Annotated in this window: 43 protein-coding genes and 1 pseudogene (1 of these 44 running past the window's edge); 33 read left to right on the top strand and 11 right to left on the bottom strand. The window is 50.8% G+C overall.

Annotated features, from left to right (window positions below; all coding sequences use genetic code 11):
• Nucleotides 1-329, top strand: partial view of a helix-turn-helix domain-containing protein gene (locus AC58QD_RS30460; RefSeq protein ID WP_497338810.1) — the final stretch only. Its footprint begins 1,900 nt before the window's first position; only the last 329 of its 2,229 coding nucleotides appear in the window; its start codon lies beyond the left edge, outside the window; its stop codon occupies nt 327-329.
• Nucleotides 330-1,351: 1,022 nt separating this feature from the next.
• On the opposite strand, the pseudogene AC58QD_RS30455 reads toward AC58QD_RS30460, so the two are convergent.
• Nucleotides 1,352-1,537: pseudogene (locus AC58QD_RS30455) on the bottom strand (IS110 family transposase); the annotation flags it as partial.
• A gap of 285 nt (nt 1,538-1,822) precedes the next feature.
• Between AC58QD_RS30455 and AC58QD_RS30450 the strand changes: the two are divergent.
• From AC58QD_RS30450 to AC58QD_RS30440, 3 genes are all read left to right on the top strand, one after another.
• Nucleotides 1,823-2,320, top strand: coding sequence for a hypothetical protein (locus tag AC58QD_RS30450; protein WP_497338809.1), 498 nt, complete (start codon nt 1,823-1,825; stop codon nt 2,318-2,320).
• 156 nt (nt 2,321-2,476) lie between these two features.
• Entirely contained in the window at nt 2,477-2,809 is a 333-nt protein-coding gene (locus AC58QD_RS30445; protein ID WP_497338808.1) for a hypothetical protein, read from the top strand.
• A gap of 753 nt (nt 2,810-3,562) precedes the next feature.
• Nucleotides 3,563-4,561: a ribose-phosphate diphosphokinase gene (locus tag AC58QD_RS30440; RefSeq protein WP_497338807.1), complete on the top strand. Its 999-nt coding sequence runs from the start codon at nt 3,563-3,565 to the stop codon at nt 4,559-4,561.
• Between the two features lie 87 nt (nt 4,562-4,648).
• On the opposite strand, the gene AC58QD_RS30435 is transcribed toward AC58QD_RS30440, so the two are convergent.
• Nucleotides 4,649-5,110 carry a hypothetical protein gene (locus tag AC58QD_RS30435; RefSeq protein WP_497338806.1) on the bottom strand — a complete coding sequence of 154 codons (462 nt, stop codon included), beginning with the start codon at nt 5,108-5,110 and terminating at the stop codon, nt 4,649-4,651.
• A gap of 95 nt (nt 5,111-5,205) precedes the next feature.
• Nucleotides 5,206-5,667 carry a DUF6973 domain-containing protein gene (locus AC58QD_RS30430; RefSeq protein ID WP_497338816.1) on the bottom strand — a complete coding sequence of 154 codons (462 nt, stop codon included), beginning with the start codon at nt 5,665-5,667 and terminating at the stop codon, nt 5,206-5,208.
• A 324-nt stretch (nt 5,668-5,991) separates the two neighbouring features.
• Between AC58QD_RS30430 and AC58QD_RS30425 the strand changes: the two genes are divergently transcribed.
• From AC58QD_RS30425 to AC58QD_RS30415, 3 genes are read left to right on the top strand one after another with little or no spacing between them, the layout of a single operon-like run.
• Nucleotides 5,992-6,312, top strand: coding sequence for an AraC family transcriptional regulator (locus tag AC58QD_RS30425; protein WP_497338805.1), 321 nt, complete (start codon nt 5,992-5,994; stop codon nt 6,310-6,312).
• Nucleotides 6,236-6,931, top strand: a complete 696-nt coding sequence (locus AC58QD_RS30420) for an AraC family transcriptional regulator (protein ID WP_497338815.1) — start codon at nt 6,236-6,238, stop codon at nt 6,929-6,931. Before AC58QD_RS30425 ends, AC58QD_RS30420 begins: the two co-directional genes overlap by 77 nt.
• 22 nt (nt 6,932-6,953) lie before the next feature.
• Nucleotides 6,954-7,328 (top strand): VOC family protein, encoded by a 375-nt coding sequence (locus tag AC58QD_RS30415; protein ID WP_497338804.1) that lies wholly within the window; start codon nt 6,954-6,956, stop codon nt 7,326-7,328.
• 863 nt (nt 7,329-8,191) lie between these two features.
• Here AC58QD_RS30415 and AC58QD_RS30410 read toward each other — a convergent pair.
• Together AC58QD_RS30410 and AC58QD_RS30405 are read right to left on the bottom strand one after the other, a co-directional pair.
• Nucleotides 8,192-9,622 (bottom strand): ABC transporter substrate-binding protein, encoded by a 1,431-nt coding sequence (locus AC58QD_RS30410; RefSeq protein ID WP_497338803.1) that lies wholly within the window; start codon nt 9,620-9,622, stop codon nt 8,192-8,194.
• On the bottom strand, nt 9,570-11,501 hold the full coding sequence (locus AC58QD_RS30405) for an alpha/beta hydrolase (protein WP_497338802.1): 1,932 nt from the start codon (nt 11,499-11,501) through the stop codon (nt 9,570-9,572). Before AC58QD_RS30405 ends, AC58QD_RS30410 begins: the two co-directional genes overlap by 53 nt.
• A gap of 194 nt (nt 11,502-11,695) precedes the next feature.
• On the opposite strand from AC58QD_RS30405, the gene AC58QD_RS30400 reads away from it, so the two are divergent.
• The 3 genes from AC58QD_RS30400 (at nt 11,696) to AC58QD_RS30390 (ending at nt 16,336) form a co-directional block, all read left to right on the top strand.
• Entirely contained in the window at nt 11,696-14,665 is a 2,970-nt protein-coding gene (locus AC58QD_RS30400) for a TIM-barrel domain-containing protein (protein WP_497338801.1), read from the top strand.
• Between the two features lie 354 nt (nt 14,666-15,019).
• Nucleotides 15,020-15,748, top strand: coding sequence for an ABC transporter substrate-binding protein (locus tag AC58QD_RS30395; protein WP_497338800.1), 729 nt, complete (start codon nt 15,020-15,022; stop codon nt 15,746-15,748).
• 15 nt (nt 15,749-15,763) lie between these two features.
• A complete protein-coding gene (locus tag AC58QD_RS30390; RefSeq protein WP_497338799.1) occupies nt 15,764-16,336 on the top strand; it encodes a type 2 periplasmic-binding domain-containing protein in 573 nt (190 codons plus the stop codon).
• A 47-nt stretch (nt 16,337-16,383) separates the two neighbouring features.
• On the opposite strand, the gene AC58QD_RS30385 is transcribed toward AC58QD_RS30390, so the two are convergent.
• The 3 genes from AC58QD_RS30385 to AC58QD_RS30375 form a co-directional block, all read right to left on the bottom strand.
• Entirely contained in the window at nt 16,384-16,524 is a 141-nt protein-coding gene (locus tag AC58QD_RS30385; RefSeq protein WP_497338798.1) for a hypothetical protein, read from the bottom strand.
• The gene (locus AC58QD_RS30380; protein ID WP_497338797.1) at nt 16,521-16,694 is read right to left on the bottom strand and encodes a hypothetical protein; all 174 of its coding nucleotides are present in this window, start codon (nt 16,692-16,694) and stop codon (nt 16,521-16,523) included. Before AC58QD_RS30380 ends, AC58QD_RS30385 begins: the two co-directional genes overlap by 4 nt.
• Before the next feature lie 291 nt (nt 16,695-16,985).
• On the bottom strand, nt 16,986-17,888 hold the full coding sequence (locus AC58QD_RS30375; RefSeq protein WP_497338796.1) for a helix-turn-helix domain-containing protein: 903 nt from the start codon (nt 17,886-17,888) through the stop codon (nt 16,986-16,988).
• Between the two features lie 180 nt (nt 17,889-18,068).
• On the opposite strand from AC58QD_RS30375, the gene AC58QD_RS30370 reads away from it, so the two are divergent.
• From AC58QD_RS30370 to AC58QD_RS30335, 8 genes are all read left to right on the top strand, one after another.
• Nucleotides 18,069-19,958: a right-handed parallel beta-helix repeat-containing protein gene (locus tag AC58QD_RS30370; RefSeq protein ID WP_497338795.1), complete on the top strand. Its 1,890-nt coding sequence runs from the start codon at nt 18,069-18,071 to the stop codon at nt 19,956-19,958.
• A 1,408-nt stretch (nt 19,959-21,366) separates the two neighbouring features.
• Nucleotides 21,367-22,209, top strand: coding sequence for a tyrosine-type recombinase/integrase (locus AC58QD_RS30365; RefSeq protein WP_497338794.1), 843 nt, complete (start codon nt 21,367-21,369; stop codon nt 22,207-22,209).
• 425 nt (nt 22,210-22,634) lie between these two features.
• Nucleotides 22,635-23,213 (top strand): restriction endonuclease, encoded by a 579-nt coding sequence (locus tag AC58QD_RS30360; protein WP_497338793.1) that lies wholly within the window; start codon nt 22,635-22,637, stop codon nt 23,211-23,213.
• Between the two features lie 1,361 nt (nt 23,214-24,574).
• Nucleotides 24,575-25,783, top strand: coding sequence for a DegT/DnrJ/EryC1/StrS family aminotransferase (locus AC58QD_RS30355; RefSeq protein ID WP_497338792.1), 1,209 nt, complete (start codon nt 24,575-24,577; stop codon nt 25,781-25,783).
• Nucleotides 25,784-25,814: 31 nt separating this feature from the next.
• Nucleotides 25,815-27,203, top strand: coding sequence for a hypothetical protein (locus tag AC58QD_RS30350; RefSeq protein WP_497338791.1), 1,389 nt, complete (start codon nt 25,815-25,817; stop codon nt 27,201-27,203).
• Nucleotides 27,181-28,125, top strand: a complete 945-nt coding sequence (locus tag AC58QD_RS30345; protein ID WP_497338790.1) for an ABC transporter permease — start codon at nt 27,181-27,183, stop codon at nt 28,123-28,125. Before AC58QD_RS30350 ends, AC58QD_RS30345 begins: the two co-directional genes overlap by 23 nt.
• A gap of 30 nt (nt 28,126-28,155) precedes the next feature.
• The gene (locus AC58QD_RS30340; protein ID WP_497338789.1) at nt 28,156-29,028 is read left to right on the top strand and encodes a carbohydrate ABC transporter permease; all 873 of its coding nucleotides are present in this window, start codon (nt 28,156-28,158) and stop codon (nt 29,026-29,028) included.
• Nucleotides 29,029-29,142: 114 nt separating this feature from the next.
• Nucleotides 29,143-30,825 carry a type 2 periplasmic-binding domain-containing protein gene (locus AC58QD_RS30335; RefSeq protein WP_497338788.1) on the top strand — a complete coding sequence of 561 codons (1,683 nt, stop codon included), beginning with the start codon at nt 29,143-29,145 and terminating at the stop codon, nt 30,823-30,825.
• A 71-nt stretch (nt 30,826-30,896) separates the two neighbouring features.
• Here the strand turns inward: AC58QD_RS30335 and AC58QD_RS30330 are convergent, their stop codons facing one another.
• Both AC58QD_RS30330 and AC58QD_RS30325 read right to left on the bottom strand, forming a co-directional pair.
• A complete protein-coding gene (locus tag AC58QD_RS30330) occupies nt 30,897-31,772 on the bottom strand; it encodes an AraC family transcriptional regulator (RefSeq protein ID WP_497338787.1) in 876 nt (291 codons plus the stop codon).
• A gap of 173 nt (nt 31,773-31,945) precedes the next feature.
• The gene (locus AC58QD_RS30325; protein WP_497338786.1) at nt 31,946-33,196 is read right to left on the bottom strand and encodes a hypothetical protein; all 1,251 of its coding nucleotides are present in this window, start codon (nt 33,194-33,196) and stop codon (nt 31,946-31,948) included.
• A 6-nt stretch (nt 33,197-33,202) separates the two neighbouring features.
• Between AC58QD_RS30325 and AC58QD_RS30320 the strand changes: the two genes are divergently transcribed.
• From AC58QD_RS30320 to AC58QD_RS30295, 6 genes are all read left to right on the top strand, one after another.
• Nucleotides 33,203-35,299, top strand: a complete 2,097-nt coding sequence (locus AC58QD_RS30320; RefSeq protein ID WP_497338785.1) for an OmpL47-type beta-barrel domain-containing protein — start codon at nt 33,203-33,205, stop codon at nt 35,297-35,299.
• A gap of 97 nt (nt 35,300-35,396) precedes the next feature.
• Complete coding sequence (locus tag AC58QD_RS30315; protein ID WP_497338784.1) at nt 35,397-36,503, top strand: Gfo/Idh/MocA family protein; 1,107 nt, start codon at nt 35,397-35,399, stop codon at nt 36,501-36,503.
• Complete coding sequence (locus tag AC58QD_RS30310; protein WP_497338783.1) at nt 36,500-37,498, top strand: Gfo/Idh/MocA family protein; 999 nt, start codon at nt 36,500-36,502, stop codon at nt 37,496-37,498. The genes AC58QD_RS30315 and AC58QD_RS30310 overlap by 4 nt, the downstream gene beginning before the upstream one ends.
• A gap of 912 nt (nt 37,499-38,410) precedes the next feature.
• Nucleotides 38,411-39,871: an ATP-binding protein gene (locus tag AC58QD_RS30305; protein ID WP_497338782.1), complete on the top strand. Its 1,461-nt coding sequence runs from the start codon at nt 38,411-38,413 to the stop codon at nt 39,869-39,871.
• A 534-nt stretch (nt 39,872-40,405) separates the two neighbouring features.
• Nucleotides 40,406-41,266, top strand: coding sequence for a response regulator transcription factor (locus AC58QD_RS30300; RefSeq protein ID WP_497338781.1), 861 nt, complete (start codon nt 40,406-40,408; stop codon nt 41,264-41,266).
• On the top strand, nt 41,263-44,028 hold the full coding sequence (locus tag AC58QD_RS30295) for a cache domain-containing sensor histidine kinase (RefSeq protein ID WP_497338780.1): 2,766 nt from the start codon (nt 41,263-41,265) through the stop codon (nt 44,026-44,028). Before AC58QD_RS30300 ends, AC58QD_RS30295 begins: the two co-directional genes overlap by 4 nt.
• Before the next feature lie 31 nt (nt 44,029-44,059).
• On the opposite strand, the gene AC58QD_RS30290 is transcribed toward AC58QD_RS30295, so the two are convergent.
• Nucleotides 44,060-44,275 (bottom strand): hypothetical protein, encoded by a 216-nt coding sequence (locus tag AC58QD_RS30290; protein WP_497338779.1) that lies wholly within the window; start codon nt 44,273-44,275, stop codon nt 44,060-44,062.
• Nucleotides 44,276-44,336: 61 nt separating this feature from the next.
• On the opposite strand from AC58QD_RS30290, the gene AC58QD_RS30285 reads away from it, so the two are divergent.
• The 9 genes from AC58QD_RS30285 to AC58QD_RS30245 all read left to right on the top strand — a co-directional run bounded on the left by AC58QD_RS30285 (nt 44,337) and on the right by AC58QD_RS30245 (nt 57,530).
• Nucleotides 44,337-45,815: a type 2 periplasmic-binding domain-containing protein gene (locus AC58QD_RS30285; protein ID WP_497338778.1), complete on the top strand. Its 1,479-nt coding sequence runs from the start codon at nt 44,337-44,339 to the stop codon at nt 45,813-45,815.
• Between the two features lie 151 nt (nt 45,816-45,966).
• Nucleotides 45,967-46,884 carry an ABC transporter permease gene (locus tag AC58QD_RS30280; protein ID WP_497338777.1) on the top strand — a complete coding sequence of 306 codons (918 nt, stop codon included), beginning with the start codon at nt 45,967-45,969 and terminating at the stop codon, nt 46,882-46,884.
• Between the two features lies 1 nt (nt 46,885).
• A complete protein-coding gene (locus AC58QD_RS30275) occupies nt 46,886-47,815 on the top strand; it encodes a carbohydrate ABC transporter permease (RefSeq protein WP_497338776.1) in 930 nt (309 codons plus the stop codon).
• Between the two features lie 18 nt (nt 47,816-47,833).
• Complete coding sequence (locus AC58QD_RS30270) at nt 47,834-49,798, top strand: hypothetical protein (protein WP_497338775.1); 1,965 nt, start codon at nt 47,834-47,836, stop codon at nt 49,796-49,798.
• Nucleotides 49,799-50,462: 664 nt separating this feature from the next.
• A complete protein-coding gene (locus AC58QD_RS30265) occupies nt 50,463-51,338 on the top strand; it encodes a helix-turn-helix transcriptional regulator (protein WP_497338774.1) in 876 nt (291 codons plus the stop codon).
• A 411-nt stretch (nt 51,339-51,749) separates the two neighbouring features.
• Nucleotides 51,750-54,089: an aminotransferase class III-fold pyridoxal phosphate-dependent enzyme gene (locus AC58QD_RS30260; protein ID WP_497338773.1), complete on the top strand. Its 2,340-nt coding sequence runs from the start codon at nt 51,750-51,752 to the stop codon at nt 54,087-54,089.
• Nucleotides 54,090-54,549: 460 nt separating this feature from the next.
• Complete coding sequence (locus AC58QD_RS30255; RefSeq protein WP_497338772.1) at nt 54,550-55,860, top strand: NHL repeat-containing protein; 1,311 nt, start codon at nt 54,550-54,552, stop codon at nt 55,858-55,860.
• A gap of 139 nt (nt 55,861-55,999) precedes the next feature.
• On the top strand, nt 56,000-56,746 hold the full coding sequence (locus AC58QD_RS30250) for an alpha/beta hydrolase family protein (RefSeq protein WP_497338771.1): 747 nt from the start codon (nt 56,000-56,002) through the stop codon (nt 56,744-56,746).
• A 199-nt stretch (nt 56,747-56,945) separates the two neighbouring features.
• Entirely contained in the window at nt 56,946-57,530 is a 585-nt protein-coding gene (locus AC58QD_RS30245) for a stalk domain-containing protein (protein ID WP_497338770.1), read from the top strand.
• The last annotated feature ends 141 nt before the right edge of the window (nt 57,531-57,671 follow it).

Here is a 57,671-nt window from a genome sequence, read left to right as displayed (position 1 = left end):
GAGTAATTATGCAGGATGTGAAGCGCTATATTGACGAGCATTACCACAATCCGAATTTATCCCAATCGATGTTGGCGAAAGCGTTCCAGCGTCATCCTAGCTCGATTAGCCGACTTTTCAAGGAGGAGTTCGGTGTCAAATTTGTAGATTATGTCAACGCTGTTCGAGTTGAGCAAGCAGCTCGTCTTATCTCCCAAGGTCATACTACAATTAAAGATATTGCGATGCAGGTCGGTTTTGTTCATACCAGAACGTTTATCAACGTCTTTAAGAAAATTACAGGGTATACCCCAGGCAGATACCAAAAAGGTCGTACTGGAACCGATTAGCAGTGATTTCAGGGGTGAAGTAATGACTTACTTATGTAAAATGTGACTAGCTTGATCTCATTCTTATATAAAGAACTACCTGTGGGCAGCTCTTATTTTCGGAGAATGGTGGTTAGTTTTCGTCCGACATAGCTTGTCTTTGGATGTATTGAGCGAATCTTTCGCTTGTCCCACGATTATGTCGACCATCGTAAGTAGAACTGTCCTTATTGTAAAAGGAGTATTTACCGAAAATTACAAATGATCCATTAAATTCTCGAATAATAGAGCGTGCTTCCTCAGGTAAACTCAAATCATTTCCTTTATCGTCTTGTCCGTAATATCCTTGATCCCACACGTATCGTTCCACATATTCTCCAGGATATAGTTCACATAATTCCTCATAATTTTCAACAGGAAGATCATATACGCCTGATGGTTGTAATTCACTTGTTTCTAAGTGGAAATAGTTTCGAAGCGCCGCAGAACACGTGGCTGATCATCATCAACCGACACCTGCTGTCGGGTGACAAGAACATTATCTCATTATTTGCCGCATAAATTGCGGCTTTTTTCATTTATGGAATAAAGTTCTTGTCAAATTTCAATGACAAGAACTTTATCTCATTCCCGAAATTGACAAGAACCTTATCCCATTCCCGACGATGGTTACATAACATCATAATGACGAAGATTTGTACCGAAAGCTTATTCCGACCAACTACCTTTAATCAATCATTTGGAACGGAGTTAAATGAAAGATATATTCAACAAACCAAACTTATTCCATGTTAAAATTAGGTAATCCGAATTAGGGGGAATATTGAGAAATAAGAAACATCAAACTTGCTAATAGGACGACGTGGAAGCTGAATGCTTAAGTTGCCAATAACTGTTGGTTTAATCGAGCTGCCGCAGGATCGGTTTGGCAGCTTTTCCACGCTAACGGGCAGCATTCCTATTCCGAAGAAATACAAGGTTTGAGAAATAAAAAGACTCCTTGGTATGATGTTAATGGGTCCACCAGCTGGCCAGCGAAAACGTAGTGAAACACGAGAATACATAGCCCCAAAGACGCCTTTATATGCAGGGAAAACTTGATCCAAGACAGCTTGGAATTGCAGCTTTGTTTGCACACACATCTTTGAAAAGGCCTCATATTGCCGCGTCAGATAGCGCAGATTAAGCAGCTGAACGCCTCTTTTTTTTGAAGGTTCAAACTCTTCTCTAATTGTATGAAAGTGTATTTCCAACATCCAGATACAATATTCCATGTGTAGGCGAGTGGGACGAAGAGGGTGAAACATTGATGTTCGATCTTAAGGATTATGATGAAGCAGAAAAAACTAATAGCGCTGAAGAGATTGAAATCACTAGAAAGTGGTGCATGAGAAATCCCATAAATTGCTATAGTGAGAATCAAGCGAATAATCACTTGCTATATTTAGGGATCATAGAAAGATTGGAGAGCTAAATTACATTAAAAGGGTTATTTTATGAGGAGGTAATTCAAAATGGATTTAATAAGTGAAGTTCGTAAGTTACTTCCTGATAGCCACCAGAAATTAATGTGTTTTATTTTTAATGAGCAAATCGATCATGAGTCAAGAAAGAGACAAGTATTAAACTATCTATCTAATAACTTTGACGAAAAAAATTGGATTAAAAACATCCATCATCATAGTGCGCAAAGTTTAATCATTCATTTTATAAATATAGATACTAGACAAATCGCCAATAAGTATCAGGCAACAGAAGAACAATATTTGCATTGGGTTGAAGTGTTCTTTCATGAACATCACCATGCGTATCAAGTTACTTATGAAGGGGCTATTGATACTGAAGTTGCTACACTCTATGACCCGTTGGAAATTGCTGCTGATTCGTTTGCAAAAGATCAAATGATTTTGAATAAATCATCATTATCCGCATTACTTGGGGTCAATGAAGAAAAAATTGTTAACTTTGCGAATCAAATTCGCGCGAATAAAGGGGCAGTCGATACTCTGTAAATAAATTGACTGTTTGATGTTAATTTTGCTTCAGGAACGGTATTTTAACTCTGGGGCAACAACAAATTGCCCAAAGAGGCAATTTCATCTCTTCCAGATCACAAAACAAACGAATTAAGAGTGGTAGAAAAATGGCTATTTTATGGAGGTATGTTCATGTATTCTATTCGAAAAGACTATCCAGAGGTCTCATCAATTAAGTCTAAGTTTAACTTTTATGATTCAGAAACAGGAAAATTAGCCCATTCGGTTGAGGAGCATGAAATGAATTTAGATGGTATTTCACATTTCAATGTGAATTGTATTTGTTGGGAATGTGTTAACGGAGGCTTTGAATTAAATCCTATTGTACATACATCCATTAAAGATAGGCTCAGCGAAGTTAGCGGTACTTTAATATGTAGAGGATGGCAAGATAGACAAAGAGTAAACAAACACAGATGCAATACTAAGCTAGAATATAGATATTCAATTACATATCAAAACTGAAGAAATTAAAATAAAATGTAGTGTAAAGGGAGGGAGAGATATTGTGACAAAAACTGTACTACTGTCGTGTCGGCGGTTGACAAGAACTTGATGTCATAAATGACAAGAACTTTATCCCATTCCCGACAAAAAACCATCGCCATTATTTTGACGATGGTTTTTGTAGTGTTCCTTAAATGCGGTTATTCTGTCGTTAATTTGCTGGTCTGATGTCGGACGACACAAACATTGTCCCTTTAAACACAGATACCATGCGGCTTTTTGTGATTATGGGATAAGGTTCGTGTCGCAGGCAGGCGACAAGAACATTGTCCGATTACCGATGTACGACAAGAACATTGTCTCATTTTCAACGAAGTATATATAGCTTTTGAAATACCTAGTATCCTACAAAAATTTGGTTCACTCCATCCCTAGGGGTATGGATGGCAAGCTCCTCTTTGGTTTATTAAAGTAATCCAGCTAATAACTTGTGCCTTTGTTCACCTAACGGAGAACGATAGTTCAACAACGAAACGAAGGCGGCTGGTCACTTATTGAATCAGCTGCCTTTCTTACGGGCAGTTTAGTGGAACAACGAATCATATACTTTTTCACTAAATCGCCATTATATTAGATGGGGATTTGTGTCAAAATATAGTTGAATAGATTGATATTTTTTGAGCGATTAAATGGCCGGCCTTTGCCGAGTGATGGTTATCATATCTAATAAAATATGTTGGAGATTTCATCAAAAAGGGACGGTGTAAAAAATTGAAAAATGCTGAGATAAAAATATTTGCGGGGAGCTCCGGGAAAACCTTTGCAGACAATATGTGCAAATATATGGATGTTGAATTAGGTCAGTCTGAATCGATAACCTTCTCTGAAGGGAATACCTTTGTTAGAATTGGTGAGACCGTTCGTGATAAGGATGTCTATCTTGTTCAATCCATTGGTTTGAATCCCAACAATGAATTTGTTGAGATTCTTTTTTGGGTTGATGCCTTTAAAAGGGCAAGTGCCCACTCTGTGACTGTGATCATGCCCTATTTTAGCTATGCCAAAGGTGACAAAAAAGATGAGCCACGGGTGTCCATCCGAGCACGAGTGTGTGCAGAATCCATTGAGCTTGCCGGAGCAGATCGCGTCGTGGCCATGGATTTACATAGCCATCAAATCCAAGGCTTTTTTAAAAAACCCGTGGATCATCTCTTTGCCTTACCTGTATTGTCTGAAGCAATCATGCAGATGAAGCTATCTAATCTTGTGGTTGTTTCGCCAGATGCCGGATTCGCTAAACAAGCAAGGAAATACGCGGACTACCTTGGCACATCAATAGCTATTGGAGATAAGACCAGGAAATCCCACAATGAACGAGCTGAAATAATGGAGATTATTGGGGATGTAAAGGGGAAAACGGCGGTAATAATTGACGATTTCTCTATAACAGGTGGTTCCATTATAGAACTATCAAAATGCTTAAAAGAGAGAGGGGCAAAACGAATAATAGCCTGTTTATCCCATTTGTTATTAAACGAAGTCGCTGTAAAAAAAATAGAGGCAAGCGAAATTGAACTTCTTATTGGAACTGATTCTGTGGAGAATCCCTATATTGTTCATTCCAATAAAATCAAACTTGTATCCGTGGCACCATTATTTGGAGAGGCCATTAGTCGAATTCATAAGAAAGAATCGGTAAGTCCTTTGTTTGAGAGAGTGCCGAACAAAGTTATCACAAGCTCTATAGGCTCATTATTTTCGGGGATCTAGCTTATTGGTGATGCCATTACGCTAACGGAGACGTTGGATGTTTATATAGTAACAATGTTTCTTAATGTTGAGATGTTGCTCTCGTAATTATTCTACTTTTATTTTGAATACGTAGAGTGCATTTCCTTCATCCCACGCAGCATAATAGGAGTACGTATAAACTCCAGGTTTACTAGGAACCTTGATACCATTTGTGTAGTTATCTATTCTTTTAGCATTTGAGATATCATCACCATAAATTTCATCTAACATGCCATAACTTTCTGGTTGGCGATCAAAAGATATTTTAAGTACTGAATTGGCTGGTACAACTTGTGGCTCGTATTCAATGCCTAATGCTGAGGTTTTACTGTACTCACTTTCTGAATTCCAAAGATAGGTCAATATTTTTGCAGGTGGTAGTTTTATACTGCTACTTGTGTTCTCAACTTCAATAGTAGATGTTGGTAAGGGTTTTAGTGTAGAAGATGTGCATGCAGAGAGTAAAAATACCAGAAATGCTAGGATGATAGGTATCTTGAAATATGCTAGAGTTCCTGCTCTATTCATAAATATTACCTCCAATACTTTAATAATTTAAAAAGAGATAGTACACAGAAACTTCAGTCTGAGTAATATCCCCTTTTATTTATTATACTCTATTCCTATGGTTGATACGCATCAGGTAAGAGAATCATCATTTCCCCATTATCTATCTTAGCAGTCACTCTATTGAATAATGTATTATCAGAAGTAACAGAAATTAAATCACTAAAGGAGAGCCAGCAATCGCGTCCTTTTGCATTATTATGATAATCCATACTACTGTGATCTCTATTGGAGATTCCATCAGTGTATCGATTGAAATACTCTTCAGTTTGCGCCTCGTGAGCATTAGCCCATGATTCAGCATTACCTTTACCAATGTATTTGGACATTAACACGTTCCACATTGCGTGACGGAAAGCGTCATTTCTTGTACCATTTCCGTATAAATTACCCCACTTACTTTGCGAAGTGTAACTAAGTGCCCACGCTCTGCATTTATCAACGAGTAGAGCTTGTCCAGGATTAGTAACAGCTAATGCTTTTTCTGAAAATGTTAGTGCGTTCCATTGGGCTACAATTTGATGTCGGGTGACAAGAACATTATCTCATTAAAGGTCGTGTAAATCGCGGCTTTTTCATTTTATGAGATAAGGTTCTTGTCAAAACCAAATGACAAGAACATTATCTCATTCCCGATTTTGACAAGAACATTATCTCATTCCCGACGACTTACTAGAAAGTGCGGCCTTACTCATTAAGCTAACGGGCAGCATAGTTAAATAAGTTCCTATTAATCGCACTATGTCTAATGGAAGATTTTCCTCTTTTGGAGGAATCTATAGACTATATGAAGAATGACTAGCGATAGTTTTCTATTTCATTATGGATTGAGTGGTAAGCCTGTGAGAAGAAAAAATCCGGATTTATGGAAAGAGCACACATCGATTGTGAACCGGGTTATCGATCTGATAGATGAACGTTTGGAAACCGATCTGACACTTGAATCAATCGCGTCTGAAGTGGCAGTATCCCCCTATCATTTGCATCGGTTGTTCACCAAGGTAACCGGAGAAAGTCTTCAACAGCATATCATCAGAAACCGTACAAAGGGCGGCCCATCATCTTCTCTATGCACGTCCTCTCACGATTTCGGAGATTGCCTATCGATGCGGCTTTTCCTCCCTTTCCATATTTTCGAGGGCCTTCAAGCATTCGATGGGTGATGGGCCGGAACGATTCCGGGAGCAGCACGCACTGATAAAAAGCAAGATATGCAAAATAGAAAACAAGCATTGGGAACGATATTTTATAAAATATCCGTATAATAGGAGTCAGGGTGACGGAATCGAGGGAACCTACCATCTTCGGGTATCAGTTCGGGAATTTCCGAGAAAGGAAATTTGCTACATTCGCCATTTTGGTAATCGACATTACGCTAAACTAGATTTCGATATTGATCGGAGTCTTACTTCCCTAAGTTTGATGGCGACGAGAATGGAGCTGTGGACAAGCGGTACTTACCTGTTGGGAATTCCCCGATATTCATTAATGAACGTACCATCTTTACAGATCGGATATGATGCTTGTTTAACTTCCCCGAGGAAAATCCAGGCCTCCGGAGAAATTGGCTCACGAACGCTTCAAGGCGGCAAATATGCCGTACTGCATCTCGAAGAACCTAACGAGGCCGTTGAACCATTTGTACAGATGTTATTGAATAGCTGGTTGCCAGAAAGCGGCTATTCATATGCATTGCGACCGACAATGTTCATTTGTTACAATAGCCCTTCCTTACACCCTGATCGCAAATGGATCGTGGACGTTTGTTTGCCCATCGAATGAAGAGTAAAGAGGAGGAATACCGTTGATCAAAGCCAAAATGAAAGAGTATCGTCCCATATTCATTTCGAAAGACCGGGAAAAGGCCTTTGAGTATTACAAGAATCTGGGTTTTGAATGCAACCATTATACGGGTTTTATGGATCGGGACGATCTTAAGCTGACTCTTCACCAATTAGAAGATGTTGCGGCATCCATTGCACCAAATCATAAGGTAGACGGTTGGTCGTGGGACTTATACGTATGGGTAGACGATGCCGATGCCCTGTATCAAGAATTTTCTGAAAACGGAGCCATCATCCACTACCCGCCGAAGGACCCTATAGAATATCGGATGAGGGAATTTGCCATTCGGGATCTCGATGGGTACGTGATTGCATTTGCGTCATGTCTGACCTAACGCTTATTTCATTTATTGGAGGATTTAACATGGGCGAAGTATTCCCCTCAATAAGGCATTGCTGAGGCTTTGGTAGTACCAGAACTAGCTAAACGAATATTGTCAGAACATTTTAAATCGAAAGATTCAAACTCAACGAAAAAGGAATACTCGCAAGGACATCCCCTAAAGCATCCAACAATCTTTGGCGTATTCTTTCATTTGCCAACTTGATTAGAGGGTCTTTTAGTAATTCATCGTTCTGATCTTTTACTTTCTTTTCAAGTGTAATCTTATTCCCTTCTTGATCATGTTCCCGTGACACTTTCGGTTCGAGCTTTGTTAAGAGACGAGAGAGGCGTGAACCACGGATCGCCTTTAACCTTTCTTCAGCATCTCTCAGCGGAGGCAAGTAGTTGCATTCGATCGTATTATAGGTATCCCACTCAAATATGCTTGCTCTCGAATCGCCCGCCCAAATGTCTCGCTTTAATCTTTTTCGAGCAGAGTTGCTATTGCTACTCCGTTATTTACTGCCTAGAATATATGTTCTTGTCCTCGGCTCACGACAAGAACATATATTCATATCCGCATTGGCTATAAACTCTGGCTCTAAGAAATACAACATAATTGAGGGGCAGCAAGCGGTCGCCGTCAACCTGCACATTTGCGGCTTTTTTGTCGTTGGCCTCTAAACTGCTATGGCTAAATTAGGTTTGAAGACATGCTTTAGTTCTATCCGAAAGTGTTTCGACCAGTAGATCTTATTGCGCTTATGATTATCGATATCTCATGTCACAAATCGTTCGCACCCGCGAATATCGATGTACGTAACGGCTGCCTGCTCCGCCGATTGGTCTCGGTCTTGCTCAGGTATCCTATCGTTATTTATTCTTGAACGCGGCGATCGCTTTGACCGCTTCTTCCTCGGCGGCACGCAACGCGCTGTTCAGATCGGTCTGTCCGAGGGAGGCCGCTAAGAAATGCTTCTGGTAAATCGCATTGAGCTGCGAGTAGTAAGCCGGTCTAAGGGCAAGCCGGGCAAACTTGTATTGGACGAGCGCACTCCAGTTGCGGTCCTTGTATACGGAATCTTTGCCCAGCTCCTTTTTGACCGCACCGGACGTGACGATCGGCGTGATGCCTTTGCGTGCCAACTCCTTCTGGTGTTCGTCGGACAGCAAATACTGGATGGCAATCATCGCTGCGTCCTTATCCTTGGCCATGGACGTAATCCCGAACAGCTTCGGCGTCGCCATACTGCCGACGCCCGGCTGTCCAGGCAATGGCGGAAGCGCGACTATATCCCAATTCAACGCTTTCAGCTGCTCCTCCCAAACGTTGATCAGCCCGGATTGGTAGGCGAACATCGCTACGGCCTGGTCTTTGACGAACATATCGAGTGTAGGGAAGCCTTTGATCGCCTGAATCGCATCCTGATAGCCCGGTATATTGTTCGGCTGCTCGTAGAAATAGTCATAGAACCGTTTCCACCGCTCATCCTTGTTGATCGTCGGCGTGTCCGTCTTCGGTTCGGCGAGTGGGATGGAGAGCGGGTTCATGCCCTGTATCGTGCTGGAGTTGGTACCGAAGCCGAAATATTGCACCCCGCCCTCCGTACGCGTCAGCCGCTTCGCCTTGTCCCACATCTGCTCCCACGTCATCCCGTCGGAAGGGTAGGGGACGCCGAATTTGTCAAACAATGACTTATTGTAATAAAGCACCATACCTTCCAACTGTATGGGCAAAAAATAAGCTTTGCCCTCCGAGCTTTGCTTGACGTACTCCACGGACGCTTGGTCCAGTCTGCTCAAATCGAGCTGATGCGTCTCGATCAGAGCCGACATATCGTACTGGATGCTGGCCGGATAAGCTTGCGATTCGAAGAAACCTGGACCTTGCATGAAGACGTCGAACCGGGTTTGGGTAGCGAGCAGCGCGTCCAATGACTGGCCCTTGGCGCCGCTCATAATGTATTTGATCGAGTATTTCGGAAACTTCTTGCGCAGCGCGTCGCCGTACAGGCGGTTGAAGTTTTCTTCGGAGTCACCGTTGGACGTGTAAAAGACGATCTCTGCGGGACCTTCTGCCGCTTTTTTTGCCGCTTCCCGCGCGGCGTAATCGGTTCCGGCGCTTGGTTGTGGGGCGATTTCACGGCCGCAGGCGGCCATTACCACGGCGAGCGCAAGGAATAAAGCAATTCCGTTCATTTTTTTGGCAAGCATCGTAATTCCCCCTTGATTGAATATGATCCTTATTCCGTCATCCGCGCAAATCAGGCAAATCGCAATGCTGCAGCATGCCGGGCAACACATATTCGCCGATGCCGGTGTTGTCGTAATACTCCGAGCGCACCCATGAGGCGATGGATTCCCATTCCTGCGCGATCTCCAGCGTGACGGAATCGCCCCCGAGCAGCGCATGGGCCCATTCCGCGTATACGCCGAAGCGCCCCTCGGCATACAGGCGGACTCTCGTAACGTCTACGCCTTGCAGACTGCGGGCAAACTCGACGGCACGCAGCACGTCGTAGGCGCGCAAGGCGGCCAGACTGTCGCCAAGCCACAGCAAATCCATGTTCAGCTTGTGCAAGGTGCCGAATACGCCGCGAAGCGGCTTGCCGTTGATTGCATTCGGCGCGAGCGCCCCGCTGCCGACGACGTCCAATACGAGGACGAACTCCCCGGCGGCGCAGCGGCCGCTAAGCCAATCTGCGTGCGCTTGCAGCTGTGCCGTGCCATCCTCCCATAGCGCGATCGTCAGCGGACGTTTCGACAGGCCCGGGTTCGCCTCGGCGAACAGGAAGCCATGGCCGAACAAGCTGGACTGCGACCACCAGATACTGCTCTGCACGGTCAGCCCCTGCCACGAGCCGATCCGCTGATGACGGGGGTTCAGGTCGCAGACGGGGCGCGGATCGCGTATACGACCGCCAAGCCAGGATATCGCCTTCGCCTGCCGCTCCGCTTCGGGCAATGCTTCGCGGGCCCGCTCCAGTTGGGTCAGCCGGCAGCCGTTCTCGTGGAATACTTTCCGCGCATCCGGATAATCGTCGACAATTTGCCCGCTCGCCGTGCACCATACGTCGCTTCCTTCCTCCGTGACGAGTCCGCCGGTATTCACCTCGATCGGTTTGCCGAGCAGATGGAGAGAGAAGAACGAGGCCGCCGCCCGGGCCAGCGGTAGCGTGTACATGTGCGGCGATTCGTCCTCCACGAGCCGGAGCCGGTCGCCGCAGCTGTACATGTCCCAGAACCGTCTGCTTCGCTCTACCGTCCTGCGAGTGCCTTCGATCGGGAAGATGTCTCCGGTGACGGCGAGCACCATGACCGGGCGCGGGGCCATGGCCAGCAAAATATCTTCATGGTCGAAGCCGCAGGCCGACATGTTTGGCCATATTTGCTCCGCGTCCTGCGCCTGGCCGGCGAATAAATACGATTCCCGATTCATGATGAACGTCCCGGGAGCCGCGGCGGCGATCCGCGGCTCGCAGATCATCGCGAGCGCCGTTTGAGTCCCTCCCCCAGAGCTGCCTGTCATGCCGATTTTGGCAGGATCGACCTCAGGACGGGAGCTCAAATAATCGACGGCCCGCACGATATCGTGGATAAAATAGCGCGCCAGACCGTCTCCGAGCGGCCAGCACTGCACGCCCGCATGCTCGTGCTCCGCTACCCGCCGGGCGAACGGCTTGTCGGATCCGTGATCGAGATAGCCGAGCCGCTCGCCCTGTCCCATCGGGTCGATAGCCAGCACGACAAGCCCGGCGCGCACGAGGCATTGGCAGACCCGCTGGTAGCTCGGATACAGCTTGCCTTCCGGACCGTGACCGGAAACGAACAGTACCGCTCCGCCTGGCGATACGCGGTCGTCCGGGATATACAGGTGCGCGGTCACATACATGCCGGGCATGGATTGAAAAATAACTTTCTCGATGCGATAGCCGTCTCGTTTCACAATTCCGGTCGTGACCGGGAGCAGCGGTGTGTCCCGGGGCGGAAGGCCGCCGATTCCGGCCAGAAGCATCTCTCGCATATGCAGGCGGCGGGCTTCCAACTGCTCCGTATTCGCCACCGCATCGCGAGCTTGATCGCCGACAGCAAATGCTTTCAAAGAGTGGCCGTACACGTAGTCCCTCAACTGATCTTTTACATCATGAATGCCGATTCGAAATTGCTCCCAGTCCTGCAGCATTGCGTTCGCTCCCTTTTGCTTCCTTCTTTCATGACACGCCATGGTAATCGATATCTTTCTTCCGTGGTAAGCCAAGTATAGAAGATGCGGTGATGTCTCGTATATGGTATTTCATAACGTGATGATGTGAATCGATAACTGATTTGGCAGCGCTTTTTCGTGTGATCTGATAACATTTTTGGGGCAGAAATGTTATGATGGAAGCAATGGAAAGGGCCAAGGGGGGCGTGGAGATGGATACAGTGACGGATACCCGGATTTCGTTGGGGAACGGGGGATGGATCGTGGCGGAGGCGATAGCTAACGCCACCTTCCGGATTCGGATGAATGAAACGGGGCATTTCCCGGAATCGCCTTTGATACGGTACCGGATTGTAAACGCTAACATCGAAGCGGCGGATGAAAGCCGCACTGTGGAGTACGGCGACGTCACGGTCGTCCGGGCCGGTAGCGCCACGCTGCGAATCGACGGGAATGATGGGCAGCTGCGTCTGTACGGTCCTGACGGAAAGGAGCGGCTGCACACCTGCTGTTCGCCCTGGTCCGACTCGGCGTCGGGTTTCGGTGCACGCTTCTCGCTGAATGCCGACGAATCCTTGTACGGGCTCGGCAATGTCGTTCCCGAACAGCTGGATCGACGCGGCCTGTGCGTATCGATGTGGGCAGAGCAGGACCTGTGGGCGAGCGCACCCATTCCTTTTCTAATGAGCTCCAGAGGATGGGCCGTCATGGTGAATACGACGTGGCGGCATACGTTCGACATCGGTGCAGCGACCGATGACATTCTGAGCATAGAAGGGCCGTCGGGCGAACTGGATCTGTTTCTTTTCGTCGGAACCGGATACGCCGAGCTGCTCGATGCGTATACGGACGTCTCGGGAAAGCCGAAGCTGCTGCCGATCTGGATGTATGGTCTGAATTTCTGCCCGCGGGTAAAGTCGAGCGCCAGGGATGTGCTCGACGACGCCATCAAATTTCGTCGGTCTGGTACGCCCTGCGACCTGATCGGACTGAGTGCGGATTGGATGGAGACGGTCAACGACTATTCAACCGCCAAGCGCTGGCATCCGGAACGGTTCCCGACTAGCACGAACGATCTTCTCCGTCAAGTCTCGTTTATCGGCATCCTGCAAAAGCAGGGCTTCAAGCTCAGCCTGACTCTGGGCTGCGATTACGATTTGACCCTGCTTGAGGAACGGTTGGCCGAGGGGAATGCAGACGGGGAGCGCAACGATTCGGAGGAGGTGTGGTATGATCATTTGCGCAAGTTTGTCGATGACGGCATCTCCGGCTTCGTGCTGAGCTTGAAGAACCCGATGTTTAGCCATCCCGTCAGGATATGGGGCAACGGCATGACGAGCGCGGAGCTTCACCATTTGTATCCGGTTCTGCTTGGCAAACAGATGCATGTCGGCTTCCGCCAGCAGACGAACACCCGACCGGTCATTCATATGGAGAAAGGCTATTTGGGCATGCAGCAGTTTGTGGCCAGTACGACGGGTACGTTTTATGACGCCAGGCATGCGATCGCGGCCGTATTGAATTACGGGCTATCCGGTCACGTCAACACGTCGACGAATATGCATCTGATTACCCGCGAAGGCATTCATGCCGATTTTTTGCTCGCATGGTCGCGGATCCACAGCCAAGATCATTTCCATCATCCGGATTTTCTGGAGCGGCCACTACAGGAGCTATTCCAGAGGTATGCCCGGCTGCGCTATCGCCTCCTTCCATACTTGTATGCCACTGCACATGTCGCCGCCCGAACCGGCATGCCTATTACACGTGCCATGCCTCTGCTGTACCCCGATGACCGGAATTGCCGGGAGTTGAGCAGGCAATACATGCTGGGGGATTTCCTGCTCGTTGCCGTGTATACCGATCAAGTATACTTGCCTGAAGGGAACTGGTTCGATTACTGGACAGGGGAGCGTTACAGCGGTTCGCAGTGGATCAGCTATACCGTTCCTACGGGGGCGGGCGGCCCTCTATTCGTGCGCTCCGGGGCGATCGTTCCGATGTGGCCGTCGTTAGAATATATCGGCCAATTGCGGATAGAGACGCTAACACTAGATATTTACCCCGGCTCTCTCAGCGAGTTTATGTTATATGAGGACGACGGAACCACCTTCGACTATTTGGACGGATGTTTCGCCCGAACGAAAATGTCGTGTAAAGCCAATCGTGAGATGACGACCGTGTACATTACGCGGCGCGAGGGGGATTATTCCAGCATGGTCCGCAACCGCAGCTACGAGCTGATCGTCCATACGGACGGCAAGCCTGCGGCTGTCCGGGTGGACGGTCAGCGTCGTGAGGATCGGACGAGGAGAATCAAGACGGATCCGTTCCGCAGCTGGCGATACGACCGAGTGGCGGGTACGGTGAGGCTGCATGTGGAAGAGGCCGGGCCGGGGGAGTCGGGTGTGTGCGTCGAAATCGTGCATCCGCCGAAGGGCATTACCACCGTCGTAAGCCGCTCAGGGACAGAGGTGGTCGACGGCGACGTCGGAGGAAGGGAAGACGGAACGGATGAAGCGTTAGTCTCCGCCTTGGATACGGGCGAAGTGCACAGGGCGGAGTCGGCCCTAGCGGCATGGTGGAAGGCGAAAATGAAGGTCGTATCGTCGGGCGCGGTCTGGCAGCTGCACGTCATGAATGCCTGCCACCTGATCGTACGGCATACAGAGCGGCGCGGATGGACCGTCGAGGACGTATTCGGCGGAGCGGCGGATACGACAACTATGCTATCGCAGCTCCAATCGTCCGAGCAAGGCTATGAACTGTTGCAGCGGCTCGTTGGACGGCTCGTTCGGCTCACCAAGGAGCGCCGCCCCGCGGCAAAGCATCCGGTTGTCCGCGAGCTGATCGCTATCGTCGAGAGCGAGCCTGACAAAGACTTGTCGTTGAATACGATGGCCGAGCGATTCGCCCTGCACCCGTTTCACTTGAGCCGCCTGTTCAAGAAAGAAACAGGAGCCGCCTATTCCGACTACGTCATGGCGATTCGGATGACGCAGGCCAAGAAGCTGCTGAGCGTCGGTCATAAAGTATACGAGACCGCTTCCCGCTGCGGCTTCAAGGATGCCGGAAATTTCTCCAAGGCATTCAGCAAATATTGGGGCGTCCCTCCGGTCGGTTTCAAAGCGAAGCGCGAGTAAGGGACGGCGACTGTTTTCGTGTCGGGAAGGGCGTCGCGCGCGATCACTCGACGTGGCGCTGCTGTGCGATACGCTGCAGGAACACAGCGCTTTTTTGGGCGAGTAAACGGCACATCACGATTGCCGTACACGGCACGGCCAGACATCGGAGAAAAAAACGGCCTCGTGAAGAACAGCCTTTGGAATAATTCCGAAGGCTCGTTTGCATGCTCGAAAGTTCGACCGGTCCTACAACAGTAAATACAACCGGAGGCACAAAAGGTTAACTTCCGCCTTGTTTGTCCATTGTGCGCTTTTGCACGGGAGGCTATTATTCGATTTGAAAGCGATCACAAGGGAAGAGGGGATTTACTCATGTTCAAAAAAACGACGAGAAGTTTGGTTGCGGTCACAATGTTATGTTTGTCTTTGGCTGCTTGCGGCGGCACTGCCGAGGAAGGGGCGTCACCCGCCCCGAATAACGAGGCGACGCCGCCCCCCAAGCAAGCGGAGCCGGTCAAGCTGGTCATGCTGCAGGACGGCGCAACGATTACGGACGACGAGTTCAAAAACTTGATCGCCGCGCCGATTCACACCAAATATCCGAACATTACAGTCGAGATGCGGAGAAACACGACGGGCGATAAAGGAGTCCAGGACTTGATCGCGGGGGGAGATTTTCCGGATTTCATTTTTACGACCTACCCGAGAATTACGCTTCACCGGGATTTGGGAACGTCCTACGATTTGACAGAGCTGGTCAAGACGCACAAAATGGATCTCGGCAAATTCGATCCGGCGGCGATGGAAACGTCGAGGGTGTATGGCGGCGGCAAAGACAAGCTGTACGCAATTCCGTTCTCGCTCAATTTCTTTGCTTTGTTCTACAACAAAGATTTGTTCGATACGTTCGGCGTCACTTACCCGACGGATGGGATGACCTGGGACGATGTGTACGAAATGGCCCGGAAATTTACGCGCGTGGTGGACGGCGTCCAGTACAGGGGCGTGGTTCTTCCGGGGCTGCTGGACCTGAGCACGCAGCTTACGCTTCCCTACGTGAGCCAGACGACCGGCAAAGCGAACGTGGAAACGGACGGCTAGAAAAGACTGTTCGCCATGGTCAAAAAGTTCAACGACATTCCCGGCAGCAAGGGCGGCACGGTCAACAATTTCCTCAAGGACCAAACGGCGGCGATGTCTCCCGGCTACGACGTGCGGATCGCCTCGCTGGAGGCGTTAAACAATACGCCGCAGCAGTTCAATTGGGACCTCGTCCAGTTTCCAAGCTACCCGGAATTGCCGAATGTGGCGGGTGCCTCATCCGGCCATTTCCTGATGGTTTCGGCTTTGAGCAAGCATAAGGAAGAAGCATTTCAGGCGATCGAGCTGCTGACCGGCGCGGAAACGCAAAAATTAATTACGAACAACGGCAGGTTCACCTCGCTGAACGACCAGGCGCTGAAAGAGCTGTACGGCAACAACATCAAATCGCTGCAGGGGAAAAGCACGAAAGGCGTATTCAAAAGCAAATTCGCTCCGCCGTATACGCCTTCGAAATACGACCCGCTGGTTCAGCCTTATTTGAATAGCGTGATGACCAAAGTGATCAACGACGAGACCGACATCAACAGCGCGCTTCGCGAAGCGGGAGAAGCGGCCAATCGGGATATCGCGGCCAAAAGCCAATAGGCAAAAACGCAAGACAGACCCGCTGCCGATTGGCGGGCCTGTCTGGTTCACTCTTGAACCATGCGTTGCGCCGGTCCGACGGCGGTCGCGCCCGATGCGGCAAACCGGTCGATGAGATCGAGCGGCAAATGGTCGGTCACCAGCCGGTCGTAGTGGGCGACTTGGATGACGCCCTGCGGATCGATCAAAAATTCGGCCGGGATGCGTTGAAGTTGGTGCCATCCTCACGGGTCAAGGCAAATCCTTCGGACGCCGCTTCGGCCATAACCGTTTCCGTATGCGCGTCGCGCATCGTCTCCTGCACTTTTCCTCGGACACTTCGTTCACCGTATGCGAACAGGGAAGAACTATGCTTCATTCGTCGTAACCCGCTATGCTGCAAACCAAAACGAATCCGCCCGCTTCATCGGAAAACGAAGTGCTGCGCGCTCATATTCTGGATGAACTCCCACACGTCCGCGACCGCATCCGGCTTCTGTCCGCCTGCGCGCCGGTCGGCTTCGGCAAAACGGCGCTACTGCATCAATGGGCTAGCTTCCGTTAAAAACAAAAAAGCCGCGATCTGCGGCTTTTTTTACTAATGCTGAGCCGGTCCAATTTCATACCTCCTTTGACTTCAGCTTGAAATACAGAGCGGCGGTCAAAAGGTTCAAACCAAGGGGGACGCGGTATGCTTGGGCCGGAAGCGGCTCGGCGGCATCCCGGTCCAACGGTGAAATTGCCGCGAGAAATGATGGACCGAGCTGAACCCGAGCCGTCTGGCGATTTCTTCGACCGTCACATCGGTCTGCAAGAGCAGCTCCTTGGCCTGCTTCAGCTTCAGCTCGCTTACGTATTGGCGGGGAGAAATGCCGTACACCTGGGTGAAAATTTTCGTGCACTGGTTGCGGCTCATATGGAGATCCCTGGAAATTTCGCTGATGCATGTATCGGAATAGACGGTTGCGGACAGTTTCTGCTCGATTTTATGGGCAATATTCGTTTGGAACAAAGAAAGGGACCGGACATCCGTTTCCTGCCCGCAGGCGGCCTGCTGCTCGTCCAGGCGTATTTCGGCGATTTCTCGGATCAGCAAAAGGCTGTGTGCCTGAAGCGCAAGTTTGCCGGTAAGCTGGCGGATTTTTTGATGCGCGTCGGCTGCGGCTGCTGCCTGCTCCTGATTGTCGCGAACGGCTTGTTCAATTTCGCGATAGCGTTCCGTCAGCCGGGTGCCGTCCGCTTTTTCTTTGGCAATGTGATGGAAGGGGGTGGAATTGAGCATTTTGCGCAAATCCGGATCATCGATGTCGAAATGCATATTGAAAAAAGAAAAGTTTGTCTCGGAATCGTTTTCAAAACGGTGCCGCACTCCCGCTTTCAGAAACAGCCAGTCGCCGGAGCCGAACGCCAGCTTCCGGTTGCCGATCCATACGTGGACGCGCCCGTCCCGACAGTACATCAGCTCGCACAAATGATGATGGTGCTCCCGGAACGTCCATCCCGGCGGTTTGACGCCGAATTGAAAGCCCAACATCTGGAACGTATAGATCATCCTTTCCCAAAACATTTCCATGGCCGATCACCTCCACCTAAAGTCCGAACCATCCGCACATTTGTCCTCAGTATATCACGCCTGCTCCGATGTGGGGCACAAATGGTTAACTTCTCGTTTTGTTTGTCCCTTATATTCCCGGCTCCGGAAAGCTATCATCGGAACTGTAAGCGATTACGAATCATTAGAGGAGGGAATGGAATGAACGATTTAACGATCAGCAGAAGAAAACTGTTGGCTTCGATTGGAGCAGCTGGAGCGGTATTGGCGGCAAGTGGAATAGTAAACGCGGGTGCGCCGGTTGGTTTTGGGAACGTGACGGAAAGCGTATACGGTAATGGCAAAGATGACAAGGGTGACGGCAAGTTTCACTGGAAAGACTTGGAGCCGATTGATTTTTGCGTCAAGGTTACGCTTGCAGAGCTTAGGGGCGGCGCCGATTCCCGTCCGGAGGACGCTTACTTTGTGGTTGATGCGGGCCAAGAAGGCATTTTCCTATACGACGAGACAGACGTCTCTAGTTCGGACAATACCGGTACGATAGTCGTGACTACCGGCGGCAAACGGTTCAAACGGGTGCACGACGCTGGAACGGTCAACGTAAAATGGTTCGGGGCGAAGGGCGACGGAGTGACCGATGATACGCAGGCGATCAACAACGCGATCGGCGGCGGGAACGTCACGGCCTACATTCCTCAAGGCGTCTACCTGATCGATGCGGACGCATCGGGCCTCGGGGATTTGTCCGCCGGCATCGAGGCGAAGGATAATACGACGATCGTTATAAGCCCGCAAGCGGTGTTGAAAGCAAAACCGACGTCCGCCGGACGGTATTATGTCATCAACATTTTCGGCAAGCAAAATGTAACCGTCGAGGGCGGCGGGAAAATTATCGGCGAGCGGGACGAGCATACAGGGACGACCGGCGAGCATGGGTTCGCCATCGGCATCGGCGGCTCCACGCACGTGCGGATTCGCAACCTGTACCTGGCAAATTGCTGGGGCGACGGGGCGGTCGTCGGGCAGGACAAAGTAAAAACGGGCAGCAGGGATGTCGCTTTCTTCAACGTACGCTGCGACAACAACCGCAGGCAGGGCGTCAGCGTGACATACTGCGAGGACGTGCTCTTCGACAGCTGCACGTTCGAGAATACGAGAGGCACGCTGCCCCAATGCGGGATGGACATCGAGCCCGACTCAGGGGGGATTTGCCGAAAAGTGACGATCGTGAACTGCCTGTTTCAAAACAACGCCAATTACGGCTTGAGCTTGAACGGGAGAGTCGGTACGGTCGAAAACATCGTCGTCGATTCGAACCGGTTTGTCGGCACGGAAATGGGCGCGTTTAACTCGGTTTGGAACGTCAATAACGTTACCTTTAAGAACAACGTCGTTGACGTTCAGTATTCGTTTCAGGGGGCCGTTTACATGTCGATTATAAAAAATCATTTGGTCGAAGGGAATTTGATACGCAACCCGAACGGGGTCGCCATGGACGTGAAAATGTCCTCGGGCGTGCAGGTGGCCAACAACCTGTTCACGAATGTGAAATCGACCAGCGTGCGCATGGCGACGGTTACCCATTGTCAGGTCTTTGGTAACTGCATTGACGAAAGCGGCAATACCGGCGGGACGGATATATCGCTCGCGACGGCGTCGAGTTTCAACAGCATTCAGGGCAACATCATTCGCAATCGGCTGAAAAATGCGGGCACTGCCACGGCGGGCGGCGTCAATTCGATCACGCTGGCGGCGACGGCGTCCGCGGTATCGGGCGAATATAACGGGATGCTGCTCTTTGTTGTCGCGGGGACGGGGATCGGGCAGAAACGAAATGTTGCCTCGTATAACGGCACCACGAAAGTCGCTGTCGTGACTACGGCCTGGACGACCGTTCCGGACGCGACCTCGAAGTATGAAGTCCGCTACGGGTCGGACAATGCGATCAAAGTAAACGCGGCCGTAGACAGCTACAATCGGATTCACGGGAACCAACTGATCTTCGGGACGAGGTTGCAAAGCTCGACCGGCATTGTCGATTCGGGGACCGGCACGGTCGTAAACGACAATACGTATTTCAATCCCGTTTAAGCTTTAGATACCGACTGTCGAGGCTTTGAAAACCTGAATCATTGGAAGGGGTTTGTTGGAGAATGGCTGACGGAGTTGGCATTCTCCAAGTTGGATGGTGTACAGAAACCTTAACTCTATCGATGAAGTGGAAAGCTGTATCATTCAAATAAAAGAAAAGTTTCACATCCCAGATCCATTGGCTGTCGAGTGAGGGTGTTGTCTCAACCCGCAATAGGTATGATATATTATCATCTTATTCACCAAATAAATTAGCAATGGAACATTCTTCTAACAGACAACAAAATGAGCACGTAAAGTCTGCACGTGGTGAAGAAGAGATGCATATGAAATTGATTTACGATGGCTGAAGACCCGTACATACTAAAAATAGCTACACATTTACTGTATATCGGAAGAAGGATATAATTTTCAGTTCGTCAAATTTCATTCAACGGGAACGATAGCTGAATAGTGCGCCTAGCAAAGCTAGGCATAACTTGTTGGTGGAAGTCCAACCGAGGTAGGGGCCAAGCCGCCTCGTAGCTAGCAGGCATCTGGTGGTGAGAGCCTAAGGATGGAGCCCTGTGAAAAGCTCACATTGGAGTGAAGCAAAACTACAGGCCGTAACATAAAGTGAATCCTGCCGCATCGTCATATCGAACCCGAAAGGGACAAGAGGGAGCCGAGCCACGTATTGAATGGCGAAGGCCATGGAACGCGAGAAGAACTTGGAAGAGCATCGCGGAAGAACCCTCCGGTGTATGGGGATCGGCATGCAGTGACAGTTATGTCTGGAACTAGGGAGACCCTACCTCGCACGACAACGTCGTAAAGCGCGAGCCTATAAGCCCAAAAGGGTGAAATGGTGAGCGGCGGGAAGGGAGTTGGAGAGGGTGGTAGTACCAGCGAACCCAGGACAACATAACCTGGGGGAGGAAAGCACCCTTACTTTGTTCACGGGTATCGACGGAGGTAAGAGTGAGTGAATGCAGTGAATCTGCTAACTACACCCAAGTAAAAGTTCGAGAACTCCAAAGAACCCACTACCTTGTGGCGAAGACACAAGGTGAAGAACATCGGAAAGCCGTATGCGGGAAAACCGCTCGTACGGTTTGATGAGGGGGGACTGGGAAACCAGCCCTCTACTCTACAACAAAAGGAACGAGGCTGCCGGAATGGATTGGCAGCCTCGTTGAAGTAACGGAGTACGATAGCTCAATCAAAGTGTGTGAGGCAGCCGAGGAATGATCGGCTGCCTTTTCCACGTTAAAAACTGAGGGACGGCGAACGACAGTTCAAGAAATATTGCTGTCTTGTTATGTTGCCTTATTCTAAAAAGTAATTGAAACCTATTCCGACTACAAAGATTAAAACCTTCCAAATCTAGTAACACTAGATTCTAGAACAAATTGGGAGGTTCTTTATTATGAATATAACTGAGTTATGGAAGCTATACGAGATGGATAAACGCGTATTAGGATTTAGTCCGCACACTCTGAATGCTTACTCACTTCAGTTAAAGATGTTGACTCGTGACATCGGTAATCTCGAAATCGAGGATGTTTCATTAAACATGCTTAAAGACTGCCTAGCCAAGCAGTCGGAACGGCTGAAACCAAGCAGTTTAGGACATCGGATCCGTTTCTATCGATCCCTTTTTCGTTTTGCGTTTGAAGAAGGGCATTTGTCACGAAATCCTGCCTTAAAGCTAAGGGAACCAAAGACTGAAAAACGCATTCCGAAATTTCTGATTGAGGAGGATATAATTCATCTTAAAATTACCTGTCATACTCCCCGTGAGCACGCTATTCTGGAGTTTTTGTACTGTTCGGGATGCCGTGTTGGCGAAGTTCAGAAATTAAATATTGAAGACGTCAACTGGGAAAACAACTCGGCTATTGTAAACGGGAAAGGTTCGAAACAGAGAGAGGTCTATTTTACGACCGAATGCAAAGTATGGTTAAAAAGATATCTGGACAGCCGCAAGGATTCCTGCAAAGCCCTGTTTGTCACTGAGTCTAATCCTATCCGCCGTATGGCGATTCCGACGATACGGTACTCTTTGAAAATATTGGCAGCCCGTAGCGAAGTGGCCGTTAGTGTGTATCCTCATCGCTTTCGCCACACATATGCCTGCTTATTATTAGATAATGGTGCACCTTTGGAGTTTATCCAAGGCATGCTCGGTCACGAGAAAGCATCCACCACTCAGATATATGCTCAATTGCGGGGAGAACGGCGAAGAGAATTGTATCGAAGATATTTCTAAAGTTTTTTGCAGGCACTTCACTTATAAAACAGTATTCTAAAAATTAACGAATTTTTTGATTATTCGAGGTATCTTCCAATCTGGAAGCATAAGTTTGCCACAGTATTTTGGAAGTGTAATCTAGCCTTATTTCTAACAGACACGCATCCGACTAGGCGAATGGCTATTCCAACGATCCGGTGGGTCTTAAAGCGGTTTGCATCTCGAGGAGAGCTCGAATCAAATGTATATCCGCATCACTGTCGATTACCTATGCTTACCAACTCCTCGGATCGTCGTTACTCACACTGTCTTATCCATGGAGTACAAAGTTATTACAGGTGTGAAGTCATTAACTGTGCACCTAAAAATGTTTATATATTTGAAATTTAGACTAGAATGAGTTTGTAGATGTAATTTATTGTAGTGGGAATGGTGAACTGGTTATGTCATATGTAATTGTTGTTTTAATAGTTGCTGGTCTAATGGGTTACTACCTCTATAAATCAAAGCAAGAACTTCAACTTGTTAAATCCTCAGTAATCGATCTTATATCGACAAATGCGGAAATGAAAAAGACGCTTCTTGTTAGTTTATACAATCGTTACAAGAAAAGTGAAGATCCCGATAAGGAAAATCCTTTAGATTTCGAGCAGTTTGTTGCTCAGGTCTTATCTGATATCAATATCAGCCAAACATCAGTAACAGTTGGGTCCGGGGACTATGGAGTTGATATTGAAGAATCACCAGTGGATGGGTTATACCTTGGGCAGGTAAAGTGCTATGCAGACTATCAAAAAATCGGATTTGAACCGATTGCAATAATTCATTCTCAAATGTTAAAACAAAATGCTAAAGGTGGATACATTGTTACGACAAGTAGCTTTACTTCTAATGCAAGAAAATACGCTGAGGGTCTAAATATAAATCTGATCGAAGGGCCTGAATTAATTGATTTGTGGGTAAAAAGCTTAGAGAGAAAGAAAGGTTCTACAAGCGTCATTTTGAGACCTTCAGTTTCGTGAGCAAAGAGTCAGGAACGTGAGCGTTTCAATAACGCTATCGCAAAAATAACCAGCAAGATTCACCAGTATTGAGTAACCGCCGAATATATGGCGTTTTTTTTTTGCTTTTAAATCGATAATTAAACCGAACGAAAACTAACGGAACTTTCTTAACTTGTTGAAGAAAAGGTGAAGTAACCAGGAGATGACCGTCGTTTTACATTCAGGCTACCAATAAAGATGAGCTAGTATCCCAGCATCTGAGCCAATACAACAAACAAGCCGATCCGTTTAGGTCTAAGGCGGAAAATGAATATTTATTCAGTTGTTGTATATTGCATAGGACACTTTGCAAAAGCACTGCAATTTATTATGAAACGAGGGTACTGTTTTGCTCCTCATCCTTCTTTTCTTCCAACAAATTATGAAACAACAAACGTGTAACCGCGCGGTTTAGCGGGTTTCGCTTTATAATTTTCGGTGAAACATCACAGCTTTTGGCGTAATGAAGCTGGGGAAGGCAGCGGCGATCACCACGATTGGTATCGGCTTGGTAGATCTTGTCGATGGCCCAGACGGAATGGATACGTCAGGTACAGCTTAAAAGCAAATCTTAATAACCAGAGAATGCAGTTGAGCAAATTAGGCATCATTCCTGGTATTTCTGTCCCGCTATGTCGATATGTTGATAAGCGAACAAACGGTTTCCGCATAATGAGAAGAAGCCCCCTTTTATGGGGTTTCTATTATTAACATACATGATCTTTAGATTCTTAACAGAGCTAAAGAGTAGGGGGTATCCTTTCTAATTTGACTTTCATACGTGTAAACTGATAAAGACTTGGAGCGGATCGATCAGGATAAGCGCATCGCACCAATCAAGCAAGGCGACGAGATGGGAACATTAACGGTTACGTATAACGGAAATCAGAGCGTTAGCGCACTAACCTTTTGAGACACAAATCTCAATTGGAAGGTGTGTTTTTTGTTATGTTGATGAAATTTGCGATGAAGGATTTTATTGCCTACAAGACATATAAGAACCTTTCGATACCTTGTTGGTTATAGTTCCATCCTGCTCGCATACCCGTTTGTGCAAAAAAAAATCGTCAGAGGCATGCTGCTCGGCTCTCTCAAGTAAGCCCCCTCCCCCTTGAGGGTTGAATGCAGTCTGGACAGCGCCGCGTATACGCCTATTCGCGCGGCATACCGCTTGCGACGTCGTGAGAATCAAAATCCGGCCTTCGTTCTAGAGGGAATGAAGGCCGGATTTGTTGATTAAAAAAAATCGCAAGAAATGTCAGGTATTGAACAATTAATGGCATAAGCCCAATGCTCCTATCCATTACGATAAGTTTGACCAAGTCAAAAGGAGGGGTTAAATGGATAAACTGGCGATTAATGGAGGAAAGCCGGTGCGGACGGAAGGGTTTCCCGCTTGGCCGATTTATGGGGCATTGGAAGAACAGGCGGTAGTCGATGTCGTTCGCTCTGGAAAATGGGGCGGCAGCGGCAAGGTTAAGGAGGGATTCCAAGACAACATGGTGGAGCTGGAGCGGAAGTTCGCAGAACTGCACGACACCGGCTTTGCGGTCTGCGTTGCGAACGGCACGGTGGCCATTACGGTAGCGCTGCAAGCAGCCGGGATCAATTCCGGCGACGAAGTGATCGTCCCTCCGTATACGTTCATTGCCACTGCGTCGGCGCCTTTGTTGTATGGAGTCATTCCGGTATTTGCCGATATCGACGAGAATACGATGATGCTCGATCCGGATCAGGTCGAGAAGCGGATTACTCCGCGGACGAAAGGCATTATTGCCGCTCACATCGCGGGCGCTCCTGCCGACATGACGCGATTGAAGGAAATCGCGGCGAAGCACAAGCTGGCGTTGATCGAGGACGCAGCCCAGGCTGTCGGGGCGCAGTGGGAAGGAAAGGGGGTCGGATCGATAGGCGATGTCGGCACGTTCAGCCTGCAGCAGTCCAAAAATATTAACGCAGGCGAAGGCGGTGTGATCGTAACGAAACATAATGAATTGTGGAGAGACGCTTGGTCGATTATTAACGTAGGGCGCACCCCGGATGGAGCCTGGTATTATCATGAGCGCATCGGGCAGAACTACCGATTGACAGAGTTTCAGGCGGCGATTGCCCTGGCCCAAATGACGCGGCTTGAAACACAAATGCAGATCAGGGAGACGAATGCGCGGCTGCTGAATGAACTGCTGGCCGATATCGACGGGATTCGCGTCCTGCCGCGCGACCCGCGGGTTACCCGGCATGCGCACCACGGGTATATCTTTCACGTGAAACCCGAGGCCATAAGCCGGCTCGACAAACCGGAATTTATCAGACGGGTTCAGGCTGAAGGCATACCGGTGTCGGGTGGGTATGTTCCGCTCAACCGCAATGAGGCGATCATTCGCTCGGTTCGGCAATGGACAGGGGAAGACAGAATCGATGATTGCCCGGTTTGTGAGCGGCTGAGCGAGCAAGAAGCGCTGTGGCTGGCACCGAGTGCGATGCTTGGCGACGAAAAAGCGATGCACGATATTGCCACAGCGTTGCAAAAAGTCATCGAAGCCGGCTGAAGCAGCCGAAAAAAAGGGGGGGGGTACGACTATGCTGCAGGCAGGCACGGCGAAAGTGAATATTACGCCCGACTATCCTGTCCCTCTGGCGGGATACGGGTTCAGAGCCGGCCAAGGACCTTTCTCGGACATCGCTTCGCCCATATTTGCCAGAATCATTTGTTTCCGGCATCTATCAGACAACGCGCCGGAAAGCGCGGATGCGTCTACCGCGCTCATCGTCAGCGCCGACTTGCTCTGGTGGGGAAGCGATCGCGTGGAGCGGTTGAAGCAGCGAATCAGGGCGATCTGGCCGGGCGATCATCTCATTCTGCATGCGACCCATTCGCACTCGGGGCCGCAAACGACGGAGCTGTTCTCCTGCGTGCTGGGAGAAGCGGATTGCGGCTACTTGGACGCTCTGGAGGACAAGTTGCTGGAGGGCGTCAGGGAGGCGGCGGGCAACATTGAACCGGTCGTCATGGAACGAGGGTACGGGGCATGCGACATTGCGAAAAACCGCCGTAAGATTCCCGGAGCCGAGCCGGATACTTGGGTTGAATCGCCGGATCCCGTCGATCGGGAATTGACCGTCCTGCGGTATACGGCGGCGGATGGCCGTGTGAAAGCAATTGTTGCCCATTATACGTGCCATCCTGTAACGAACAGGACCAACCTTCTGTCCGCCGAGTTCCCCGGAACCGCCGCACAGTTGTTGGAGCAGGAGCTTGGGCATGGGGCGGTATGCTTGTATTTGCAAGGGACATGCGGAGATGTAAACCCGACGAGCGACGGCCACAATTGGTGCTTCGGAGGCGAGGAGCAGGTTCGGATGCTCGGCGGCAAGTTCGCACAAGCCATACGCCAGGTGCTGCAAGCGCCCATGGAACCGTTGGCGGACGCTCCGCTATCCGGGAAGTCGCAACGGATCTCGCTGCCTCTGCAGCATGTGCCCGAGTTGTCCGAGCTCAAAGGCCTTGTTTCCGATTCCGACATTGCGGGAGAATGGAGCCGCAAGCTGCTCCAGTTTCCCGAACGGCTGCGTCCCGACATGATCATGGAAGCGACGCTGCTGTTCCTCGCCCAAGATTTCGCTATTCTCGCCATGAATGGCGAGATTGTCAGCGCTTACGGGTTGTTTATTAAGCATGCAACCAATAAGGCCGTGTTGCCGCTCGGCTACAGCGACGGGATGATCGGTTACGTGCCGACGGCTCTTCAATTGGACGAAGGCGGGTACGAGCCTCATTCGTCCACGCGGTATTTTATGCTGCCGGCTCCTTTTGCCCATGAGACCGAACAGATTCTCAAGAATAGCCTGTACGCACTTCTGAAGGATCATGGACTGATTAGGGGAGACGAGAGCCGAGCCGATGAAGGGACGCTCGATGCTTCAAGAAGCCGGGAGGTGCCGACAAGTGCAAGACATAGTGGCGGTTAAGAAAGGTACAGTTCCAAAGAAAAGAAGCAGGATGCGGCCCAGGTCGCTCCTGTCCCTCTACCTCTTGTTCGCGCCGACAGCCATTTTGCTGTTCATCTTCAACTATATTCCGATGTACGGCATCATCATTTCTTTCCAGGATTATTCGGTGTACAAGGGCATTTTGCATAGCGACTGGGTGGGATTCAAGCACTACGAATATTTCCTGAAGGACGACAAGTTCTGGTCCATCATGAAGAACACGCTGATCATCAATTTCTACGATATTGTGTTCGGGTTCACGGCGCCTATCGTCTTTGCCCTCCTTGCGAACGAACTGTACCAGAAAGTGTTCAAGCGCGTGACGCAAACGATCTCTTACTTGCCGCACTTTTTATCGTGGATCGTCGTGGCGGGAATTTTCAAGCAAGTGCTGTCGCCGACGACGGGGATTGTCAACATTTTGATTGGATGGTTCGGCTTCGAACCCCATTATTTCATGACCGATCCCAGCATATTCCGGGGGATTCTCGTGATTGCGGATATTTGGAAAAACGTAGGTTGGTCGGCCATTCTATATTTTGCGGTGATTGCCAGCATTGACAGTTCCCTCTATGAAGCGGCCTGGATCGATGGCGCCAATCGCTGGAAACAGACCGTTTATATTACGATTCCGCATATGATGCCGATGATCGTCCTGCTGTTCTTGCTCAAGATCGCCCACCTGTTCGGAATCGGCTTCGAACGCGTGTTCCTGATGCAAAACCCGACCGTCTACGACGTTTCGGACGTCATCAGCACGTATGTGTACCGTACCGGGATCGAGTCTTCGCAGTACAGCTTCACGACCGCCATCAGCTTTACCCAAAGCGTTCTCGGCTTCATCCTGCTCGTGACCTCGAACTGGGTGTCGAAACGTTGGGTGGGGCTGGGCATGTACTAATGACCTTAGATCAAAGGTGGTGAGACTCCTATGCACTACAGAAGTCCCGGACGCATCGTGTTTCAGACGTTCAACTATGTTTTTTTCACTCTATTCTCCATCTCGATTCTGGTGCCCTTCATCAACGCGTTGTCCATCTCGTTCAGCAGCTATGCGGCGGTCATGGAGAACAGGGTGAGCGTATGGCCGGTCGAATTCCAACTCGACTCGTATATCCTGCTCGCGGGCAACCATACGTTTGTGCGTTCTGCGGCGAACACGGTGGGGTTGACGATCGTGCAGACGCTCCTCAGCGTCACCATCTCGCTAAGTGCGGCATATGCGATTTCGCACAAATATTTCAAGGGCAAGAAGACTGCGATGACGTATATTCTGATCACGATGTTCTTCAGCGGTGGCTTGATTCCTTCGTACTTGCTGGTGAACGACCTGGGACTCAACAACACGTACTGGGCGATCATCGTGCCCGGACTTGTCAGCCCTTTCTACATCATCGTATACAAGAACGTGATCGAGCAGTTGCAAAAGGAGATTATGGAATCCGCAGAAATGGACGGCGCCGGAGAGTTCTCTCTGCTGTTCAAGATCGTCCTGCCGCTTGTCCTGCCGATGACGATGGCCTTCGTCATTTTCAGCGCGGTTGCCTATTGGAACGAATGGTTCAGCGTGCTTCTCTACATTAAGGATAAGTCCATGTGGACGCTGCAATACCAACTGCGGAACATTCTGAATTCCTCTATGGTCGAGGGGACTACCCTCAATCCGACCGGGGTGCTGACGATTCATCCGGACAACTTGAAGATGGCGGCGCTTATGTTGACCATTCTGCCGATCATTTGCATCTATCCGTTCCTGCAAAAATATTTCATTCATGGCCAATTTGTCGGAGCAGTGAAAGGATAGCTTGGATTCAGGGTTTATACCTGAGAGGGGGGATGCAACCTAAGGCATCTTTGGTTTCTTCATCGGTTGATTCAAATGTAAGCACTTTATTTTCCATTAGGAGGTCGAAGCTAGATGAAAGTTTCGGGAAAAAAATGGATTTCTGTTTTAACGACTTCAGTAGTCGCATTGGGGATTGTTGTCGCAGGCTGTTCGTCGAATAGCGGCAATCCCGGCGCCTCCGGCTCCCCCGGCCCAAGCTCTACCGCCGGCGGAAGCCCTGCGGCCCCTTCAGCGAAGCCCAAAGAAGAACGCATTAAAATGACGATGTTTTACAATGAGGCCGGCATTGGCGATCCGACGAGCAAGGGGATTGACCGCAACAACAACCCGTTGAAAAAAATCGTGGACGACTACGCGAACGTCGATCTGGAGTTCGATATCCCGCCCTATGGGGAATATAATACGAAGCATGGTCTCATGCTCTCCTCCGGCAAGCTCCCGGATATTTTCCAATCCTCGCTTCCGGATGAATCGGGCAAAGCCGCGCGTGACGGAGCGTTCATCGATCTGAAAAAGTACTACGACAATTCTCCGATACTGCAGAAAATCATCACCCCCGCCATGATGGAACTGGCGAAAGATCCGGTCAACGGCAAATATTACCGCATTCCGATGGCCTATGACAAAGGGCCGCAAGGAGCGGGGATTCTGGCCCGCTATGACCTCATTCAAAAGTATAATGCCGGGAAGTGGCCGGGCACAGTCGAAGAGTGGGTGGAACTGCTGAGAAAAATCAAGAAGGCGGAGCCGGATTCCATTCCGATGAGCTGCCGGATAAACGGCGACGACATCTTCAACCAATTTGGCTGCGGGCCGTTCTTCCGCCTATACGGCGCAGCGCCATACGATTATCGAATTCAAGGCGGCAAAGTCGTTCCGAACGTGACGCTGCCGGAATTTAAAGAAGCGGTCAAAGTGATGCGCGATTTGTATGCGGAAGGCGTTCTGGACAAAGAGTTCATGACGTCGAAGTGGTACGATATTCTGGCGGAGAAAAACGTTCTCTTCCAATGGAACGGCATGGATCAGATCCTTGCTTGGCAACAGTATGTGACGCTGCCGACGGCTACAGCCAATCAGAAAAAGCAAGTATGGGGAGTTGCGCCGCCGCTTACCACTTATCCGTCCGTGCTTGCAGACCGTAAATATGCCTTTACCGGGGTAGGGGCGCCGATTTCGAATCACGGTTTGTATATCTCGGCGAGCAGTAAAAATCCGGATCGCGCTTTCAAGGTGATCGAGGGCTTCGCGCAGGATCAACTGCGGGACAAAATATTCTGGGGCGACGAAGGCGATACGTATACGGTGAAGGACGGCAAGCGCGTACCGAATGTGGATAAGATGAGCGCTATAGAGCATACCTGGAAAAAGCAATATGCGTTCTTGTTCGGCTATACCGACGGGCAGGATGCGCAAAATGCGAACTTTGAAGCGAAGCTGGGAAAAGACATATTCACCATGATTCAGGGCGGCATGAAAACACTGCAGAAGGAAGCCGAGCAAGTCGGGCTTGATGCGATGATCGGTTATGCAGAGCCGGACGAAGTATTGAAGAAAAATGCGGAAATCAAGCAGGCGATCAACAAGTTCACGTCGGATGCGATCATGGGACGGATTTCAATGGAACAGCTAGGCGCTGCGATTGCGGATTGGGAGAAGAAATACCGCGCCTTGAAATACGATCCGATGCAGAAGTACCTGGATACCAACAAAGACACGCTGATCAAGAAAGGGTACAAAAAAGCAGGCTGGTAAGAAGGGGAAACGGCAAGGGATCGACCATTCGTGAAATGCGCGTAATGGCGGGGTATTGCCGCTTTTCTTCATTATTGTTCAGGGCGGTCGCTGTGGAGCAGCCGATACTGCTTCGGGGTCATGCCGACGACGTCCTTGAACACGCGCCAGAATGAACGGATATGCTGGAATCCGACCTCCTCCGAAATGTCGGTTACACTCATCTCGGTTGACGCGAGCAAGCTTAAAGCTCGGTTAATGCGGAGAGTATGCAGGTAGTCCATAAAGTTCTGGCCGGTAAACTGCTTGAACAAGCGGGAGATGGAGGAAGGACTCATGTGGAACGTCTCGGCGATGGTGTTCAGATTGAGCAGTTCGTTGTAATGCATGTGCACGTATTGAACCAGTTCGGCGCTGTGGCGTCTCGGCGTCCGTTGCGGGGCGTCGGTTTGCGCCTGATTCATCTTGAGGCAGCGGAGCAGCAGAATGAGCGCTTCCGTGACCTTGGTCCGCAAATAAGCGTCTCGTCCGTACCGATTGTTCTCGTATTCGTGTCTGATACGAACCATTAACGTCTCCATCTCTTTCGTCAGTTCTTCGCTCAACTGGCAGTAGGACGGCAGCTCTTCTCCGATCAGGAACAGATCGCCGATCAGTTCCTGATCGGCGGGGGATCTGGTCAGAATGGCCAGGTCGAACAAGCACGAGCAAAGGACGAGCCGCGTTTGAGGCGCGCTTTGAATTTCGTGAATGTGATGCGGAAGCAGGAACGAGACGACGCCTCTGCGCATGTCGTGTGACTTGCTGTTGATTTTCTCCGTGCCCTCGCCGTCGATGACGAGGGACAGCTCGGCGAAGTCGTGATGGTGAAGCGGTGTTGAACGAAATCTTAAGTGGTGCAGCACATACAGTGGGAGCTGATTGAACCGATACATATTCGAAAGTCTCGTATCTTGGTAAACGGGCACAATGGATGCCACGGGCGTCACCTCTCTCCACTTTGGCTTCATTATAGCACACTCGATCCAGGATCACGTTCACAAGTTTCAATTCCATCGAAGTGAATTCCAAATAAAAAGGAGCGATCCAAATGATGAACGAATGCAAGGCGGCAAAGGTAGGGAAAATTCCGATTGTTCTGTTAGGTCTTTGTCTGGGGCTTGTTCTGATGGGCCTGATCGCGGTTCAGAGCGCTTTCGCCGCCTCGGGCCCTTCGGTCCCGGCGATCACGAACGTCAAGGGCGACTATGGCTTCCTGATCCGGGAGAGCACGCCGCGAGCCGACGGCATATACCATGTCAACACGCCGGCTACGATCGCCCGGCTGGTCGAGCTGCATGTCACTACATTCGCCTACTTGTGTTGGCAGGGCGACAAGGACTGGGACGACCTGCGTCTCGAGTTTATGCCGGCGGCGCAGACGGCCGGCCTCAAGGTCTGGGTGTATCTCACGCCGCCAACCGAGGGAGTGCCCAAGCCGTTCCTGGGCGACTATACGAGGTGGGCTTCGGAAATCGCCACATTGTCGAGCACGTATCCCAATCTGGAGGCTTGGGTCATCGACGATTTTACGTCCAACCTGAGTACCTTCACTCCGGCTTCCATGAACTCCCTGCAAGCTACGGCGCATGCCATCAATCCGAAGTTGGCTGTGTTCGTCATCGCCTACTCCTGGCAATCGAACAGCACGTTTGCGAACAATTATAAGAACAGCATCGACGGGGTTATCTTTCCGTATACGGAGAGATCTCCGGCCAACGAGGCAACCTATATTGACAACATGTACAACATTTTCCACCCCTATAACATCCCGGTTTATTACATGCCTTACGCGACCAAAGCGTACTATACGACGTTCAAATCGGCCGAGACGATCCAGTATGAAATGCAGACCGCGCTGAGCAAGCAAGCCCAGGGCAAGCTGAATGGCATCCTCATCTACTGCACGCCGCTGGAGACGACTGACGAGAACTGGGCGTTGCCCAACGATCCGTATCCGCTGGCCACCAACGGAGATTGGTTCTATGAATTCACCAATGATAAGATGGGCCCTCCCTGGAGTACCCACAATACGGCGGCAGGGGCCTCTGCCCAAGTTCAGCAAACCGCGACGGTGACCAATCCCGCCCGCACGAGCATCAGCTTCGATGCCTATTCGTACGCGCCACAGGGCTATAGGTACGGCAATGGCAATGACGAGAACATCGCGCGAATCTCGTATCCGGGGAACACGCCTGGAGCCGCGGGCATTTATGGTGAATTTTCGCAAATCGTGAACGTCACGGCAGGGGCCAGCTCGTCCGTTACGTTCAAGGTGAAGGACGATTTTACCGCGGGGACTGCGGGGTATATCTACAAGCAGTTCCTGGTGGACGACGTCATCGTCTGGCAAGAGGACGTGGCCGGCCAAACCGGGGAATGGGAGACCGTGACTCTGAATCTGAGTTCCTATTTGACGGGGAAAACGACGGCCAAAATCGCCATGCGGCTGCAAATCGCCCAGGCCGTAAGCAATTTACCGGTCGTGTCCTCCTGGTACGATGTGGTGGCCACCGGCTTCGATGTCGTCAACCCTTACTTCGATGGAGATCGAGGCTGGACCAAGTCGCAATCGGCGCCTACGGCGAATTCGTTGACAATCAGCTGGCCGGGCGGCAAACCCTCTGCAGTCGGGGCCGTCGGATCCAAGACGAAGACCGCCACGATCCAGCCGGCCAGCTCCTACAAGCTGGACTTGAAGGTCAAGGACGATTACCTCGCCGGGACCTCCGGCTATCACTTCATGCAGATTCTGGTCGATGGCGTGCTCGTCTGGGAACGGGACGTGGCCGGAGGCAGCGGCGACTGGTCGACGGTCAGTCTCGATCTGACCAGCCGCTTAAGCGAAAAAAACACCGCAGCCCTATCATTCCGGGTCTATGATAAGGCGGCCGTAGCCAACTTCCCTGTGAATACCGAATGGGCGATTATTTCCACCCAGGGCTTCACATTGAGTGAGGGCGATTTCACCGGCGCCATGGGATCGAACAACAAATGGATCTATCTGAACAATCCGACCTATTCCATTCAATATCCAGGAGGAGTCCCGAGCACGGCGGGAAGCTCGGGCGAAGTCCATCTGGACGCGTCGATCACGCCGGGACAAGGCAGCAAGACGCTAGACTTCCAGGTTCGAGACAATTTCACCGCAAGCACAGCCGGGTATCATTTCGCGCAGGTCACGGTCGACGGAACGGTGGTGTGGGAGCGGGATGTGGCCGGCGGGGCGACCGCGTATGAGTCGGTTCATCTGGATCTGACCAGCGCCCTGGCCGGCAAGCTGACCGCCGTTGTAGCCCTGCGGGTCTATGATAAAGCGGGCGTCAGCAATTTCCCGGTTTTGGTGGATTTTACGAATGTTGTTCCCGCAGGGTTCACGCTGAACAATGCCTCCTTCTCCAGCGCCAGCGGGTGGAGCTATGCGGATCATGCCGATACGTACTTGGGACCGTTCACGACCGAGATCGTCACCAGGGATCCCGGCATGGCGTTGCTGCAGATGCTGGTGGACGGCCAGGTCGTCTGGAGTCAGGATGCGTCCAGGCTGATCCAGAGCCCTTGGAAGACGTACAAGATCGATACTTCGGCGTCCACCGCCGGCAAGAGCTCGGTGCAAGTTTCGTTCCGGATGCTCTTCACCAAAGCGGCGAGCGGTCTGCCTCTCATCATCCGGTTCGATAATCTGGTCCTCGAGGGGCTGACGATGCAGAACCTGAGCTTCGAGAATACGTCGGGCTGGACGGCGTCCACCACTGATCCCTGCATAGCCGCCGGGTACGCCGGACCGAAACGCGGAATCCGGGTGTTCGATTATATTAAGGATCTGTATCTTGCCTTACAAGATACGACTGCTCCGACTTCAAGTGCACAGGTGGAAGGCTCGAGTATCAACGGGTGGTACACGAGCGATGTTCAAGTGGCTTTAAGTGCAACTGACGGTGATACCGGAGTCAATCGGACGGAATATCGATTGAATGGTGCTTCGGATTGGGGAACGTACACAGGGCCCATTACTTTGTCGGCGGATGGCAGCCACACGCTTTATTATCGTTCAATCGATGAAGCAGGTAATGTGGAGCAAACGAAAAAGCAGCAAATCAACATCGACAAAACGGCACCGCTGTTATCCGTTCAGTTAGACAAAACGTCCATATGGCCGCCGAATCATGAAATCGTGACCATTCACGCCACGCTGAACGCGAGTGATGCTGCATCAGGCGTTGCAGCCGTTATCTTAACTTGGATTACGAGCAATGAACCGGACAGCGGGCAAGGTGACATTCAAGCGAATATCGGTTCGACAGACACTTCCTTCAGCGTACGCGCTGAAAGATTAGGTGGCGGCAAGGGACGTATTTATACGATTACCTATACGGTAACCGACAACGCTGGCCACCAAGCGGTTGCTTCTGCAACGGTTACAGTGCCGCACGATCAATCCGGAAATCAGAACTAATTAAAAGACTGATCCAGGCTAGGGGTGGAATAACTAAGACCGGTTGAAATTTGTGTCCATACGTTGTGTAAAAATGTCCGTTCGTTCAGCGGCCGGAATGATAAGATTTGAGAGCAGATCGTACCAGCCAAATAAGCCATACGCGAGGATGAACGGATTTCATTCTGTTTGTGCCTTGAGCGAAGCGAAAGGAATGGGTATAAACGTGAAAGTTGCAATAGTCGGTTGTGGTACGATGGGCAGCATGCATGCGGAGAGCATAGCGCGCATTCGCGATGTGGAACTCGCCGGCGTGTTCGATAGGAAAGAGCAGACAACGGCGAAGTTGGCCGCGCTTCACAATGTCAAATCATATTCTTCCTATGATGAGTTGTTGGCGGACCACGAGGTTGAAGTGGTTTGTGTCACATTGCCAACTTTTCTATATTGCGAGTACGCGGTGCAGGCGATGGAGAGAGGCAAACACGTCATTTGCGAAAAGCCGATCGCACGGAACGCAGAGGAAGCGCACGATATGATCGAAACGAGCAAACGCCTCGGCAAACGACTGTTTATCGGGCAAGTGCTGCGATTTTCCCCGGAATATGCCAACATGCGGAGTCATGTGCTGTCCGGGCGCATCGGTCAAGTTGGCGTCGCCCATGCGCGACGAGCCGTTTCGGCTCCGCCCGAAGGCTCATGGTTTTGGAAGGAGCAACTGAGCGGCGGCGTCGTGCTCGATTTGATGATTCACGATATCGATTTCATGCGGTGGACGCTTGGAGAGGCGAAACGGTGTTACGCTTCGGTCAGCCGCGCTCCTGGCAATCAGTATGCGAATGTGACGATTCGTTTCGAGAGCGGCGCCATCGCCAACTTGACGGCACATTGGGGCGACCCCGGCACGTTCCTTACAGAAGCGGAGCTAGCCGGTTCGGCTGGCGTCGTCCGCGGCGACAACCGCGACTCGCAATCGATCGAAGTGCGCCGCACGCTGCGGCAAGATGATCTCGAAGCCCAAACCGGCGTCTCTGTGCCGATGTCACTGCTGCTACGCAGCCCGTATGAGCGGCAGCTCACACACTTTTTCCGTTGTATTCGCACGGGCGAGGAGCCGATTGTGACGGCGGAGGACGGTTTGCGGGCGCTCGAAATTGCGCTGGCCGCTATACAATCCGCGCAAACGGGCAAGCCGGTTGCAATGAATGGAGGCGCCCCTGCATGAGCAAGTTGAGAATTGGAATGGCGAGCTTTGCCCATGGGCACGCGCACAGCTATTTGCGCGCACTGATGAATCATGAAGACGTTCAAGTCGTCGGTGGCTGGGACAATAACCGCGAGCGCGGTGAAACGGGTCTGCGCAAGTACGGGTTGCCGTACTACAGCGATTATCGCGAGTTGCTGGCGGCCGGCATCAATACAGTTGTCATTTGCTCGGAAAATGCAAGTCATGCGGAGCTTACCATCATGGCTGCCGAAGCGGGCAAACACGTCTTGTGCGAAAAGCCGCTTGGCATCTCGATCGACAGCATGCGTGAGATGATTCGCGTGTGCCGGGAGCATGGCGTGCAGCTGATGACCGCATTCCCGTGCCGCTATTTTCCTGCGGTGCGGGAAGCGAAATCGGCGATCGAGAGGGGTGAAATCGGCGACATACTCGCGATCAAAGGAACGAACCGCGGCTCGATGCCGGGCGGCTGGTTCGTCCAGCCTGAACTGTCCGGCGGAGGAGCGGTGCTAGACCATACGGTGCACATGATGGACTTGATACGATGGATTTTACAGGCCGAGCCGATCGAAGTATACGCCGAATCGGATCGTTTGTTCCACCATGAACTGGCAGTCGAAGACGCCGGTATGGTGCATGCCGTATTTGCCGGCGGTGTCGGCATGGTGCTGGACACGAGCTGGTCGCGGCTTCCTTCGTTTCCGATAGGGGGCGATGTGACGCTGGAAATTGTCGGCACGAAAGGCGTCATCTGCGTCGATTCGTTCGCCCAAAAGAACGAAGTGTACGCAAACGGTCTTACCCGCGCGGCATGGAGCTATTGGGGAGACGACGTGGATGAGTTTCTGGTCGGCGATTTCGTCCGCGCCGTCCGCGAAGGGACGCCGGTGCCGATCAGCGGCGAAGACGGCATGGCCGCCGCCGCGGTCGCGCTCGCCGCATACGATTCGATCAAACGTGGTATGCCTGTTGAGGTGAACGCGCTCGGTTAACGCCGGATGCGAATAGGGGAGCAATCGGCGAGGCGGTCGTGGTGAACGCAATCGGCTAATGCTGGGGGGCGGACAAGGGGAACTAGTGGCTCGGCGGTTGAGGTAAGCGTGCTTGGCTAACGCCGGGTGCGAGCCAGGATGGCCCAAAGCGGTTACTGACCAGTTGCGAGCGTGGGGTTGTTATGTTTCTGGAAATTAGGAAGGGTCATGAATGGTCTTACTTACAATTGCGTGGCCCTTTAATAATATGTCAAATTCGCTGCTCTCCTACTATAAGCCAATGGGGCTGCTGCGTTTGTGGGGACACAGTCGAACGTTACTACGCGAACATAAAATCAAGCCACGTGCGAATCCAGTGGAGGTGCCATGTACCCCGAACACTACAAAGTCGTTCACGGTACGAATACAGCATTTCAGACATGCTCCCAACCCAAAAGGACCGTTAGAACCGTTAGGGCGAATCTTCCCTGACGGTTTTTCTTTTACCGCCTGCCCCCCGGCGAGGGGAAAGCGGTGTCCAGAGGCTGCTAAGCCTTTGGTCGATGCCCCCTGGGGGGCAAGAATCGGGGAGATTCCTTCTCCCTTGACCTTCCGTTCCGCCGGGTACCCGTTGGTTTCGCGAAGCGAAAAAAGCCCAATGGAACAGGAGTGCCTTTCTCCTGGTCGCTTGGGCTTTAGCGGGTGGCGGGGTTTAACCGCCTATTATAATTTTCCTTTTGAGACTTAAATTTAGTAAATTATACCTTGTAAAAATGATATACTAGGACTATTGATTTCAGCCAATACAAAAAGATTTGAAATTTTAGAAATAGGGTGATCCATCTGCAATCGATCAATTTACGTTCATACGCTGACGCATTTAGTTCATTACCTGATGCTCAATTTAATAGATACCTTACATATTTCTGAATTATGGACGTTAAACCGCAAGAGTGTGCGGATATTTATACTTTTACCAATGAACTCACGACTAACGGTTTAGAAACAGACAAATTAAGCGAGTTCTTTGTCGGATATAAAATCCCTCAAATTTCGAAGGAGTTCGATTTGCTAAGGTTTGGACAAGACTTCATCCTAGACATTGAAATAAAAAACACCAGTACGGAGGAAAAGATCGAAAAACAATTACTCCAAAACAAGTACTATTTGAACGCTTTAGGAATCCCTGTACTTCTCTTCGCCTACGTTGTACAAAATCAGAAGGTATACACCCTAAATGAAAGAAATGAGCTTATCGAAAGCAACCTAGCGTATCTAAAGGGTGCAATTAAAAATCAGCAGTTTATACGCGTTGAAGATATTGATTCGCGATTTAAGCCAAGCGTCTACCTCGTCTCCCCTTTTAATTCAACTGATAAGTTCATGGCCGGCAGCTACTTTCTTAATGGAAGTCAGACAGAAATAAAAAATCAAATAATAAAGGAATTCCGTAGCAATCAAGCAGCTACATTTGTCTCAATCGAAGGTAGGCCAGGGACAGGTAAAACCTTACTGACCTATGACATCGCAAAGGATCTTAAAGCTGATGGGTGGAACGCCTGCATTTTTCATTGCGGCATCCCTAATCAGGGACACTTTAAGCTTCAGGAAGTGTATGGCTGGAATATCCCCCCGATCCGGAACCTAGTTGAAGCGCTTAAAGATAAGCGCAAGCATGACTTGATAATCGTAGATGAAACTCAGCGACAATATGAATCGCAGCTGGAAGCTGTCATCAATTATGTTAGAGCGAACCAAGTCAAATGTATCTTTGCATTTGACCCGGAACAGGTTTTTTCTAATTGGGAAGTAGGACAAAATAATGTCAATTTAATTAAACAGGTGTCCAGTCAGAATCATGTTCTCTCTGAAAAAATTAGGACAAATAAGGAAATCGGAGCCTTCATCAAGAATCTATTTCATCCAAGTAAATCCAACTCCAGCATGAAATACAAAAACATTCACCTACAGTACTTTATTTCGGACGAATACTTGCAAAACTACTTAGAGCATTTAAGGGAAACCGGGTGGGAAACAATAAAATTTACAAGTTCCAATCGTTTCGTTTTATCCTACGATAAATATCAAGTAGGAAGAAACAACGCCCACACGGTTATCGGTCAAGAATTTGATAAAGTAGCGGTAGTAATTAATGAACACTTTTATTACGACACTGACCGCAACCTTATGGCCAGGAAAGAAAGCGGAGCGCCAGATTACCGGTTAGATAAAATGCTGTATCAAGCACTTACAAGAGCACGGGAAGAGGTTACGATAGCCATCTACAGAAATCCGCTCATGGAATGCAAAGATGTTGCCAGAAAAAAAGAATTAGATGAAGAAATGAAATACGTACAATCGTATATAAAATCTATAAGTTTTAGACTTGGTTAGCCTTTTGAATATCACAAGGTCTTTCCCAATGACACAAACGTTTCTAAAAGACAGCGGTCCAAAGGATTGCTGTCTTTTAAATTTATCGAGCAATCTTGTGGGAGTATGAGGGAAGTGTGGTAAATGGGATAATGTTTGTGTCGTCCTGTCGGGTGACAAGAACATTATCTCATTAAAGGCCGCGTAAACCGCGGCTTTTTTGTTTTATGGGATAAAGTTCTTGTCAAAACCAAATGACAAGAACTTTATCTCATTCCCGAAAATGACAAGAACATTATCCCATTCCCGAGACTGATGAGCCAATTCGTTTAGACGATTCAACGGGTGGCCAAACCAGCGTTCTTTTCGAATCTCCATAGAAAACCTGAACATTTTGCTATAGAAAGCTGAACATTTTATTAGTTTGGAGCCGGCAATGTTTTATACTTGTACTATAAGTACTGGCAGCGTTATCCGATTGTCAGCGCCTGTGATAATAATGATAAAGACACACTTTATCCTATACACAACTGAGGAGATAAGGAGGGGAGCAGGATGTATCGGGCACTCATCGTGGATGACGAGAAAAAAATTCGCGAGCGCGTTGCAAGCAAGATGCCTTGGCATGAGTTCGGCTTCGAAGTAGTCGGAAGCGCCGACAACGGCGAGCATGCATGGCGTCTGATCCGCCAGTTGCAGCCGCATCTGGTGTTAACCGACATCCGGATGCCGGGACTGAGCGGGCTTCAGTTAGTGGAGCGCATCCATCGCGAATACCCGCATATTCGGACGGCGATCATGAGCGCGTACGACGATTTTGCTTACGCGCAGGAAGCCATTCGTTTCGATGTGCGAGGGTATATGCTGAAGCCGCTCATTCGGCGGGAATTCCAGCAGTTGTTCGGGAAGATCGCACGCGATCTCAGCACGTCGCCGTCGAAGGCGGCAGGGATAGAGTCAGCAGGCAGATCTCCTGCCTTCGGCAGCGATCCCGCAATCTCTGGAACCGGGGAAAGTAGTGCAGGGGCAAGGACGCAACTGGAGTGCAACCTGTACATTAAGGTAGCGAAGCGGTACATCGATCAATTTTACGAGAATAAGATCCGTTTGGAAGATGTGGCGGGCCATCTCCACCTGAACCCGAATTATTTCAGCTCGCTGTTCAATCGCGAGACCGGACACAGCTTCGTCGATTATTTGAACGAACTGCGCATTGCCCGGGCGAGGGAGCTGCTTCTTCGCACGGACGTCAAAATCAGCGATATTTCCTTCAGCGTCGGGTTCGCCAGCTTCTCCTACTTCAACAAAGTGTTCAAAAAAATTACTGGCGTTACTCCCCGCGAGTACCAAAAAGGCAAGGCGTCCGTGTCAACGAATGGCACTGCCGCTGCATGGGTGGAGGAGGATGGTGGGTGAACCAGCGCCCCGTTCCACTAACGCGGTTCCTCATGCTGTCTTCGCTGCTGACGGTATCTGTGCTGCTAATAATTGTCTGCGCGGTGCTCTACTTCAAAACCAAATCGTTCATCGACCAGAAGGTGAACGACTTGCTCGAAATCAAACTGAGTCAGACGACCGCCGATACGAAAAAACAGTTCGAGGATGTTTATCAGGCGCTGGAGGGGTTGCGTGGTAACGAGGCGTTCTTAGGCACAATCAATCGGCTCGCCGGATCGGAAGCTTCCTCCTACGAGCGGGTTACGCTTTCGCTCGACGTGGAAGCGAGTTTATTCAATTTCAGGAAAGATAACGATTTTATCGCCCGCATCGACGTGGTGACTACATCCGCCCAATTCGGCACCGACCGGCCGTTGTTCGCATACCCACTGGACAAGCGTCTGCCAGATCTGTTCCTCCAGATGCGGCAAATTCGGCTCGTTCCTGCAGGAGGGACCTATACCGCCCTGGGCCTGACTCGTGCTGATGTAACGGAGCCGCAGCTGCGGGGTAACCTGGATCGACTCAACCAGGTCGCTTACCTGGCGGGCTCTGTTCCGTCGTTTGGAAGCGGCGGCCACGGCATGATTATCATTCAACTTGCGCCGGACAATTTGAAGCACCGTATTCCTTACGACGAAGCTATCGCGATTGTTGATAGTGATGGGAACGTACTGTCCCGCGGCGCTGGTGTGGCGGCCGATGTCGCGGCATTGCATGCGCCAGCACTCTGGACGACGGGTAAGTGGTGGAAAGGCAAGCACTATTATACACGCGATATCGGCTTCTCCAACTTGTACCTCGTCTTTGCCAATTCATCTGACAATGTGCTCCGCCCCCAGTTGCCGACGATCGGCGCATTTTTCGCCCTTGCTTTGTTCGGCTGCGCCTTGCTTTCATTCGTGCTGGCAACACTGCTGCGAGACCAAATGCTGCGCCCGTTGCACGCCTTGATCCGCTCGATGGGACGGTACCACCAGCTGCGCGACCGTTGGAGACAGCCGACAGGCGCCAATCCGAAACGATCGCGAGTCACGATGCGCGACCGGTTGTTTTTTTATTTCACGGCGACTATCTTGTTGCCGATCATCCTGTTCGTCGTACTCGTCTTCCGGCACTCAACCCAGATCATATCGCAGGAGCTGCGGCGTACCTACGAAGCGACGTTCGAGAAGACGGTGCACCGGATCGAGCTTTTCGTCGAGCAGAAAAAAAACGTGCTCGCCCGGCTCGCCTACGACTCGAGCGTCATCCGATTCGTCAAACTGCGGGAAGATGTGGAGCCGTTCGCACCGATAATGATGGCTCTCCGTACGTCTCCGCTCGATCAGGATACCGTAGCGATCTACACCGCCGACAACCGCTTGCTGTTTGCAAGCCGCAATCCGTGGAACAACCGGCTGCCGGAACCATTCTACCTTCAGATGCATACGGAGCGCCGGAACCTGTACTACTATGCGCAGGCCGGTAGTGGCTCAACCGCGATCAGTATTGGCATGGCGATTGTTGATTTGAGCCGGACGGCGGCCAGCCCAGTCGGATTTCTTTCAGTCGATGTGGCGGAGGTATATTGGTCCAACCTATACGCTTCCCTGCAATCTTATGGGGGGACCTCATTCATCGCCGACAAGAATGGACGCATCCTGTCCCATCCCGATCCGGAGAAGATCGGCTCTTCCGCACCGCTATCGTTGCCCGTGGATCAGTTGAATGGGTATACGGCAGAAGGGGATACGACCATGTATTTTGCCAGCAGGATTGGAGATTTGCCGTGGTATCTTGTGTCGCACTTTGATTATGCGGCGATGCGCGGGCAAGCCGAGACAATTATCTACGACGATATTTATTTGATGATCATCGTTCTGCTGCTGGCGATGTTGTTTGCATACGGCCTATCACAGTACTTGTTGAGCCCGTTTGCAGCCATGCACGCCCGGTTTTTCTTGCATCAGCCGGATGGACCGATAGGGCCAATCCACGAGGAATCCTATGCGATCGACGAGGTCGGCCAGTTGCAGATGTCTTTCAACCGAATGCTCGAACGAATCGAGCAACTGGTGGGTGAACGGGTGTTGGCCAACCGCCGCCAGATGGTGCTGCAGATCGATGCTCTACAGGCGCAAATTAATCCTCACTTCCTACATAACACGCTGGAAAACATCATGTATGCGATTGAAGAAGGAGACGGAGACGGCGCCGTGGAGATGATCGGATTGCTCAGCAGGCTGTTCCGCTTCGCAATGGGCAAGGACAATCCATTTACGACGCTACGAGAAGAGTTGGAGTACGCCAAAGCGTATGCCGTCATCATGGGTTTCCGCTTCGGCGATCAGATCGTTTTCAACTGGGAAGAGGACGCTGCGCTGAACCACTGCACGGTGGTCAAAATGCTGCTGCAGCCGCTCATCGAAAATGCGATCCGCCACAACCAACAGACGGGAGAACGGACGCTGCGCATCGTCGTCTCGTGCCGTCGGGAGGATGACGTGCTGCTACTGCAGGTAGCTGACAATGGTTCGGGTATCGCGGAGGAGCGACTGTGCACACTGCAAGCGGAGCTGAAGCAGGATTCGGGCGTTCGTGGGCATGTCGGGATGTACAATGTGCACAGCCGCATCCGCCTGCATTTTGGCCAGCCTTACGGCCTCACCGTCGATAGTAACGCGGGGGAAGGGACGTCAGTTGTCCTACATCTGCCGTACCTGCACGAAAGTGCTGAACATTTTGCTAACAAGAGCTGATGATTTTTAAAGTAACGCCCTTTCCCGCTTTTTATACTGAGAAGGTAAGGCCAAAATCAAAAAGAGGAAGGGCGGATGAAATGAACAAGAAACGGTTAGTACAAACTGGGACTGGACTGATTGCAGTTATGCTGGCGATCGTTGGCTGCAGCAAGTCACCGGCGGACTCAGGCACCGGCAAGGAAAGCGCAAGCCCGGCTGCGACGGCAGCGGCCAGTCCGGCGGCCAGCGGCGCCGATCTATCCAAGAAGCTCGAGATCGAGTGGCTTGGCGTAGGGGCAAGAGGCAAAATCGAAGACGGCAATCCGGTGCAGAAAAAACTCGAGGAAAAGTTCAATGTCAAGTTGATCAACAAAAAAGTAGACATTAACAATGCCGATCAGGCGAATCTAATGATCGCCTCGGGTGGATTGCCGGAACTGTCGTTTACGTATGTCGATCCGTACAAAATGTATTCAGATCAGCTGACACGGACGATTCCAATCGACATGATCAAGAAGTACGCCCCCCACTACTTCGCGCTGCTGAGCAGTCAGCCGACCGGCTGGAAGGTGAATAAGGCGAATAATGAAGATGCGGTTATCGCCCTTACCGGTTATGCGGAAGCGTCGGGCAACGTCGGTTGGCTACATGCTTATCGGCTCGATTGGTTGGAAAAGGTAGGCATTGCACCGAAGGGACAGTTGACACCGATGGGCGATTCCGGCGAACTGTCTCGTATCTTCTTTACGAAGCAAGCGTTTACGCTGGCGGAAGAAGAAAAAATTATGGACGCCTTCGTCAATGGCGATCCGGACGGCAACGGCCAGAAGGACACGCATGCGATTGAACTCAACACGAATGCGCTCAACTACGCGCTGAATACGTATGCCGGCACATTCGGCTTCGGTTGGGGCTACAACGTCGAAGAGAACGGCAAGGTCGTCGAATACAACATCAGTTCCAAGTACAAATCGCTGCTGAAGCAGCTTAATGACTGGTACAAAAAGGGCTACATCGATCCCGAGTTTACGACGCTCAATCTGGCCAAGACCTGGGAGAAGTACGCAGCCGGCAAATTCGGCATTACGCCGGTTATCGCCGACGCAGTCGCCATGATTCCTTACACGAATGGGCGTCCGCCGGGCATCCTTGCCTTGAAGGATCCGAAGGCGAAATTCCTGATCTCGCCTCCACCGGTCGGCGCGAACGGCGCACAGTTCATACCCGCTGAAACGCCGGTGGACAATTTTATTTATCAAATGGTCGTTCGTAAAGGTGTATCCGACGAGAAGTTGATCCGCATGTTACAGATGTTCGAATACATCAATTTTGACAAGGAGATGCAAGTGCTGGCGACGTTCGGTGTCGCGGGTACGGACTTCGACTGGGAAGGTACACCTTACGATTCAGCGGTTATCGCCAAGCCGAACATTGCACTCGAGCCAAAAGGATCGACGTACTACAATTTCGTCATCCGCTCCGGACCGACGAGCCGCTACCTGGATCTGGCTTCAAAGCGCAAACTCAATGACATGTACACGGCGACGCCGGAAGGCAAAAGTTTGCTGATTCGACCGTACAAGGCCGACCGCCTAAACCAAACGAAGTATAGGGATCTGCTTGCCACTAACGGAGCAAAGTTGAACACGATCCGCGACGAATTTTTCTATAGAGCGGTGACGGGAGAAGTGGATGTGACCAAAGACTGGGATGGGTATGTGAAAAACTGGCTGTCCTCGGGCGGAAGCGAACTGCTTGTTGAACTTGAGAAGGCCCCCACTGTGTCGGATCTATTAAAGAAATAATATCGATGCGGCCTCATGGCCGTTGTGGTAAGTAGGGTAGCGGGGCGGCGTCCGTCGGTGCATGGACGTAGCCCTTGCCATCCTCGCATAAGGCTCAGAGTGAGTGAAGCGGGCTCCGCAATTGCGGCAAGCCCCGGAAGGAGGTAGTAAGATGGCGACACGCACGAAGTCGGTACGCAGCAAAATGTTTCGCATGCGAGCACTTTATTTGATGCTGTTGCTCCCGGTCGTCCATCTGGCCGTGTTCCATTACGCGCCGATGTACGGTGTGATTGTGGCGTTCAAAGCGTATAAGCCGGGGCTCGGCATTTGGGACAGCCCATGGAATCATATGGCACATTTTCGCATGATGTTCGAGGATTTCGCTTTTTTGCGGGCGCTTCGCAATACGTTCATTATCAGCTTCCTGAGACTGATCGTCGGGTTTACCCTGTCAATCATGTTCGCGCTGTTGATCAACGAAGTAGTTCATCATCGGTTCAAACGGCTGTTACAAAGCATTTCTTATTTGCCGCATTTCCTTTCCTGGGTCGTGATCGCCTCGATGGTGGTCGAAGTGTTTTCGCCGGAACGGGGTGTCGTGAATTATCTCATTGTTCAGTTCGGCGGCACCCCGATCCACTTTTTGTCGCAGAAAGAGTATTTCGTCCCTCTGTTGATCATAACCGATACTTGGAAGGAAGTCGGCTGGGCGTCGATCATCTACTTGGCCTCTATATCGGCGATTTCGCCGGAGCTGTACGAAGCGGCAGAAGCGGACGGCGCCAACCGATGGCAAAAAATGATTTCCATCACCTTGCCGTCGCTGACGCCGGTCATTATGATCATGTTACTGCTAAGGCTGGGCAGCATCCTGTCCGGAGGCTTCGATCAGGTGCTGAATTTGTACAATCCGCTCGTTTACGAGGTAGGCGACATTATCGATACGTATGTGTACCGGGTAGGACTCGAGCAGTTCCGGTTCGATTATTCCGCCGCCGTCGGCCTGTTCAAAAATGTGGTGGGCCTCGTGTTTCTGGTGACCGTTAACCAGATCGTACGCCGGCGCAGCGATTACGGAGTGTGGTGATATGGCGAATATGAAAAGGGATGCCGACCTGGCGTCGCTGATAGTACGCCGCAACGCACGCACGCGTATGGGCTGGTTTGATATCGTCAATTACGCGCTGCTGCTCTCCTTCTCGCTGCTGATTTTATATCCGTTCTGGCAAATTGTCGTGATTGCCTTTTCAACGGGTAAGGAAGCTAGTTCGCTCGGCTTTCACGTATGGCCGAAGGTATGGTCCGTCAGCGCCTTCCGGTTTCTGTTCTCTTATGAAGAGATCTTCCGTCCTTACGTCAATGCGTTGCTGCGTACCGTCGCCGGCACCTCCCTTGAGCTGCTGTTTACGATACTGGCCGCTTACCCGCTGGCGAAGCGGGATTTGCCGTTGCGCGGCTGGATAACAACGTATTTCATCATCCCGATGTTTTTCGCCGGGGGACTGATCCCGACATATCTACTGATCCGCAGTCTCGGGCTGATCGATAATTTTCTGGTACTGATAATACCCGGAGCTGTTGCGGTCTTCAGCATTATCATTATGCGAAATTATTTCATGTCACTTGATCCGGCGCTGGAGGAGTCCGCGCTCATCGACGGTGCGGGATACTTCCGGCTCGTGTTTCGAATCGTCGTACCAGTATCCGTACCGGTGCTCGCAACTGTAGCCCTCTGGGCCGCCGTCGGCCATTGGAATGCCTGGTTCGACGCCATGATTTACATCCACGACCGCAAGCTGATCGTGATCCAGGTCATCATGCGTGAGATGCTGACCGCCGTCGATATGTCGGTTAACAATGCAGTATCGCTCAACCAGACAGCGGAGCAGGCGCAACTGTCGCTGCTGAACGTACGCTCGGCGATCGCGCTGCTGTCGATTGGACCGATCGTGCTCGTTTATCCGTGGATCCAGCGCTATTTCATTAAAGGCATTATGCTGGGTTCGATGAAAGGCTAACTCTGGGGAGGGAATGCGATGAACATATGGAAACCAATCGTATATGGTGAAAAAATTCCGATGCGCAGTGAATTCGGTCCGATTTCGTTCGGGCTGAGCATGGCTGGCGCAATCATTTCCGGAACGGGCGAGAGCAGCAAGCGATTGCTGCTCTCACGGGCTTGGGAAGGCATTTACGCATACGAGGGGATGACAGATCTTGAACTGCACGCCGTACCGGCACTTGCATACGAGGCCGGGGGCAAGCTCCAACTGTTCTGCCTGGCCGATTGGAACCATGACGGGTATGAGGATGCGGTCGTCTCCGAACGGCACGGGTTCCTGCATCTGCTCGAGCGTCGGACGGATGAATCGCCGATCGCTTTCAGCTACTCGGGACTAATTGTCGATCGAGACAGTGGGCTTCCGTTCAATTTGCCTTATGACAACCCGTACCATATGACGGATTCGCTTAGCGGCTATTCCGATCCGCATTTCTATAACTATGCATATCCAGTCTTGTACCCGAACCCGCATCGCAGCGTGACCGACTTGATCGTCGGCGACATGGCCGGTAATCTGTGGTGGATGCCTGACGTGTCGATGGACGGCAGCCGGCCCTCATATACAGGCATTGCCTACGAGAAGCCGGCAGAGGGCGCAGCGGAATACGGTCAGCGCTACCGCGATCAGTTCGGCACGCGCTATGCGCGGCCGGCTAGCAAAATAACGGATGAGAACGGTGTACCGTTTCTGCTTGGGATCGGTGTTGAGAACGGCAATCGGTTTGCTGGCGGCAATGTCAAGCCTGTCGTTTATCGCAATAAGTTGACGGGTACCGATGATTTGCTGGTGCTGACCGGCTATGAGGAGCCAAAGGCGTACTATCTGGAACGAGTGAACGGCGGCGTAGACGAGCAGCCCGTGTTTCGTCAACTGGGCGAGGTCGAGCTAAACGGCCTGCGAGGGTTGCATCCGTTCAGTTTCCACGACAAGTTGATCGTCGACCAGGAGCAGGGATACGATGAAGTGCTGTTGACGTCCGGCAATTATATCGCGCGGCTGACGAACACGCATCCGGAACGCGTTGTGCCGGCGTATTCGTTTTCTGGTTTTGTCAGCGGGGAACACGCGATCTCATGCGGCTACCATTATTCAGTTGTGCTGTTGGACAGGCATCAAGGGAATAGGTATTTGCTCGACGTCGGTTTCAGCGATTGGACAGTACGCCGAATCATCGACACGGAAGAGGGCATCCGCTTGTCGACAGCCTCGACCGAGATCACCGATCAGCACGGATCTTTTTACGTTGAAGGCGAGACTGACCCTCTGGTGTCTCCCGCATGCGGGGTGCATTCGGCGGCCCTCTGGGACTATGACGGTAGTGGCAGGCAGCACATGATCGTCGGTACTGACAAAGGGCTGCTGTACCTGCTCGTCGATGAGGGAGCGGTCGGTAAGAACGGGCAATTCCATTACCGGTCGGTGGGACCGCTGAAAGATAGCGGTGGGAGCGTCATCCGCATTCACAACCGACTTAGCGCGATCGGCATTGACCTCGACGGCGACGGACGGGAGGATCTGTTGGTCGGCGGTGCGACTTATCAGCGCGGCTTCGAATTCGATCCGAATCCCGGTGCCGGCATCTATTATTTGCTGCATCGGGGCATCGATTTGGAAGGGTTGCCGATTTTGGAGCCCTATGCGTGTATGCCGTTTATAGGGGATCCGTGTCCACTTGTCACCAACCGAATGGTCGAACTGCAGACGGTTGACCTGGACGGTGATGGAGAGCGGGAAATCGTCGTTTGGTCCGTGCTGGATTCTTTTGCCCGCATCTATAAGCTGGAGGTTGTACCTAGTGGTAGTGCGCTCGTTTTGGTAGGAACACTGCCGGACATGACGCTCTTCAAAAGGCTGCTCGATTTGGATGGGGACGGTAATCCGGAGTTGGTGTATGGCGGCGGCGAGCCGGGAGTGGCTTATTACCAGCACATGCTATAAAGTCGTAGCCTGCGAACGAACGCTGAATGACAACATCTTCATCTCGATATCCGAGGCCATAACTTGCTAGGTGGCGCATTTCTCACAGATGCAGCCAGCATCGTCCAGTTACAAATGCTCCATTCCGGTGTGGCTGCTGGAAAGGAGCATTCTTCAATGCGAAACGCTGTCAGTTAGCCCATCGGAATAGCTCGTTGCCCATATTGAAGTAAATATTGCCATAGCTGTCGGAGATCGCATTCTCGAAATTTTTGACTCCATTATACAGAAAGCGAAATAGGACTTACCAGCTAGTGCCGGCAGGTAGTCACTTCGAATGCCGTATGCCCCCGTGCTGGAGGAGTCAACAATTTTTACGTTGACTCGTCCCCCTGTGTTGCTCCGCAGTGGCTTTTTTAATCATCAAACAGTCCTCCATCCAAACCGAATACGCATAGGATCGTGGTTGCTCTCCATTCTTTGTGGGTGGAAGCGTTATCAACCGCTTCGAATGTATTAAAAGCCGGACTTCGAGTCGGTATGGGACATTTCCGATCAAATAACAGGCCATTTCTTCCATGGGAAAAGGAATAGGGGATTTAAATTGCCAGGCCGAGTAGAAACGGTTAGTTAAACAAGAAGGTAATTTCTGTATCGATACATTTCCCTGATAAGGAGACTTCGCATGAAAAGGCTGCCAGAATACGTCGATGTCATGGAAGAAATAAAGAGGTTTCATACCGATATACCATTCTACATGTTTCATTATGCGCTTGACTGGCGGTACCCTCACCATTATCACGATTTTGCGGAACTCATGTTCATCACAGGGGGGGAAGGCAGTGAAATGCTCAATGGGATGGAGCATAGATTGGGTGCCGGCTCTGTTACGTTCTTGCTTCCTCATCACCTTCATGAAATCATTCCCAGAACCCCCTTGGTGACTTATTCCTGCATGTTCGATCTCAGGTTGTTGTACGATTCGCCGATCGATGCGGAGCTCATGAAATATTTGTTTCGCGCTGGTGTCGACATGACATCTTACGTCGACTTGCCTCCCGATCAAGCGAGGAGCATGGAGACGATTCTGGGAGCGCTGTTCGGCGAATGGGAGGCATCGAATTTGGGGAGAAATACGATCATTCGGAGCAAATTGATTGAGGCGCTGCTCGTGTACATACGCGCGGCGCTTGCCTCCTCTTTGACTGCATCCGCCGGGAAGAAGTCGGAATTGACGAAGACGAAATGGGATGTCATTCATCATGTCCATCTCCACCACGCAGACGAAATGAGTCTCGGTATGATCGCCAAGGAAATGGGCGTTAGCATTTCCAGAATAAGCCGCATCTTTAAAGCGCAGGTTGGGAAAAGTTACTTGGAATATCTTCATTCACTCCGGGTTCAAAGAGCCGCAACGATGCTCTTGACGACGACTATGACCGTTATCGACATTTCGGCGGAAGTCGGCTTCGACTCTTACCGCACATTTAACCGCGTATTTAATGAGATTTTGGGCATGACGCCGTCCGAATACCGCCTGGTTTATTCGACCGGCAGTTGAGCTTGGTACTCCGCAATGTGTACAGGTTATATAAAACCGATTGATCCGACGAACTCACCCTAGATCAATCGGTTTTTTCAACATAACGGTCGGTGAAGCGCTAAAGCGCGTCTGAATGCCGATCGACTTGAAAACCTTCCGCTAACGTCACATTTAATCGAAAAGAGTGACTGAGTAGTTGCTTCGAATTGACCTGTGACATGTCGGATAGTGCCCTATAATGAGTTCGGTGGCAGGGACGATAACCTGTTATCGTCTACGTCTACGACTACGGCGTCTGGGGCAAGGCGGGCCGCCGCACTGCAGGCAGGCGGGTGCAGCTGAGCTCTGTCCTTCCCTCCGATTCTCTATATCTTTATTTTCGTAATATGTAAAGATCCCCAACCATGAGAGACAAGTGGAGGCGAAACCATGGAAACAAAACTGTATTCGAACCCGGACTGGGTAGTTCTTGAACATGACCGTAAGGCGGCCAAGGAACTGGAAGCATTTTTGCCTGATCGAATGTTTGATGTCCATACACATATTTACAGACAGGCGGATTTACATTTGACCGACCCGGGCTTCTGGTCGGAAGGGCCGGCCGATGTGACCATCCAGACGTGGCGAGAGCTCTTGGCTCCGCTAATGGGGGGAGAGGAGCGGCTTACGGGTGGTTTGTTTTTCCCTATTTCGATGCTATCGGCGGACCTGCGCGCGCAAAACTATTATTTGATAGCGCAATTGGAACTGGAGCCTGCCTCCCGCGGGCTGATCATTGTTACCCCGGAAGACCGGCTGGAGGAGTTTACCTCCTTTCTGGTTCATCCGCAAATCGTCGGCTTCAAGATACATCATCTTTATAGCAAAGAGAAGCCGACTTGGCAGTCGTCAATCGAGTCGTTTTGCCCGGATTGGATGTGGGAGGAAGCCAATTCACGTGGTATGTCCGTCATGCTGCACTTGGTTAAGGACGGGGCGCTTGCTGATACCGACAATGTACAGGAAATTCGCGACCTGTGCACGCGGTATCCGCGGATGAAACTGATTTTGACGCATGCGGCGCGCTGTTTCGACGCCCTGAACCCGGAGAAGGGGATCGTCGGGCTGCGCGGACTGGAGAACGTCTTCTTCGATATGTCGGCCATTTGCGAGCCGGAAGTAATAAAAGTCATTTTGCAGCAGTTCGGCCCTCGCAAGCTGTTGTGGGGCAGCGGCTTTCCCGTCTCACACATTCGCCGCAGGGCGGTAACGGTCGGTGATGGGTTCGTATGGCTCGACAACAACTTCGTCGGAGACAGGGACAAGGCGGCCCATCTCGGGCATCCGATTCTGTCTGGTATCGAGTCGCTGCGGGCACTGCGCACCGCGATCAATGACTTGGGATTGAATGACGAAGATAAAGACGATATCTTTTATCGAAATAGCTCCCGGTTGGTCGGCCTACTGTCTGAGCCAGGTAATGTGACGGAGTCGTTGTACACCTATGCAAAAACGCGCATTCCGGGCGGCGTTCAACTGCTTAGCAAACGGCCGGAAAATATGGCGCCGGGCCGCTGGCCGGCCTACTTCAGCGAAGCGCGGGGTTGCGAGGTTTGGGATCTGGATGGCAACCATTTCTATGACATGTCCACGAATGGGATCGGTACGTGTCTGCTCGGCTATCGTGATGATGACGTGACCCGCGCGGTCGTGCGCCGGGTCAATCTGGGCAGTATGAGCACGCTCAACCCGCCGGAGGAAGTGGAACTTGCGGACATGTTGTGTGCGCTCCATCCGTGGGCGGAGCAAGCCCGCTTCACGCGAGGCGGAGGCGACAGCTGCGCCGTGGCGGTTCGGATTGCGCGCGCCACGACGGACCGCTCCGTCATCGCCATCTGCGGCTACCACGGCTGGCCGGACTGGTACTTGGCGGCGAACCTGGGCGAAAGCGACGCGCTCCGCGGTCATCTGCTAGATGGCTTGAACCCGCTTGGCGTTCCCCGTGAACTGCGGGCGACGGCGCTGACGTTCGCCTACAACGATTGCGATGCGCTGCAGCGCATCGTCGACCAGTACGGCGACCAACTGGCTGCCGTCATCATGGAGCCATGCCGAAACGGTGATCCGGAGCCGGGGTTTTTGCCGTTTGTCCGCGAAACGACGCGGCGCTGCGGCGCGCTACTCATCTTCGACGAAATTACCATCGGCTTCCGGCTGCAGCGCGGCGGCGCCCATCTCGGCTTCGGCGTCAACCCTGACATCGCCGTCTTCGCCAAAGCGCTCGGCAACGGCCATCCGATCGGGGCGGTCATCGGCACCACGGATGCGATGCAAGGAGCGCGCGATTCGTTCATCAGCAGCACGTATTGGACGGAAAGCGTCGGCCCCGCCGCGGCTGTCGCCACGCTGCGCAAGCTGGCCGCAATCGACGTGCCGTCGCATGTCACGCATGTCGGCAGCCGCATTCTGACGAGTTGGCGTCAGCATGCGGACCGCCTTGGTTTGCCGGTGCAAACGGGAGACACCTACCCGTGCCTCGCCCATTTCAGCTTCCGCCACGCGGAAGCGGACAAGCTGCGCACGTTGTACACACAACTGATGCTGGACCGCGGATTCCTGGCGGGGACATCGATTTATCCTACGCTTGCGCACAACGATGACATCGTCGACAAGTATGATGCAGCGATCGGCGCAGTGTTCGATGTTATCGATGAAACGCTGCGAAATGACAACATCGATGCCGCCATGTGTGGAGGCGTTGCGCTCAAGGGCTTTCAGCGGCTTCTCTAATGGGACCGCTATTGGGCAGAAACTTGGTAGGCCTAATCCGCTTTCCCGATAACGAAGTCGATCAGTGGAGTATTATCGAGGGAGTGCGACTAACGTCGAATCTCCCTGTTTTTATGTACGCCCAGCATGGGCATCATCTCTAGGGTGAAAGTCCTGAATGGGGGCTGGCGATCGCCTACCGTTTGCCTAAAGCAAGGGTATCTGCCGCGAGGCAGAATCTGAAGGAAGCTGGAGGCAAATGCACGAGCCAAGGTATACGAACTCAATTTGACGCAGAGTTAATAGGATGACGTTATTATCTCGACGGGTAAGGGACACGAGCATGTAGAACGCTGGCGCCCCTTCGTAGAGGCAAGGTTGCCAATCTTCGTAGATGAGCCGCTCGTGGATAATGAAGTGGACCTGCAGACATTCAGCCTCTGGGTAAGGAGGCCATTACACCTAAGGAGGAGAGTTATCGATGCAAGGGACCCCATATGCCATGAAACCTAGCCGCGTGTTAGCCAAAATGCGTGCAGGGGGTGTGGCGCTATGTACGAAATTGAATTTAGGCGATTACGGGGTGTCCCCAGAGTTGAATGGCAAAGTCTATTTTGTCGACAGTACCCTGAAATCATACGATATCTCTACTAAGACGATTGCTCCTACTTTGAATCCCGACGGATCGACTTTTACCTCAGTTGTTAGTGGATATGCATGGGGAATCGCCACACTCGATGATCAGGTGAACTACCCGGGCCAATCACTTGTAGCGGTAGGTCCTTATTCCGGGCAGATCATGCTGTTCCGATACAATCCAACGACCAAGATGAGCTCCGAAACGCTCCTCACTAGCATTTCAGGGGTTCCGACCGATATCAGCACAGTAGGAACAGGTCCGGATGGCAAAGTGTACACAGGCGGCTTCCTCTCCGGCAATTTGGGGATCTACACTCCGATGCGAAGCGACCAGAACCAGGAGCTGTATGGCATCTCTCAGCTGGAAGGCATGATAGCGCAGGGCAACAACTTGTTTCTGGGCGGTTACCCATCTGCCAATATATACAAATATAATCTGACAGCGGGCTGGGCTAACCGAACTAAAATATTGGATTTAGGAACCTCTGACCATCAGGAACGACCGTATGGGATGGCGCAAGGGGATAATAAAATATTTATAGGCACGGTGGCGGGCTCTGGAGACCTGGAGGGCGCGCTGACCATCTACGATACGTTGACGGGTACGGGGCAGGTGTTCTACAACATCGTCCCGAACCAGAGTATAGTCTCCGTAGCTTATCTAGATGGCTATGTGTACGCGGGATCTACAATCGGGGGCGGCAAGAACACGACTCCGGTCGCCACGGAGGCTAAGCTGGTCAAGCTGAACGTCGCAACAGGCGCTTATACCACATATACGATGCCGGTTTCCTCGCAGGGAATTACAGCGTTGACGGTCGGTCCGGACAACAAAATATGGGGATTGTCGGAAGGCTATCTCTTCGTGTTCAATCCGGCAACGAATACGGTGGAGTATCATGTACAGAAGTTCACCGATGTGAGCTACACGTCCACCACGCAAATTACAAGAGACGGCTCTCTCGTGCTCGGACGGGCGGGCAGCAACAAGATATTCGGTACGATCAAGACGCATTTCTTCAGCATAGATACGACCACGAAGGGAGTCACTACACTCTTCACCGGGACCGGCGCCGTGAACAGCGCTGCACTCGATTCCAACGGGAACGTGTATTTTAGCAGTGGAAACGATTTGTACCGCTGGACCTATTAGCCGCAGAATATGATCAACGCAAGGAGGCCTGTGATGTTCACTAGTTACCTCGAATAGAGACAATGGCAGTTTTTTGTTTCTTGGTGCTGATAGTAAGATCTACCTATTTGAACCGGCAAACAATTCCTCGAAAGTTCTAATGAAGGGTAAAGAGAAAGCGATTCTATATGCCGACCGAGAGGAGTACTGGATTTCATCCTTAGACGGTCGGAAAGTCCCAGTCCTTCGTGTCATTCCACATCACCCTAAGAACAAAGCAATTTTGCTTAATTTCGGCGGACCCAACGGTAAGGTTGATCCTGACTATTTTTTAGTTGACCGTTTTTTACAGGAAGGTTTCGAAGTGATCATGCCCAGTTATAGAGGGAAACAAGGCTATGGAGGAGAGCACGCAAAAGCCAATGTGGGAGAACTAGGAAGGGCAGATGTTTGGGATGTCGTGGCGTGTGGTCAGGACTGGAAAGTCCGTTTTGGGGTGAATCAACGATTATTTATTGCGGGCTTTAGCTATGGCGGATATTTGACTCTGCTGGCGATGGCGCAAAATAATGTACCTTGGGAACGCGGGATCATCTTGTGGGCATTAACTAGGATCGAGTATCTTGGTGCATGGCTACCAATCGCCTACCCAAATGATCCAGTAGAAAGAGAACAAGCGATAATAGAGAGAAACCCTATCATCCAGGCGCATCATATTAAAACTCCGCTATTAATTCTTCATGGCGGCAGGGACACCACTGCCACGAATTCTGACGTTAATGAGATTTATTTTAACGTGACTTCGAACGGAACGGAATGTATGCTTACCATTTTTGATAATGATACACATGCACTCCCCAAAAACCGTAAAGTGATGTTTAAACATATATTCGACTTTCTTAATTAAAGTTACGTTGAACAAACGGGTGACTATAGCCCAACCTGAACGGGGCCACCGGCATGATTCGGTGGCCTCGTTGAAGTAACGAGCAGGATAACTCAATTATTTTTATGGCTGGTGGAGGAGAAGAAGAAGGTTTATTCGCAACAAAAGGGGGATTAAACCGTCTAATATAAAAATACTAAAAATGGAAGGAAAATGTAATATGAAAAAGTTTATAATAGGTGCGGCTTTCGGTATCGTAATTTCTGCTTCAACAGTGGCGTACGCCTCGGAATCGATCCAAACTTTTTTATTTCCTGTAAAATTTGAGTTCAATGGGAATAACGTCGAAGTAGGCGAAGAATACAAGGTACTTAATTATGATGGTCATGCTTATGTACCGATTCGCTTTGTAGCCGAAAATATAGGGGCAGCAATCGATTATGATTCTGAAACAGAAATGATTTATGTTAAAAATGGAAACCTAGACATAATAGATCCAGAGTATAACAGTAGTATATCTGTTGGAAATTTAATACTAATTAAGGATGGGGAAAATACAAAGGTTACTTATCAATTGAAAATGGAGAATACGGGTAATGAAAAGAATATGATTGGAGCCAATTTATCCTTCTATAATGATAAAGCTGAAAAGATTGGTGAAGTTGTCATAACCGGGAATGATTTTGGTAATAAGACTCAAACTTTTGAAGCGATTGGTACAGGAGATTTTAGGGCATATTCAACTGTAAAACTGCACATTGGCGCTGTGAATCATCACATTATCGGTGGAGGACCTAGAAGATAATCTCAAAACGCTAAGACCCATTCTTGTTACGCTAAAACCAGCTAATAGTTTGTCAACATTTTTCTCTTAAATTATTTAAACCCATACCTTATACTAAAAAGTGGTCATGCTTAAGAAGCTTCCTTTTCAGAGATGGAAGTA

The organism is Paenibacillus sp. J2R1T-4, assembly GCF_059692235.1.
The sequence above is the reverse complement of the archived record's forward strand: the minus strand, read 5'-3'. Positions and strand labels throughout refer to the sequence as shown.

Coding starts and splice junctions, on each gene's coding strand:
- AC58QD_RS30450 (WP_497338809.1), top strand. CDS start 1,823: ATGGATTTAATAAGTGAAGTTCGTAAGTTACTTCCTGATAGCCACCAG.
- AC58QD_RS30445 (WP_497338808.1), top strand. CDS start 2,477: ATGTATTCTATTCGAAAAGACTATCCAGAGGTCTCATCAATTAAGTCT.
- AC58QD_RS30435 (WP_497338806.1), bottom strand. CDS start 5,110: ATGAATAGAGCAGGAACTCTAGCATATTTCAAGATACCTATCATCCTA.
- AC58QD_RS30410 (WP_497338803.1), bottom strand. CDS start 9,622: ATGTGTTGCCCGGCATGCTGCAGCATTGCGATTTGCCTGATTTGCGCG.
- AC58QD_RS30405 (WP_497338802.1), bottom strand. CDS start 11,501: ATGCTGCAGGACTGGGAGCAATTTCGAATCGGCATTCATGATGTAAAA.
- AC58QD_RS30400 (WP_497338801.1), top strand. CDS start 11,696: ATGATGGAAGCAATGGAAAGGGCCAAGGGGGGCGTGGAGATGGATACA.
- AC58QD_RS30395 (WP_497338800.1), top strand. CDS start 15,020: ATGTTCAAAAAAACGACGAGAAGTTTGGTTGCGGTCACAATGTTATGT.
- AC58QD_RS30390 (WP_497338799.1), top strand. CDS start 15,764: ATGGTCAAAAAGTTCAACGACATTCCCGGCAGCAAGGGCGGCACGGTC.
- AC58QD_RS30380 (WP_497338797.1), bottom strand. CDS start 16,694: ATGAAGCATAGTTCTTCCCTGTTCGCATACGGTGAACGAAGTGTCCGA.
- AC58QD_RS30375 (WP_497338796.1), bottom strand. CDS start 17,888: ATGGAAATGTTTTGGGAAAGGATGATCTATACGTTCCAGATGTTGGGC.
- AC58QD_RS30370 (WP_497338795.1), top strand. CDS start 18,069: ATGAACGATTTAACGATCAGCAGAAGAAAACTGTTGGCTTCGATTGGA.
- AC58QD_RS30365 (WP_497338794.1), top strand. CDS start 21,367: ATGAATATAACTGAGTTATGGAAGCTATACGAGATGGATAAACGCGTA.
- AC58QD_RS30360 (WP_497338793.1), top strand. CDS start 22,635: ATGTCATATGTAATTGTTGTTTTAATAGTTGCTGGTCTAATGGGTTAC.
- AC58QD_RS30355 (WP_497338792.1), top strand. CDS start 24,575: ATGGATAAACTGGCGATTAATGGAGGAAAGCCGGTGCGGACGGAAGGG.
- AC58QD_RS30350 (WP_497338791.1), top strand. CDS start 25,815: ATGCTGCAGGCAGGCACGGCGAAAGTGAATATTACGCCCGACTATCCT.
- AC58QD_RS30340 (WP_497338789.1), top strand. CDS start 28,156: ATGCACTACAGAAGTCCCGGACGCATCGTGTTTCAGACGTTCAACTAT.
- AC58QD_RS30335 (WP_497338788.1), top strand. CDS start 29,143: ATGAAAGTTTCGGGAAAAAAATGGATTTCTGTTTTAACGACTTCAGTA.
- AC58QD_RS30315 (WP_497338784.1), top strand. CDS start 35,397: ATGATAAGATTTGAGAGCAGATCGTACCAGCCAAATAAGCCATACGCG.
- AC58QD_RS30310 (WP_497338783.1), top strand. CDS start 36,500: ATGAGCAAGTTGAGAATTGGAATGGCGAGCTTTGCCCATGGGCACGCG.
- AC58QD_RS30305 (WP_497338782.1), top strand. CDS start 38,411: ATGGACGTTAAACCGCAAGAGTGTGCGGATATTTATACTTTTACCAAT.
- AC58QD_RS30300 (WP_497338781.1), top strand. CDS start 40,406: ATGTATCGGGCACTCATCGTGGATGACGAGAAAAAAATTCGCGAGCGC.
- AC58QD_RS30280 (WP_497338777.1), top strand. CDS start 45,967: ATGGCGACACGCACGAAGTCGGTACGCAGCAAAATGTTTCGCATGCGA.
- AC58QD_RS30275 (WP_497338776.1), top strand. CDS start 46,886: ATGGCGAATATGAAAAGGGATGCCGACCTGGCGTCGCTGATAGTACGC.
- AC58QD_RS30270 (WP_497338775.1), top strand. CDS start 47,834: ATGAACATATGGAAACCAATCGTATATGGTGAAAAAATTCCGATGCGC.
- AC58QD_RS30265 (WP_497338774.1), top strand. CDS start 50,463: ATGAAAAGGCTGCCAGAATACGTCGATGTCATGGAAGAAATAAAGAGG.
- AC58QD_RS30260 (WP_497338773.1), top strand. CDS start 51,750: ATGGAAACAAAACTGTATTCGAACCCGGACTGGGTAGTTCTTGAACAT.
- AC58QD_RS30255 (WP_497338772.1), top strand. CDS start 54,550: ATGCAAGGGACCCCATATGCCATGAAACCTAGCCGCGTGTTAGCCAAA.
- AC58QD_RS30250 (WP_497338771.1), top strand. CDS start 56,000: ATGAAGGGTAAAGAGAAAGCGATTCTATATGCCGACCGAGAGGAGTAC.
- AC58QD_RS30245 (WP_497338770.1), top strand. CDS start 56,946: ATGAAAAAGTTTATAATAGGTGCGGCTTTCGGTATCGTAATTTCTGCT.